General features: G+C 70.7%; 54 protein-coding genes (1 of these 54 cut by a window edge). 24 read left to right on the forward strand and 30 right to left on the reverse strand.

Features of this window, described 5'->3' with window-relative positions:
- From Q7L65_RS03230 to Q7L65_RS03260, 7 genes are all read right to left on the reverse strand, one after another.
- A protein-coding gene (locus Q7L65_RS03230; protein WP_304718792.1) for an MlaD family protein crosses the window boundary here: on the reverse strand, positions 1–882 show its 5' portion. 447 nt of this gene lie to the left of the window's left edge; only the first 882 of its 1,329 coding nucleotides appear in the window; it begins with the start codon at positions 880–882; the stop codon falls past the left edge of the window.
- A complete protein-coding gene (locus tag Q7L65_RS03235) occupies positions 879–2,555 on the reverse strand; it encodes an MlaD family protein (protein WP_304718793.1) in 1,677 nt (558 codons plus the stop codon). Before Q7L65_RS03235 ends, Q7L65_RS03230 begins: the two co-directional genes overlap by 4 nt.
- 26 nt (positions 2,556–2,581) lie before the next feature.
- Positions 2,582–4,048: an MlaD family protein gene (locus Q7L65_RS03240; protein WP_304718794.1), complete on the reverse strand. Its 1,467-nt coding sequence runs from the start codon at positions 4,046–4,048 to the stop codon at positions 2,582–2,584.
- Positions 4,045–5,550 (reverse strand): MlaD family protein, encoded by a 1,506-nt coding sequence (locus tag Q7L65_RS03245; RefSeq protein ID WP_304718795.1) that lies wholly within the window; start codon positions 5,548–5,550, stop codon positions 4,045–4,047. Before Q7L65_RS03245 ends, Q7L65_RS03240 begins: the two co-directional genes overlap by 4 nt.
- Positions 5,547–6,887 carry an MlaD family protein gene (locus tag Q7L65_RS03250; protein ID WP_304718796.1) on the reverse strand — a complete coding sequence of 447 codons (1,341 nt, stop codon included), beginning with the start codon at positions 6,885–6,887 and terminating at the stop codon, positions 5,547–5,549. The genes Q7L65_RS03245 and Q7L65_RS03250 overlap by 4 nt, the downstream gene beginning before the upstream one ends.
- A 68-nt stretch (positions 6,888–6,955) precedes the next feature.
- Positions 6,956–7,981 carry an ABC transporter ATP-binding protein gene (locus Q7L65_RS03255; RefSeq protein ID WP_304718797.1) on the reverse strand — a complete coding sequence of 342 codons (1,026 nt, stop codon included), beginning with the start codon at positions 7,979–7,981 and terminating at the stop codon, positions 6,956–6,958.
- Positions 7,982–8,015: 34 nt separating this feature from the next.
- Positions 8,016–8,756, reverse strand: a complete 741-nt coding sequence (locus tag Q7L65_RS03260; protein WP_304718798.1) for an ABC transporter permease — start codon at positions 8,754–8,756, stop codon at positions 8,016–8,018.
- Between the two features lie 282 nt (positions 8,757–9,038).
- On the opposite strand from Q7L65_RS03260, the gene Q7L65_RS03265 reads away from it, so the two are divergent.
- Together Q7L65_RS03265 and Q7L65_RS03270 are read left to right on the forward strand one after the other, a co-directional pair.
- Positions 9,039–9,653, forward strand: coding sequence for a hypothetical protein (locus tag Q7L65_RS03265; protein WP_304718799.1), 615 nt, complete (start codon positions 9,039–9,041; stop codon positions 9,651–9,653).
- Between the two features lie 526 nt (positions 9,654–10,179).
- Complete coding sequence (locus tag Q7L65_RS03270; RefSeq protein WP_304718800.1) at positions 10,180–12,333, forward strand: glutamine synthetase III; 2,154 nt, start codon at positions 10,180–10,182, stop codon at positions 12,331–12,333.
- A 130-nt stretch (positions 12,334–12,463) separates the two neighbouring features.
- Here Q7L65_RS03270 and Q7L65_RS03275 read toward each other — a convergent pair whose 3' ends face one another.
- Positions 12,464–13,675, reverse strand: a complete 1,212-nt coding sequence (locus tag Q7L65_RS03275) for an ROK family transcriptional regulator (RefSeq protein ID WP_304718801.1) — start codon at positions 13,673–13,675, stop codon at positions 12,464–12,466.
- 131 nt (positions 13,676–13,806) lie between these two features.
- Between Q7L65_RS03275 and Q7L65_RS03280 the strand changes: the two genes are divergently transcribed.
- The 8 genes from Q7L65_RS03280 (at position 13,807) to metH (ending at position 24,889) form a co-directional block, all read left to right on the forward strand.
- Positions 13,807–15,000 (forward strand): Gfo/Idh/MocA family protein, encoded by a 1,194-nt coding sequence (locus tag Q7L65_RS03280; protein WP_304718802.1) that lies wholly within the window; start codon positions 13,807–13,809, stop codon positions 14,998–15,000.
- Positions 14,997–15,920: a sugar phosphate isomerase/epimerase gene (locus tag Q7L65_RS03285; protein ID WP_304718803.1), complete on the forward strand. Its 924-nt coding sequence runs from the start codon at positions 14,997–14,999 to the stop codon at positions 15,918–15,920. The genes Q7L65_RS03280 and Q7L65_RS03285 overlap by 4 nt, the downstream gene beginning before the upstream one ends.
- Positions 15,917–17,443: a sugar ABC transporter ATP-binding protein gene (locus tag Q7L65_RS03290; RefSeq protein ID WP_304718804.1), complete on the forward strand. Its 1,527-nt coding sequence runs from the start codon at positions 15,917–15,919 to the stop codon at positions 17,441–17,443. Before Q7L65_RS03285 ends, Q7L65_RS03290 begins: the two co-directional genes overlap by 4 nt.
- Positions 17,440–18,465 (forward strand): ABC transporter permease, encoded by a 1,026-nt coding sequence (locus Q7L65_RS03295; protein WP_304718805.1) that lies wholly within the window; start codon positions 17,440–17,442, stop codon positions 18,463–18,465. Before Q7L65_RS03290 ends, Q7L65_RS03295 begins: the two co-directional genes overlap by 4 nt.
- Positions 18,466–18,502: 37 nt before the next feature.
- The gene (locus Q7L65_RS03300) at positions 18,503–19,552 is read left to right on the forward strand and encodes a substrate-binding domain-containing protein (protein WP_304718806.1); all 1,050 of its coding nucleotides are present in this window, start codon (positions 18,503–18,505) and stop codon (positions 19,550–19,552) included.
- Positions 19,553–19,719: 167 nt separating this feature from the next.
- Complete coding sequence (locus tag Q7L65_RS03305; RefSeq protein ID WP_304718807.1) at positions 19,720–20,484, forward strand: hypothetical protein; 765 nt, start codon at positions 19,720–19,722, stop codon at positions 20,482–20,484.
- 14 nt (positions 20,485–20,498) lie between these two features.
- Entirely contained in the window at positions 20,499–21,251 is a 753-nt protein-coding gene (locus Q7L65_RS03310; protein ID WP_304718808.1) for a hypothetical protein, read from the forward strand.
- A gap of 74 nt (positions 21,252–21,325) precedes the next feature.
- Entirely contained in the window at positions 21,326–24,889 is a 3,564-nt protein-coding gene (gene metH / locus Q7L65_RS03315; protein WP_304718809.1) for a methionine synthase, read from the forward strand.
- 1 nt (position 24,890) lies between these two features.
- Here the strand turns inward: metH and Q7L65_RS03320 are convergent, their stop codons facing one another.
- Together Q7L65_RS03320 and Q7L65_RS03325 are read right to left on the reverse strand one after the other, a co-directional pair.
- A complete protein-coding gene (locus Q7L65_RS03320; protein WP_304718810.1) occupies positions 24,891–27,221 on the reverse strand; it encodes a flippase-like domain-containing protein in 2,331 nt (776 codons plus the stop codon).
- A 111-nt stretch (positions 27,222–27,332) separates the two neighbouring features.
- Positions 27,333–27,686 (reverse strand): iron-sulfur cluster assembly accessory protein, encoded by a 354-nt coding sequence (locus Q7L65_RS03325; RefSeq protein ID WP_304718811.1) that lies wholly within the window; start codon positions 27,684–27,686, stop codon positions 27,333–27,335.
- Positions 27,687–27,805: 119 nt separating this feature from the next.
- Between Q7L65_RS03325 and Q7L65_RS03330 the strand changes: the two genes are divergently transcribed.
- Both Q7L65_RS03330 and grxD read left to right on the forward strand, forming a co-directional pair.
- Positions 27,806–28,042, forward strand: coding sequence for a BolA family protein (locus Q7L65_RS03330; protein ID WP_304718812.1), 237 nt, complete (start codon positions 27,806–27,808; stop codon positions 28,040–28,042).
- Positions 28,039–28,440, forward strand: coding sequence for a Grx4 family monothiol glutaredoxin (grxD, locus tag Q7L65_RS03335; RefSeq protein WP_304718813.1), 402 nt, complete (start codon positions 28,039–28,041; stop codon positions 28,438–28,440). Before Q7L65_RS03330 ends, grxD begins: the two co-directional genes overlap by 4 nt.
- 63 nt (positions 28,441–28,503) lie before the next feature.
- Here the strand turns inward: grxD and Q7L65_RS03340 are convergent, their stop codons facing one another.
- Entirely contained in the window at positions 28,504–30,219 is a 1,716-nt protein-coding gene (locus Q7L65_RS03340) for a hypothetical protein (RefSeq protein ID WP_304718814.1), read from the reverse strand.
- Between the two features lie 14 nt (positions 30,220–30,233).
- Entirely contained in the window at positions 30,234–30,515 is a 282-nt protein-coding gene (locus tag Q7L65_RS03345; RefSeq protein WP_304718815.1) for a glutathione S-transferase N-terminal domain-containing protein, read from the reverse strand.
- A gap of 59 nt (positions 30,516–30,574) precedes the next feature.
- Between Q7L65_RS03345 and Q7L65_RS03350 the strand changes: the two genes are divergently transcribed.
- Both Q7L65_RS03350 and Q7L65_RS03355 read left to right on the forward strand, forming a co-directional pair.
- Positions 30,575–31,432 (forward strand): DegV family protein, encoded by an 858-nt coding sequence (locus tag Q7L65_RS03350; protein WP_304718816.1) that lies wholly within the window; start codon positions 30,575–30,577, stop codon positions 31,430–31,432.
- A gap of 156 nt (positions 31,433–31,588) precedes the next feature.
- Positions 31,589–31,846, forward strand: a complete 258-nt coding sequence (locus Q7L65_RS03355) for a hypothetical protein (protein ID WP_304718817.1) — start codon at positions 31,589–31,591, stop codon at positions 31,844–31,846.
- Between the two features lie 126 nt (positions 31,847–31,972).
- Here Q7L65_RS03355 and Q7L65_RS03360 read toward each other — a convergent pair whose 3' ends face one another.
- From Q7L65_RS03360 to Q7L65_RS03385, 6 genes are read right to left on the reverse strand one after another with little or no spacing between them, the layout of a single operon-like run.
- Positions 31,973–32,221 carry a DUF3618 domain-containing protein gene (locus Q7L65_RS03360; RefSeq protein ID WP_304718818.1) on the reverse strand — a complete coding sequence of 83 codons (249 nt, stop codon included), beginning with the start codon at positions 32,219–32,221 and terminating at the stop codon, positions 31,973–31,975.
- The gene (locus Q7L65_RS03365) at positions 32,221–32,652 is read right to left on the reverse strand and encodes a phage holin family protein (protein WP_304718819.1); all 432 of its coding nucleotides are present in this window, start codon (positions 32,650–32,652) and stop codon (positions 32,221–32,223) included. Before Q7L65_RS03365 ends, Q7L65_RS03360 begins: the two co-directional genes overlap by 1 nt.
- The gene (locus Q7L65_RS03370) at positions 32,642–32,884 is read right to left on the reverse strand and encodes a hypothetical protein (protein WP_304718820.1); all 243 of its coding nucleotides are present in this window, start codon (positions 32,882–32,884) and stop codon (positions 32,642–32,644) included. The genes Q7L65_RS03365 and Q7L65_RS03370 overlap by 11 nt, the downstream gene beginning before the upstream one ends.
- Positions 32,881–33,018: a hypothetical protein gene (locus Q7L65_RS03375; protein ID WP_304718821.1), complete on the reverse strand. Its 138-nt coding sequence runs from the start codon at positions 33,016–33,018 to the stop codon at positions 32,881–32,883. The genes Q7L65_RS03370 and Q7L65_RS03375 overlap by 4 nt, the downstream gene beginning before the upstream one ends.
- Before the next feature lie 39 nt (positions 33,019–33,057).
- Positions 33,058–33,666 carry a TetR/AcrR family transcriptional regulator gene (locus Q7L65_RS03380; protein WP_304718822.1) on the reverse strand — a complete coding sequence of 203 codons (609 nt, stop codon included), beginning with the start codon at positions 33,664–33,666 and terminating at the stop codon, positions 33,058–33,060.
- Positions 33,666–34,565 carry a carbon-nitrogen hydrolase family protein gene (locus tag Q7L65_RS03385; RefSeq protein ID WP_304718823.1) on the reverse strand — a complete coding sequence of 300 codons (900 nt, stop codon included), beginning with the start codon at positions 34,563–34,565 and terminating at the stop codon, positions 33,666–33,668. The genes Q7L65_RS03380 and Q7L65_RS03385 overlap by 1 nt, the downstream gene beginning before the upstream one ends.
- A 74-nt stretch (positions 34,566–34,639) precedes the next feature.
- Here Q7L65_RS03385 and Q7L65_RS03390 point away from each other — a divergent pair, with 74 nt between their 5' ends.
- Entirely contained in the window at positions 34,640–35,683 is a 1,044-nt protein-coding gene (locus Q7L65_RS03390) for a DUF2804 family protein (RefSeq protein ID WP_304718824.1), read from the forward strand.
- 4 nt (positions 35,684–35,687) lie between these two features.
- Here the strand turns inward: Q7L65_RS03390 and Q7L65_RS03395 are convergent, their stop codons facing one another.
- From Q7L65_RS03395 to Q7L65_RS03415, 5 genes are read right to left on the reverse strand one after another with little or no spacing between them, the layout of a single operon-like run.
- Positions 35,688–36,449 (reverse strand): MerR family transcriptional regulator, encoded by a 762-nt coding sequence (locus tag Q7L65_RS03395; RefSeq protein ID WP_304718825.1) that lies wholly within the window; start codon positions 36,447–36,449, stop codon positions 35,688–35,690.
- Positions 36,450–36,453: 4 nt separating this feature from the next.
- Positions 36,454–37,689: a CaiB/BaiF CoA-transferase family protein gene (locus tag Q7L65_RS03400; RefSeq protein WP_304718826.1), complete on the reverse strand. Its 1,236-nt coding sequence runs from the start codon at positions 37,687–37,689 to the stop codon at positions 36,454–36,456.
- Entirely contained in the window at positions 37,686–38,576 is an 891-nt protein-coding gene (locus tag Q7L65_RS03405) for a 3-keto-5-aminohexanoate cleavage protein (protein WP_304718827.1), read from the reverse strand. Before Q7L65_RS03405 ends, Q7L65_RS03400 begins: the two co-directional genes overlap by 4 nt.
- A complete protein-coding gene (locus tag Q7L65_RS03410) occupies positions 38,573–40,150 on the reverse strand; it encodes an acyl-CoA carboxylase subunit beta (protein WP_304718828.1) in 1,578 nt (525 codons plus the stop codon). The genes Q7L65_RS03405 and Q7L65_RS03410 overlap by 4 nt, the downstream gene beginning before the upstream one ends.
- Positions 40,135–40,917 (reverse strand): enoyl-CoA hydratase/isomerase family protein, encoded by a 783-nt coding sequence (locus Q7L65_RS03415; protein WP_304718829.1) that lies wholly within the window; start codon positions 40,915–40,917, stop codon positions 40,135–40,137. Before Q7L65_RS03415 ends, Q7L65_RS03410 begins: the two co-directional genes overlap by 16 nt.
- A 207-nt stretch (positions 40,918–41,124) precedes the next feature.
- Between Q7L65_RS03415 and Q7L65_RS03420 the strand changes: the two genes are divergently transcribed.
- From Q7L65_RS03420 to Q7L65_RS03435, 4 genes are all read left to right on the forward strand, one after another.
- The gene (locus tag Q7L65_RS03420; protein ID WP_304718830.1) at positions 41,125–41,583 is read left to right on the forward strand and encodes a hypothetical protein; all 459 of its coding nucleotides are present in this window, start codon (positions 41,125–41,127) and stop codon (positions 41,581–41,583) included.
- 96 nt (positions 41,584–41,679) lie between these two features.
- On the forward strand, positions 41,680–42,870 hold the full coding sequence (locus Q7L65_RS03425; protein WP_304718831.1) for an acyl-CoA dehydrogenase family protein: 1,191 nt from the start codon (positions 41,680–41,682) through the stop codon (positions 42,868–42,870).
- 12 nt (positions 42,871–42,882) lie between these two features.
- Positions 42,883–43,278: a cupin domain-containing protein gene (locus Q7L65_RS03430; RefSeq protein ID WP_304718832.1), complete on the forward strand. Its 396-nt coding sequence runs from the start codon at positions 42,883–42,885 to the stop codon at positions 43,276–43,278.
- Positions 43,279–43,342: 64 nt separating this feature from the next.
- On the forward strand, positions 43,343–44,518 hold the full coding sequence (locus tag Q7L65_RS03435) for an acyl-CoA dehydrogenase family protein (protein ID WP_304718833.1): 1,176 nt from the start codon (positions 43,343–43,345) through the stop codon (positions 44,516–44,518).
- Between the two features lie 37 nt (positions 44,519–44,555).
- Here the strand turns inward: Q7L65_RS03435 and Q7L65_RS03440 are convergent, their stop codons facing one another.
- Both Q7L65_RS03440 and Q7L65_RS03445 read right to left on the reverse strand, forming a co-directional pair.
- Complete coding sequence (locus tag Q7L65_RS03440) at positions 44,556–45,410, reverse strand: hypothetical protein (protein WP_304718834.1); 855 nt, start codon at positions 45,408–45,410, stop codon at positions 44,556–44,558.
- Positions 45,407–46,249, reverse strand: coding sequence for a type IV toxin-antitoxin system AbiEi family antitoxin (locus Q7L65_RS03445; RefSeq protein WP_304718835.1), 843 nt, complete (start codon positions 46,247–46,249; stop codon positions 45,407–45,409). Before Q7L65_RS03445 ends, Q7L65_RS03440 begins: the two co-directional genes overlap by 4 nt.
- Positions 46,250–46,662: 413 nt before the next feature.
- Between Q7L65_RS03445 and Q7L65_RS03450 the strand changes: the two genes are divergently transcribed.
- Positions 46,663–47,490, forward strand: a complete 828-nt coding sequence (locus Q7L65_RS03450) for an SDR family NAD(P)-dependent oxidoreductase (RefSeq protein ID WP_304718836.1) — start codon at positions 46,663–46,665, stop codon at positions 47,488–47,490.
- A 7-nt stretch (positions 47,491–47,497) separates the two neighbouring features.
- Here Q7L65_RS03450 and Q7L65_RS03455 read toward each other — a convergent pair whose 3' ends face one another.
- Positions 47,498–48,589 (reverse strand): aminotransferase class V-fold PLP-dependent enzyme, encoded by a 1,092-nt coding sequence (locus Q7L65_RS03455; RefSeq protein WP_304718837.1) that lies wholly within the window; start codon positions 48,587–48,589, stop codon positions 47,498–47,500.
- A gap of 65 nt (positions 48,590–48,654) precedes the next feature.
- Positions 48,655–49,173: an inorganic diphosphatase gene (locus tag Q7L65_RS03460; RefSeq protein WP_304718838.1), complete on the reverse strand. Its 519-nt coding sequence runs from the start codon at positions 49,171–49,173 to the stop codon at positions 48,655–48,657.
- Between the two features lie 77 nt (positions 49,174–49,250).
- On the opposite strand from Q7L65_RS03460, the gene Q7L65_RS03465 reads away from it, so the two are divergent.
- On the forward strand, positions 49,251–50,252 hold the full coding sequence (locus Q7L65_RS03465) for a cation diffusion facilitator family transporter (protein WP_304718840.1): 1,002 nt from the start codon (positions 49,251–49,253) through the stop codon (positions 50,250–50,252).
- On the opposite strand, the gene Q7L65_RS03470 is transcribed toward Q7L65_RS03465, so the two are convergent.
- Positions 50,192–50,782 (reverse strand): hypothetical protein, encoded by a 591-nt coding sequence (locus Q7L65_RS03470; protein ID WP_304718841.1) that lies wholly within the window; start codon positions 50,780–50,782, stop codon positions 50,192–50,194. The genes Q7L65_RS03465 and Q7L65_RS03470 overlap by 61 nt on opposite strands.
- A gap of 155 nt (positions 50,783–50,937) precedes the next feature.
- Here Q7L65_RS03470 and Q7L65_RS03475 point away from each other — a divergent pair, with 155 nt between their 5' ends.
- A complete protein-coding gene (locus Q7L65_RS03475) occupies positions 50,938–51,846 on the forward strand; it encodes an N-acyl homoserine lactonase family protein (protein WP_304718842.1) in 909 nt (302 codons plus the stop codon).
- Between the two features lie 52 nt (positions 51,847–51,898).
- Here Q7L65_RS03475 and Q7L65_RS03480 read toward each other — a convergent pair whose 3' ends face one another.
- Both Q7L65_RS03480 and Q7L65_RS03485 read right to left on the reverse strand, forming a co-directional pair.
- Complete coding sequence (locus Q7L65_RS03480) at positions 51,899–52,675, reverse strand: 1-acyl-sn-glycerol-3-phosphate acyltransferase (protein ID WP_304718843.1); 777 nt, start codon at positions 52,673–52,675, stop codon at positions 51,899–51,901.
- Between the two features lie 75 nt (positions 52,676–52,750).
- Positions 52,751–54,211 carry a DHA2 family efflux MFS transporter permease subunit gene (locus Q7L65_RS03485; protein WP_304718844.1) on the reverse strand — a complete coding sequence of 487 codons (1,461 nt, stop codon included), beginning with the start codon at positions 54,209–54,211 and terminating at the stop codon, positions 52,751–52,753.
- Between the two features lie 85 nt (positions 54,212–54,296).
- On the opposite strand from Q7L65_RS03485, the gene Q7L65_RS03490 reads away from it, so the two are divergent.
- Together Q7L65_RS03490 and Q7L65_RS03495 are read left to right on the forward strand one after the other, a co-directional pair.
- Entirely contained in the window at positions 54,297–55,025 is a 729-nt protein-coding gene (locus Q7L65_RS03490; protein ID WP_304718845.1) for a TetR/AcrR family transcriptional regulator, read from the forward strand.
- A complete protein-coding gene (locus tag Q7L65_RS03495; RefSeq protein WP_304718846.1) occupies positions 55,022–55,891 on the forward strand; it encodes an alpha/beta hydrolase family protein in 870 nt (289 codons plus the stop codon). The genes Q7L65_RS03490 and Q7L65_RS03495 overlap by 4 nt, the downstream gene beginning before the upstream one ends.
- Positions 55,892–55,911: the final 20 nt, after the last annotated feature.

Below are 55,911 nucleotides of genomic sequence, written 5' to 3' on the forward strand. Positions count from 1 at the left end.
CGCGAACGGCCGCAGGCTCTCCAACGCGGGGCCAGCCGTGTCGGCGAACTCTCTCGTCGCCGACAGCGCCGACTGCGTCTGCTGCAGCGTGGACGGCAGCAGCGCAAGCGTCTGCTCGATGTTGTCGCCCTGCGCGGCGAAGCGTCTGAAGACCGCCTGCGAGCTGTCGACGAACTGTGCGAGCTTCTGGTCGTCTCTGCTGAGCGAATTCGTCAGCACGCCGAAGTTCGTGATCGCGCGTCGGATGTGTCTACGGCGCGTTCTCAGCAGCTCGGTCGCGCGCTGCGCGTCTCTGGCGAGCGGGTCGAAGCGACGGAAGACCTGCGCCAGCTCTCTGCCGTTGCCGGTCAAGCCGACGGCGGCGCTGTTGAGCAGCAGTTGCAGGTAGGTGCGCGTGTCGCCGTCGAGCACGGCCAGGATCTCGTCGAGGTTCACGTCGGGCAGCGTCTGCGAGACGGGCACGGTGTAGCCATCCGGCACGCGTCTGCCCCCGCCTCTTCTGGAGCCGGGGTCGAGTTCCACGACCATGTCCTTCAGGCCCGTCTTCGGCCGCAGCAGCATGGTCGCGTTGTCGTAGATCTGGTCGTATCTGCGATCGACGCGCATCGTCACGATCGCGCGACCGTTCTCGAGCTGGACGTTGGAGATCTCGCCGACCTGCACGCCGGCGACGTCGACCGTCTGGCCCTGGCCCGGCGTGATCGCCTGCGCCGTGGAGAACTCGCCTTTCAGGATGAAGTCGTCCTGCCCGAGCACCGGCACCCAGCTCGGGAAGTAGATCCGCTGATTGGAGAGGATGTAGCCGCCGACTATCGCCGCGACGATGACGAGGCCGAGGATCGCTATGAAGTCGCGCAGATGCTTGCGGATCGCCGTCTTCATCTGCCGCCACCGTTCGCGAGCGGGTTGAGGCGCTGGAGCAGCTGGGCGCCGAGCGAGTCCGAGTTTGCGGCTGCCTGCTGGTCTACAGAACTGGTGGCGGGAGCTGGCGACGGCGTCGCGCCCGTCGTGGTCGTGGTGTCCGTGCTGGTCTCTCTGATAATCGGCGGAGGCGTCGGCACGACGATGCTTCGCGGCGCCGCCCCCGGACCAGCTTGGGGTCCGTTGAGGTTCGGAACGCCGTTGCTCTTGCAAGGACGGCTCGTCGTGATCAGTGGAGCACTTCTCGGGTAGAGCGGACGAGTGCCGAGCGGTCTGTCCGTGGCATTGCCGACGAGCGTTCTGCCTCGTCTGTCGCCGATCGCCGAGTACTTCGAGTAGCCGGGCTGGACCTGCCATTCGCCGCTACCTGCGTTGGCGCGAAGAGACGCCCCATTCCCATCGAAGCTCTGCCCGCCACTGGCCATACCGACGAGGCCGTACCAAAACTCCTTGTACGCCTCTACGACGCTGCCATCCGAGCGACGAGTGCTGAGCGCACCATCGTCGAGCTTCACGTTGCCCGCGGGCAGGATCACCTTGTCGAAGCACTGCGCGAAGTTGTCGATCTGGGGCAGCAGCTTGATCGACTGGTTCGTCAACGCGGCGAGGTCCTTCGTCGCAGGGGTCAGCTGCGCCATCAGCCCCTGCAGCTCATCGGGGCCGAGCAGCGCGCGCGTCTGCTCTATCCACGGGAACGAGGCGTTGACGGTCGCAGCGGTCTGCTCGACGCCTGGCAGGATCTCCTTCGCGAACGCACGGGTCGACGGAAGCGCGGCGTCGACGCTCTGCAGCGCGTCTCTCGCGGTCGCAAGCGTGGCGGGCAGCAGCTGAAGCGTCCGGCTGAGGGCGCCGCTCTGGTTCGCGAACGCGCTGGCGGTGAGGTTGAAGTTCACGATCAGGTCCTGCAGCTGGCCTTCGCGACTGTCCAGCGCTCTTGCCAGTCTCGCGATCCCCGCGATCGTGCGCGCCAGGTCCCCGGGTCTGTCACCGAGGAGTGCGTCGTTGACGACTGCCGTGCCCTGCAACGCCGGACCGGCGGAGTCGTAGGAGCGGTTTATCGCCTCCGCGCCGCTCAGCCCCTGCACAGACGGCGGCAGCTCCGCGTCCTGCTCAGGTGTCGGCTTCGAGTTCAGCGCGGTGCCGTACTCCTCCAGCACGTGCTGGAGGTCTTCGCGAGAATCTGACTGCAAGGCGGTCAGCAACTGGTCGAGCTGGACCGGCGTCGACGTCTGCGCGACGGGGATCGTGCCGCCGTCCGGAATGTCAGGCGAGCCCGGCGTGCCCGGTCTCAGATCGACGAAGAAGTTGCCCTCGAGGAAGATGCGCGGCCGGATCTTCGCTGTCGCGTCTCTATGGATCGGCAGCCCGGAATCGCCGATCTCCATCGTGACCTGCGACAGGTTCGTGTCCTTGTACTGGCCGACCGACTTGACTCTGCCGACGTTGACGCCGGCGATCCGCACCGGCGACCCGGCCCGCAGGTTGTTCGAGGTCTCGAAGACGGCCGTGACGCGATAGCCGTGCGTGAACGGGATGTCCTTCGTGAACGCCAGGTAGACCGGAACGATCAGAACGATCAGAGCGATCAGGCCGATGCGGAAGCGGCTCCAGTGTCTGCGACGCGTCGGCGGCACCGCTCGGCTGTCTCCTCTCGCGGGCGTCACGGGGTGTCGTTTTCGCTGTAGGACTCGAACGGGACTCTGTTGACTCTGGCGGTCCGTCTCGGCTGCTGACCAGCCGGGTTACCTATAACCGTTCTGCCAATCACGTATCTCTCGTTGCCCGGCATGCAGATGCCGTTCTGCCCGGGCGCACCCACGTACGGGTAGGGGTTCGAGTGCAGATGGTTGACCGGCTCTGCGCTGAAGGTTGATGCACCGTTGGCTGGGGCCGACGCAGGTCCCGCCTCGCTGTTCGGACCAATCGGTGCGCCCATTGGTGCAAGTGAGAGCCACGAGCCGGACGGCGTCGGGCTCGAGTCACGGTCACCGAGCACCGAAGCGGCGTTATTCAGCAACAGCGCGATGTAATTGCAATTCTGCTGCATCCCGGAGAGGTTCGCGATCGTCGGCGACAACACATTGACGGTGTTGTTGAGGCCCTTGATGCCGAGCGGCACCTGCGGATCGGTGGCGAACGCCTCCAGCGATCTCATCGAGCGGCCGAGCCGCTCGTTCAAAGCGGAGGCACGCGTAATCGTTCTGGTGCCGACCGTGAACGCCTCTGCCAACAGCGGCGCGGTACTCGGCAGTTCGGCGGCGCCTGGCTGGAGAAGCCGGAAGAACTCGGCCGAGTCGGCCAGGAACGTGCGCTGGAACGGGAAGTCGCGGATCGCGGTCTCCATCGCCGGCGGGCCGCCCGTGATCGAGTCCTGCAGGTACGGGCGTGCGACCGCGGCGAAGGCGTCGAACGTCGTCGACAGGTTCACGAACAGCTGCCCCTGCTGCTCGGCGACCGGCACGATCGCCTCGGCCGTGCGCCCGAGCCCGCGGAAGAAGCCGCGCAGGTCGGTCTCCGGCGAGATCAGGTTCTGCATCACCGGTATGAGGTTTCTCGTCAGCGGGTCGAGCTCGACGATCGCCTCGTTGAGGTCGACGCCGCGCCCGGCGAGCGCGTCGCCGAAGATCTTCAGGTTCGCCTGGTTCGCCGCGCGCGTTCTCTCGTCGAACATGTTGAAGAACTCGTCGATCTCGACCGGTCTCGGCGTCGCGTTCGCGAGCGGGATCGTCGCGCCGTCGGCGAGTCCTCTGCTGGAGTTGCCACGCGTGACCTCGAGGTACTTGAGGCCGACCGCCGAGCGCGGGCGCACGATGAACGTCGAGTTCGCCGGCAGCGGATCGACCGTGGTGTCGAGCTTCAGCGTGAGTCTTGCCGTGACGCGACCGTTTCTGTGCACGACCGGGTCGATCGAGGAGATGATCCCGATCCGGTCGCCGCCCATCCGCACCTCGTTGCCCGTCACGAGGTTGGCGGCATCGGGCACCTGCGCGTAGAGCCGGTAGGTCGGCACGAACGGCAGGCCGTTGTTCGCGTTGTAGGCGAGGAAGACCGCGACGATCACGACCAGCACGGTGGCCGCGCCGATCAGGATCGGGTTCGCCGCCACGGATGTGCTGCGGCGGTTCATCGCACGGCCTCGCTCCCGAGCAGGTAGCCGAGCACACCCGCGCGCGGGTCCTCGGTGGCCTCGGCCGGCACTTGCTGTTCCTCAGTCGCGTCAGCGGTGGGCGCTTCGGTTGCCTGGTCGTCGGTGACCGGAGGCTCATCGACCTGCGCGGCGGGCAGCGTCACGGTCGGAAATCTCAGAGCTCCATCGGGCGGCGGCGTTTGGGCCGTGGAGGCGTCGGGCGCCGTTGCCGTCTGCGCGTTCGCCGCGTCCTCGTCTTCGATGAATTGTCTGTTGGCAAAGTGGACGTCGCAGCTGCTCGTCGGCTCAACGACATATCTGAGACACAGGCCGAGCTGAACGAACGTCCGCAAGTAATGGCTCACCGAGTCATAGCCGTTGGTCGCCCCCGCAAAGCCCAGCACCGTCCGCATGAAGTTCTGGATCCCGTACTGGTCTCTCAGGCTCGCCAGACCCAGCGAGAAGTCTCTCGCCAGCGGGCCGCTCGCTCTCGCCAGCTGGTCGACGTCCTGGATCACCGGTCTGGCGGCGAGCAGCGCTCTTCTGCTGATCTCCGCCGCGTCGCCGAGCGTGCGGAAGGTCGGCAGCGCGGCGGTCGAGAACGGGCCGAGCTGGGCGAACAGCTGGTTGATCGACGGCGCGGCCTCGCCGAGGTCGCTGAAGACCGGGGTCGCCGCGTCGGAGAACTGCTCGAGTCTCGCCATCGTCGGGCCGAGCTCCTGCAGGAATTGCGGGAACAGCTCGAAGTTGCGCTCCAGCGCGTCGCCCTTCTCGGCGGTCGCGGTCGCGGTCGCGCCGGCCTTGTCGATGAAGTTGCTGATCGACTCGCGCTCGCGGGCGAGCGGCGTCAGGTCGATGTCCGAGTCGCGCGCGAGGTTCGCCAGCGTGACGTTCTCGTCGGCCAGCACTCTGAGGAATCTGTCGAAGTTGTCGAGCGCCGGGTTCGCACGCCGGATCACGCGTCTGAGCTCGTCGCCGTTGCCCGCCAGGCCGGTGCCCAGCTCGTTCAGGATCAGCGCGAACCGCTGCCGCTCGGGCAGCCGCATGATGTTGTTCAGCATGTCGAGGTCGACCGGCGACGAGTTGCGCTCCAGCGGCAGCAGGTACTCGCCCTTGCCCGGGCCGTCTCTGATCTGTCTCAGCGACGGCGACGGCGCCTCGCCCTCGTTGCGCGGCTGGGTCGTCTCGCAGGCGACGTACTTCTCGCCCAGCAGCGACTGCAGCCGCACCGCGCATCTGGCGTCCTGCTTGAAGTCCTTGAAGGCGGGATCGGTGATGTCGAGCACGACCGCGGCCTTCTTCTGCGGCGTCACGTCGAGCGAGTCGATCCGGCCGATCACGACGCCTGCGGACTTCACGTCCTCCCCGGCGACGAGGAAGCCGGCGTTGTCGAAGATCGCGCGCACCTTGTAGCTGCCGTCGTCGGAGCGCGCGCCGGTGCCGATCACCAGCACGACGAGCACCGCCGCGACGACGCCTGCGATCGCGAGCAGCCGCTTCATGGGCCGGTGAGGGTGTCGGAGGGATCGCAGTCGCCGCCCGGCGCGACCCACGGGTTGGAGCCGTCCGGCCGCGCCTGGCTGGCGCCGCCCGGGCAGCGCCGCGTCGCGTCGGCTCTCTGGTCGACGAAGCGCTGGTTCGGCGAGACCGGGTTGAGCACCTCGGAGCCGTCCGCGCCCTGCGAGTACTGGAACGCGCCGAAGTCGGCCAGCGCGCGCGTGTAGTGGCCGTTGGCGTCGTAGTTGGCGGACGCCTGCCCGAAGCTGCGCAGCCAGCCGACCAGCTCCGGCGTGTACGGGCGGAAGAAGTCGACAACCGGCTGGCCTCTGCGCATCGCGCTGACGGAGTTCGCGAACGCCGGCGATCCGACCCGCTGCAGCTCCGGCAGCTGGCGCATGATGTCGGTCAGGTCGTTGTTCGGGCCGCTCGTGTTGACGAACGCGCTGAGGTCGGTGAACGTCGGCACGGCCGCATCGACGAGCGGGCGGAACTCGGCGAAGAATCTCGCGAGGTTCTTCGTCGCCGGCTTCGACGCGTCGACGAGCGGGTCGAGGTCGTCGAGCGCGGAGCGCAGGTCGCGGAACGTCGAGCTCCCCTCGCGCAGCGTCCCGGGCAGCTCGTCGAGCGTCGCCGCGAGGCTGCGGTTCTGGCCCGAGATCGCGCCCATCATGATGTTGAGGCTGCTGATCAGCGACGACAGCTGCTCGCGCCGCTCGGCGACCGAGCTGACGACATGCGCGCCGCTGACGATCGCGGCCTCGAGGTTCTGCTGGTCGTGCGTCAGCTCGCGCACGAGTCTGTTCGTCGCCGACAGCGCGGGGCTGAAGTACTTCGCCGCCTCCGAGACCTCTCTCGTCTTGCCCTGGTACTGCGTCGCCGAGCCCTGGATCACGTCCTGCAGGCCTCTGCGCGTTCTCTCGTCGAGCGTGTTGAAGAGCTGGTCGATGTCGACCACCGATGTCGTCTCGGTGGTGTCGAGCGTCGAGTTGGCTGCCAGCTCGGGCGCGCTGTTGGGGCCCGGCGTGAGTGAGATGTAGCGGTTGGCGACGCTGGAGAGCGACGCGAGCCGGATCACCGCGGTCGTGCCTCTGTGCAGCGGCGCGTACGGCTTCTGGACGCTGATCGTGACCTCGGCGAGGTTGTTGTCGGTCAGCGAGATGTCCTCGACGCTGCCGATGCGACGTCCGCCGATCTGCACGTCGTTGCCTCTGACGAGCTGGCCGGCCGTCTCGAAGACGAGCTTGTAGCGCTCGCTGCCGCCACCGCCGAGCAGCACGATCAGGACGATCGCGACGACCAGCAGCAGCGCGCCGAGCGCGGCACCGCGCGCAACGGTCACGTGCGCGCCTCCCGGCAAGCCGGTTCGATGACGTGGACGACGGTCAAGAGGATGGGTCCGGGGGCGTCCTACTCCATCCCGAGCGGGCCCTGGGACTCCCCGCTCAGAAACTGACGGACGAAGGGGTTCTCGGAGCTGAAGAGGTCTCTCGCAGGTCCGGATTCGACGATCCGCCCGCGCCACAGCACCGCGATGAACTCCGCGACGCGACGCGCGCTGGCGATGTCGTGGGTGATCACGACGTAGGCGCCGCCGTTCTCGGCGTGCACCTCCTTGATCAGCTCGCACAGCAGCGCGGTGCGGACCGGGTCGAGGCCCGAGTCGGGCTCGTCGAACAGCACGATCTCCGGATCGAGCACGAGCGCGCGTGCGAAGCCGGCGCGCTTGCGCATGCCGCCGGACAGCTCGTTGGGCATCTTCTCGTGCGACTGAGCGAGGCCGACCTCGACGAGCCGTCTGTTGACGATCTCGGCGATCTCGTCCTCGCCCTTGTCCGTGTGCTGGCGCAACGGGAAGGCGACGTTGTCGTAGAGGTTCATCGAGCCGAACAGCGCGCCGTCCTGGAACAGCACGCCGAACTTCTTGCGCATCTCGAAGAGGTCGTCGTCGACCATGTTCGGGACCGAGTCGCCGTGCACGAGGATGTCGCCCTGGTCGGGGTAGAGCAGCCCGACCATGTGCTTGATGCAGACCGACTTGCCCGTGCCGGACGGGCCGAGGATCATCGAGATTCTGCCCTCGGGGATGCCGAGGTTGAGGCCGCGCAGCACCTCGTTGCGCCCGAACGCCTTGTGCACGTCGATGAACTCGACGGCGTCCTCGACGCCCTCGACGCTGTGGCGATCCTCGGTGTGCCAGCGGAACTCGTCCTCGTCCGCGCCGACGACGTCGGCCGGCGGCTGCTCGGAGACGACCGAGACGCGCGGCTCCAGCGCCCGACTCTCAGGCTCGAGCTCAGCTTCAGGGTAGAGGTCGTGATCCCCGCTGGGATCGTCGTTCTCGCCGATCACGTCGCCGTGTTCCACGGCGGCGTCGTCGTAGCGCTCGACGACGTCGTCGTCGAGGCGGTCTCTGTCGGAGTCCGAGCGGCTCACGAAACTCTCCTGGTGTCGGTTCCGGGCGCCATCGTCAACGGATCAGGTTGATCTCGGGATGGGTCGCGAGCAGCGTCTGCGTGAAGACGTAGTTGAACGCGAAGATGCCCATGAAAGCTATGACGACCGCCTGGTTGACTGCGCGACCGACGCCCTCTGCGCCGCCTGAGGCGGTCATACCCTTGTAACAGCAGACGATCGCGATGATCGCGCCGAAGAGCGTCGTCTTCAGCATCGAGCCCCACAGGTCTGTCGTCGACGCGCTCGTCAGGAAGGTCGCGAAGAACGGACCCAGCGGCGCGCCGTAGACGATCGTCGCGATGATCCCGCCGAAGATGCCGAACAGCAGCGCGTAGACGTTGAAGAGGCCGGTCACGAGCATCAGCGCGAGGAAGCGCGGCACGACGAGGTTCTTGACCGGGTCGACGCCGAGCACCTGCAGCGCGTCGAGCTCCTCGCGGATCTTGCGCGCGCCGAGATCGGCCGTGATCGCGGTGCCGGCGACGCCGGCCAGCACGATCGCGGTCACGAACGGCGCGAATTCGCGGATCGAGGCGAGCACGAAGAATCCGCCGAGGCGATCGAGCGCCCCGAACAGGACGAGGAAGTTGGCCGCCTGCAGCCCCGGTGCGCCGTAGCCGAACGCCACGGTCGAGACCAGCAGCGGGAACCAGCACAGCTTCAGGGCGAACAAGAACTGCGAGATGAACTCGCCGCCGTAGGGGTACGGCGGCCGAATCGCAGAGACGATCGTCTTGCCCGTCAGGATCATCATGTCGCCGATTTCCTCGAGGGCGTTCCTCGTGGGAAGCAACGCGCGGTCGGCGACCGTTCGGACCATCTCTCTCTCGTCCTCCCTGGAAAACACGGGTAGAAGGGGCTCAACCGGCACCTTCCGCGGGAAAGCGTATGGCACGCCTGGGACGCATGCCAAACGGGAACCGTCGCGACCCCCGAGCAAGAGACACGCAGTTCTATAAACGTCTGTGATCGGAGATCTGACCGCTTCGGGGAACCGGCGAGCGGGTGCCAGGTCGCGTGGTATGTTCGCGCCGCTGTGCACGGGAGAGACGCCATCCTGCGAGGCGCACCAGCGGTCCTCGCGGCCGTCGCGTTGACGTTCGCCGGCTGCGGCGGCGGCGAGCGCCAGGACCACGGCGACACCGCCGGCACCTACAGCGTCGAGCTCGTCAGAGACTCGTTCCCGCGCGTCCAGCACCTCGCCGATCAGACCGAGATGCTGATCAGCATCAAGAACACCAGCGGCAGACGGATCCCGAACGTCGCGGCGACGATCGAGGCCGCCGGCGAGGGCACACAGGCCGCCGCCTTCGGCACGCTCGACCAGCAGGTCGGGCTGTCGTCGCGCTCGCGGCCGATCTGGATCGTCGACGACGGCCCCTACAGCGGCGACACCGCGTACGCGAACACGTGGGCGCTCGGCCCGATGCCCGCCGGCGCCGAGAGAGACTTCGTCTGGAGAGTCACGGCGATACGTTCGGGCAGATTCAGACTGACCTACCGGCTCGCCGGCAGCCTCCCGGGCGCCGCACGGCTCGAGCAGCCCGGCGGCAGACCGGTCGCCGGCAGCTTCGACGTCGAGATCTCCCGCGCTCCCGCGCAGGCGCGCGTGACGGCGAGCGGCGCCGTCGAGCGCGTACCCGCCAGGTAGACACAAGGGCCCGCGGCGTTCTCACGCCACGGGCCCCCGCGCTGCACGGACCAGCATCGCCCGTCATTACGATGCCGGAGCCGAGTTCGGAACAGCTGTCGAGCGCGCCGCGGGCCGAGTGCGGGCGCATCGCGATGACGGTACGGGCAGTCTGCGCAAGCGCACGCGACGGATCTTTGGCCACGTGGCGAAAGATCCAGTCGGGGCTTTCGCCAAGGCCGGTGTGAAGCCTCCGACGCGCCGCCGGAAACTCCACATCTCGGCGCGACCGAGACGGCACTCGTTTCAGTCGACTCATAGTCACGCGCGAGATGCACGTGCGGGTGGTGCGAGCAGAGTCGGAGCGGATGTCAGGGGGCGAACGGTCGCCGCGTTCCTTTGGACATGCGGATAGTGTCGATTCTGCAGAACCTTCGTACGCTCGCTGCGCACGGAAATCACGAGCCACCGTCCTTCGCCGTACCGATCAGCGGCGCCGCGCCGGAAGTACATCGGCACGGACGATGGAAAGGAACAACACCCGTCTATGCCCAGAATCCGTCAAGAGAACGTCACTGCGGCCCAGTGGTCGCCCAACGGTGCGACGCTCGGTGCGATCGACCTGACGCTTCCCGACAACCAGGTGTTCGGCGCGAACGTCTTCAGCCCTGCTGAGCAGCGCCAGCGCCTGCCGAAGGCCGTCTTCAAGCAGCTGCAGTCGACGCTCGAGCAGGGCGAGGCGCTCGACAGCTCCCTCGCCGACTCCGTCGCGCTCGCGATGAAGGAGTGGGCGCTGGAGCGCGGCGCGACGCACTACGCGCACTGGTTCCAGCCGCTCACGGGCCTCACGGCGGAGAAGCACGACTCGTTCTACGGCCCGACCGGCGAGGGCACGGCGATCGCCGAGTTCTCCGGCAAGGAGCTGATCCAGGGCGAGCCCGACGCCTCCTCGTTCCCGACCGGCGGCCTGCGCGCGACCTTCGAGGCGCGCGGCTACACCGCCTGGGATCCGACCAGCCCGGCGTTCATCCTCGAGAACCCCAACGGCGCGCTGCTCTGCATCCCGACGGCGTTCGCGTCGTGGACGGGCGAGGCGCTCGACACGAAGATCCCGCTGCTGCGCTCGATGGACGCGCTCTCCAAGTCCGCGATCAGAGCGCTGCGCCTGCTCGGCGACGAGGAGTCGCAGAGGATCTTCACAACGGTCGGGCCCGAGCAGGAGTACTTCCTGATCGACGAGCAGTACTACTTCGAGCGCCCCGACCTCATAACGACGGGCCGCACGCTGTTCGGCGCCAAGCCGCCGAAGGGCCACGAGCTCGACGACCACTACTTCGGCTCGATCCCGGAGCGCGTGCTCGCCTACATGCTCGAGGTCGAGCTGGAGCTGGCGAAGTTGGGCGTCCCGATCAAGACGCGCCACAACGAGGTCGCGCCGGCGCAGTACGAGGTCGCGCCGATCTTCGAGAACTCGAACGTCGGCTCCGACCACCAGCAGCTGACGATGCAGGTGCTGCAGAACGTCGCGCGCCGCTACGGCCTCGTCTGCCTGCTGCACGAGAAGCCCTTCGCGGGCGTCAACGGCTCCGGCAAGCACAACAACTGGTCGATGGGCACGGACACCGGCGCCAACCTGCTGAACCCGGGCGCGACGCCGCACTCCAACCTGTCGTTCCTGTTCTTCTGCACCGCGGTCATCCAGGCCGTCGACAAGCACCAGGGCCTCGTCCGCGCGACGGCCGCCGGCCCGGGTCAGGACCACCGCCTCGGCGCCAACGAGGCGCCGCCGGCGATCATCTCGGTCTTCCTCGGCAGAGAGCTCGAGACGGTCTACGCCGCGATCGAGAAGGGCGAGGCCGGCGAGGCCGTGCCCGGCTCCTTCCTCGGCCTCGGCACCGACGTGCTGCCGCCGCTGCCGCTCGACGGCGGCGACCGCAACCGCACGAGCCCGTTCGCCTTCACCGGCAACAAGTTCGAGTTCCGCGCGATCGGCTCGACGCAGTCCGTCGCACTGCCGAACACGGTCCTCAACACGATCGTCGCCGAGGCGGTCGACGACCTCGCCGCGCAGCTCGACGAGGCGCTCAGAGGCGGCGCGTCGCTGGAGGAGGCGCTGCCCCCGGTCCTGCAGAAGAGCTGGGTCGAGCACAAGAAGGTCGTCTTCAGCGGCGACGGCTACTCGCAGGAGTGGCACGACGAGGCCGAGCAGCGCGGGCTGCTCAACCTCAGAACGACGCCCGAGGCGCTGCCGTACTTCGTCGCCGAGGACACCGTCAAGGTGTTCGAGCACTACAACGTGCTCTCCGAGCGCGAGCTCGAGTCCCGCTACGACGTCTTCACCGAGCAGTACGCGGTCAAGATCAACATCGAGGCGGAGACGGCCGCGACGATCGCGCGCACGCTGCTGCTGCCGGCCTCGCTGCGCCACCTGACACTGCTGAAGGCCGCCGGCGTCGACGCGCTGACGACCGAGACGCAGGCGCTCGTCGACGAGTTCGTGACGGCGATCAGAGCGCTCGAGCAGGTCAACCTGAAGGAGAACCAGGAGGACGAGCCGCCGTCGGTGTGGGCGAACTTCCTGCTCGACCAGGTGATCCCCGCGATGAACGCCGTCCGCGAGGTCGCCGACAAGCTCGAGAAGGTCGTCGCCGACGACCTCTGGCCGCTCCCCAAGTACAGCGAGATCCTCTTCATCAAGTAGGACCTCACCCAAGCCTCTCGCGCCCGTCCGCGCGAGTGTGAAAACGCCCGTCAGCTCTGGTCTCCCCGCGATCAGAGCTGGCGGGTGTTCTTCGTTGCGGCGGGCGGCGGGCAGAGGCCGCCGGCCGGGCCTACGCGGCGGCCGCGCGCCGCAGCGCACGGTCGATCGCTGCCGGCGAGAGCACGTGCTCGATCACGAGCGCGGCGGCGCCGACGATCCCGGCGCGGTCGCCCAGCTCGCTCGGCACGACGCGCAGCGCGTCGGTCGCGAGCGGCAGCGACCGCTGGAAGATCACCTCGCGCACGCCGGCCAGCAGCTGCTGCGAGGCGCGGCCGACGTCGCCGCCGACGACGATCACCTCGGGGTTGAAGAAGTTGACGCAGCCGGCGAGCACCTCGCCGAGGTTGCGACCGGCCTCGCGCACGAGCTGGGTCGCAGGCCCGTCGCCGCCGCGCACCAGCCGCACGACGTCGCGGCTGCTGCTCGCCTCGACGCCCAGCGCGCTCAGCCGGCGCGCGATCGCGCCGCCGCCGGAGACCGCCTCGAGGCAGCCGACGTTGCCGCAGCGGCAGGTCTCGTCACGGCCGGCGAGGCGGATGTGGCCGATGTCGCCGGCCGCGCCCATCGCGCCGCGGTGGATCGCCCCGCCGGCGACGATCCCGCAGCCGATGCCGGTGCCGACCTTGATGAAGAGCAGGTGGCGGCTGTCGCTCCAGCTCGTCGCGTGCTCGCCGAGCGCCATGATGTTGACGTCGTTGTCGACCAGCACCGGCGCTTCGTAACGAGCGGCGAACCAGCCGGGGATCGAGAAGCCGTCCCAGCCCGGCATGATCGGCGGGTTGGCCGGCTCGCCGCGGTCGAAGGCGACCGGGCCGGGCACGCCGAGGCCGATCCCGCGCACCTGCGCGGCGCTGCGGCCGGCCTGCTCCAGCAGCGCGCCGAAACGCTCGTGCACGAGCGTCAGCACGCGCTCGGGGCCGTCGGCGATCGCGACCTCCTCGACCTCCTCCGCGAGCGCGCCGCCGCCGAGATCGCAGACGGCCAGCCGCGAGTGGGTCGCGCCGAGGTCGGCGCAGAGCACGACGCCGGAGCCGTCGTTGAAGGCGAGCGCCGCCGCCGGGCGGCCGCCGGTCGAGTCGCCGCCGACCTCGTGCAGCAGCTCGTGGCGCAGCAGGGCGTCGACGCGCTGCGCGACGGTCGAGCGGGCGAGGCCTGTGCGCCGGGCCAGCTCCGCGCGCGTCAGCGTGCCGGCCGCACGGATCACATGGAGCATCGCGCCGGCTGTCGCCGCCTCCCCGACGGCTGCCTTGGCGCCGTCACCGTGCTCGTCGCTCGCTGCCACCACGTCGGAAGTAAAGCATTGCCGTCAAGCGATCTTGCATCGCCGGGAATCGCTTGATCCGTATCTTTTGATGTTTGTCAAACAAGCTTTTGGCTTGACAACCGACAAAAGGGTATGGGAGTGTCGGACCTGTGAGTGGAGGAGCTCATCCGCTGCGCGCCGGCATCGTCGGCGCGGGCTTCATCGGCGCGGTCCACGCCCGCTCTGCCCGGCTTGCCGGGGCCCGCCTGACGGCCGTCGCCGCATCGAGCGAGCGGTCGGCCGCGGAGGCCGCGCGGCGACTCGGCGCCGAGCGCGCCTGCGCCTCGGCCGAGCAGCTGGTCGTCGCCGACGACGTCGACGTCGTCCACATCTGCGCCCCCAACCACCTCCACCTGCCGTTGAGCCGTGCGGCGCTGGACGCCGGCAAGCACGTGATCTGCGAGAAGCCGCTCGCGCTCGACAGCGCCGGTGCCGGCGCGCTCGTCGAGCTGGCGGCGGCATGCGGTCGCTGGGACGGCGTCCCCTTCGTCTACCGCTACCACCCGCTCGTGCGCGAGGCGCGCGAGCGGCTGCACGACGGCCGCAGCGGCCCGCTGCGGCTGATCCACGGCACCTACCTGCAGGATTGGCTGTCACGTCCCAGCGACGACAACTGGCGCGTGACGGCGGCGCTCGGCGGGCGCTCGCGCGCGTTCGCGGACATCGGCTCGCACTGGTGCGATCTCGCCGAGTTCGTCTCCGGCCACCGCATCAGCCGCCTCAGCGCGCGGACCGCGACGATGGTGCCGCAGCGCAGCGCCGCCGGCGGCCGGCCCGCGTTCGCGCGCGACGACGACGGCGCCGACGACGCAGGACCGCGCCGCCCGGTCTCGACCGAGGACGTCGCGCTGGTGCAGTTCGAGACCGACCGGGGCGCGCTCGGCAACGTCGTCGTCAGCCAGCTCTCGCAGGGTCGCAAGAACCATCTCTGGATCGAGTGGGACGCCGCCGAGGAATCGCTCGTCTTCGACCAGGAGCAGCCGGAGCGGCTGTGGCGCGGCGAGCGCGACGGTGCGAGTGTGATCGAGCGCGACCCGGCGCTGCTGTCGCCGGCGGCGGCGCGGCTGGTGACGCTGCCGGCCGGCCACCCGCAGGGCTACGGCGACTGCTTCGACGGCTTCGTCACCGACCTCTACGCCGCGATCCGCGACGGCGTCGCCCCCGACGGCCTCCCCCGCTTCGCCGACGGGCTGCGCGCCGCACGGATCACCGAGGCGGTGCTCGCCTCGGCCGCCCGCGACGGCGCCTGGACGGCCGTCCCGGCACCGCTGAGCACGACGGCTGCTGCGGAGACGCGCGCGTGAGACTGGGCCTGCTGACCTCCTGCATGCCCGAGCGCTCGCTCGATCAGGTCGCCGCGTGGGCGGGCGCGAACGGCTACGAGGCGCTCGAGTTGGCCGCCTGGCCGACGCTCGGCGACCGCCCCTTCACCGCCTCTCACCTCGCCGCCGACGCCTTCGACGAACGCGAGGCCGAGCGCGTCCGCACGGCGCTCGCCGACAACGGCCTGACGCTCTCGGCGCTCGCCTACTACGACAACAACCTCCACCCCGACCCGGCCGTGCGGGCCGGCTACCACGCGCACCTGCGCGCCTGCGTCGACGCCGCGGCGGCGCTCGGCGGCGTCCCGGTCGGGACCTTCGTCGGACGCGACCCGAGCCGCTCGGTCGCGGAGAATCTGCGCGAGGCCGAGCGCGTGCTGCCGCCGCTCGTCGACTACGCCGGCGAGCGCGGCGTCCGCCTGATGGTCGAGAACTGCGTGATGGAGGGCTGGCACCCCGACGGCTACCCCGGCAACCTCGCCTACTCGCCGGAGCTGTGGGAATGGATGTTCGGGCTCGGGCTGTGGCTCAACTTCGACCCCTCCCATCTGCTGTGGCTCGGGATCGACCCGGTCGCCGCGCTGGAGCCGTACGTCGACCGCGTCATCCACGCGCACGCGAAGGACGCAGAGACCTTCCCCGCCAGACGCGACCGCTACGGCTTCTTCGGCCGCCTCTCGACGCGCACGGAGGAGCCTTGGGAGGCGGGCTGGTGGCGCTACCGGATTCCCGGCCTCGGCGCCGTCGACTGGCGCCGCTATCTCGACACGCTCTACGCGGGCGGCTTCGACGGCGTGCTGTCGGTCGAGCACGAGGACCCGATCTGGGGCGGGACGCCGCAGAGAGTCGAGCAGGGGCTGCGGATCGCCCACGGCACGCTGCGCGGGCTGGTGGTCGGATGAGCGGCGACGCGACGGCGCGGCTGGAGGTCCGCGGGCTCGTCAAACGCTATCCCGGCGTCGAGGCGCTGCGCGGCGTCGACTTCGCCGTCGCCCGCGGCGAGGTCCACTGCCTGCTCGGCCCCAACGGCGCCGGCAAGTCGACGCTGATCAAGTGCGTCGCGGGCGCGGTCGCCCCGACCGCGGGCGAGATCCTGCTCGACGGCGAGCCGCTGCCGGTCGCCGACCCGGCCGCGACGCTGGCGCGCGGCGTCGCGACGATCTACCAGGAGCTCGACCTGGTCGAGGAGCTGACCGTCGCGCAGAGCGTCTTCCTCGCGCACGAGCCGCGCCGCGGACCGTTCCTCGACCGCGAGCGGATGCGGCGCGAGACGGCCGCCCTGCTGGCACGGCTCGGTCACGAGGCGATCGACCCGGGCACGCGCGTCCTCGCGCTGCGACCGGCGGCGCGGCAGGTCGTCTCGATCGCCCGCGCGCTGTCGCACGACGTTCGGCTGCTGATCATGGACGAACCGTCGGCGATCCTCGACGACGGCGAGATCGAGACGCTGTTCGAGGTCGTGCGGCGGCTGGCCGCCGACGGCGTCGCGGTCGTCTACATCTCGCACCGGCTCGACGAGATCCGCCGCATCGGCGATCGCGTCACCGTCCTCTCCGACGGCCGCACCGCCGCCACCGGGCTGCCGGCCGACACGCCGACCGACCGGCTCGTCGAGCTGATGGTCGGGCAGAGAGCGCAGCAGCTCTACCCCGATCGCGCCGGCGCTGCCGGCGAGGTCGTGCTGGAGCTGCGTGGGCTGCGGCGACTGCCGATGGTGCGCGGCGTCAGCCTCCAGCTGCGGGCCGGCGAGGTCGTCGGCCTCGGCGGGCTGGTCGGCTCCGGCCGCACCGAGCTGCTGCGGCTCGTTTACGGCCTCGACCGCCCGGAGGCCGGCGAGGTGCTGCTCGACGGCCGCCCGCTGCCGCCCGGCCGCCCCGACCGCGCGATCGCCGCCGGCCTGGGGTTCGCCCCGGAGGACCGCAAGTCGCAGGGGCTGCTGCTGGAGTGGAGTCAGACGAAGAACGTCAGCCTCGCCGATCTCGCCCGCTTCGAGCGCGGCCTGCTGAACGTGCGCGCCGAGCGCGCCGCGACCGGCGAGCTGCTGCGACGGCTGAAGACCGTCCCGGCCGACGGCGAGCGGATCGTGCGCGAACTGTCCGGCGGCAACCAGCAGAAGGTCGTGCTGGCGCGCTGGCTGCTGCACCGCTGCCGCGTGCTGCTGCTGGACGAGCCGACGCGCGGCGTCGACGTCGCGACGAAGGGCGAGCTGTACCGCGTCATCGTCGACCTCGCGCGCGAGGGGGTCGCGGTGCTGGTCGTCTCCTCCGAGCTGGGCGAGCTGGTCGGCATCTGCGACCGGATCGTCGTGATGCGCGAGGGCGAGGCGGTCCACGAGGTCACGGGCGAGCAGGCGAGCGAGCGCGAGCTGCTGCGCCACGCCGTCGCGCACACGGAGACGAGCGACCTGATCGAGGAGGTCACATGAGCACGGCGCCTGTCAAGGGCGGAGGTGAGACGGCGCTGAGCGCGACGCTGCGGCGCAGAGTCGCGGGCCTGCGCCTGCAGGAGTACGCGCTCGTGATCGTGGTGATCGCGCTGTTCGTCGCCGGCTCGATCCTCAAGCCCGACAGCTTCCCGACGTGGGACAACGTCCGCAACATGCTCACGCAGGCGAGCGTCGTCGGCGTGCTCGCGATCGGCATGACCTTCGTGATCGCGACCGCCGGCATCGACCTCTCGGTCGGCTCGATGCTCGCCGCCGCCGGCATGTTCGGCGGGATCCTCGTCGACCCCGAGGGCTCGACGCTCGTCTTCATCCTCGGCACGCTCTTCTTCGCGACCGCGCTCGGATCGGTCAACGCGATCGCGATCGCCTACGGCCGCGTCGTGCCGTTCATCGCGACGCTGGCGATGTTCTCGATCGCGCGCGGGATCTCGCTGCTGCTGAACGACAAGCTGCCGGTCAGCCTGCTCGACCTCAACGGCGGCTCGTTCGGCGACCCGGCCGCCTTCTCGCTGCTGTGGTTCGGGACCGGGCGGATCGTCGGGATCCCCGTCTCTGTCTACGTCTTCCTCGGTGTCGTGATCGCCGGGTGGGTCGTGCTCAACCGCACGCGCTACGGCCGCTGGGTCGTCGCCGTCGGCGGCAACCGCGAGGCGGCGCGGATCGCCGGCGTGCCGGTGCGGCGGACGATCCTCAGCGTGTACGTGCTCTCCGGCCTGCTCGCCGGGGTCGCGGCGGTGCTGCTGTGCGCCCGCCTGGGCTCCGCCTCGCCGGTCAGCGGCAACCTCTACGAGCTCGACGCGATCGGGGCTGTCGTGATCGGCGGCACGAGTCTCGCGGGCGGGCGCGCGACGATCGGTGGCACGTTCCTCGGGGTGCTGACGTTCGCGCTGATCTTCAGCTTGATGACGCAGCTGAACCTCTCGACGGAGGTCCAGCAGGTGGTGAAGGGCGCGATCGTGCTCGGTGCGGTGCTGCTGCAGCGACCGGAGGCACGGTTGTGAGGAGGAGGTCAAACGACAGCAGGAGGAGGGACGGGACATGTCGCTCACACGACCATTGATGGCGCTCACCGCCGCGACGGTGCTCGCATTCGGCGCCGCGGCCTGCGGCGGTGACGACGACGAGGGCGGCACGACGACCGCCGCCGCCGTCGACACGGCCGCCAGAGACAGCGCAGCCGCGGAGGACTCGGGCGGCACGGTGAGAATCGTCGCCAGCGTGCCGCCGACCGACCACGGCTGGCTCGGCGCGATCTCGAAGAACGCGCAGGCCGCCGCCGACAGATTCGACGACGTCGACTTCCGCCTGCTGGAGGCGGCCGACGCCGACTCGCAGGCGCAGCAGATCGAGCAGGCGATCGCCGACAGACCGGACGCGCTCGTCGTGCTGCCGCAGGACGGCGAGGCGCTGACGCCGGTCGCGCAGAGAGCCGAGGCGGCGGGGATCCCGGTCATCAACGTCGACCGGCTCTTCTCGGCGCCCGACGCGGCGACCGCGACGATCCTCGGCGACAATCACCAGATCGGCGTCTCGGCCGCCGACTACATCGCCGACAGACTCAGATGCGCGGGCAACGTCGTCGAGATCCAGGGGCTCGCCGGGATCTCGGTCACGGAGGAGCGCTCGGCCGGCTTCGCCGAGCAGCTCAGAAAGGCCTGCCCCGACGGCGGCATCGAGATCGTCGCCAGACAGCCGGGCGACTTCAACCCCGACACCGGCCTGCGCGCGATGGAGAACATCCTCCAGGCACAGGACAGAATCGACGCCGTCTACACGCACGATGACGACATGGCGCAGGGCGTCGTGCAGGCGATCCGCAACGCCGACCGCGACGACGAGATGTTTCTGACCGGCGTCGGCGGCTCCGAGGACGCGATGGCGCAGATCAGAGAGGGCGGGCTGTACGCCGCGACCTTCCTCTACAACCCGGCGATGGCCGCCTCGGCCGTCAACATGGCGCGCCTGATCGCGCTCGGCGAGGGCTTCGAGGAGCTGGTGCCGCCGGAGGTGCCGCGCCAGCTGATCGTCCCCGCCGCGACGGTCACGCAGGAGAACGTCGACGAGTACGAGGAATACGCCTTCAACTAGGCGCCTGCCCCCGGCGCTCCTCCCCGCGGAGCGCCGGGACCGTCGCGTTTTGGCGCGTCAGCGCAACCTTGATCGGCGTCGGGCGTTCAAGAAGGCAGAGAACGGGCCCCGTGGGGCCCGGGGGCGCCGCGCGCACACGCGCGGCGAAACGGACGGGAAGGAACACGATGTCGTCACGCAAGCGGGCGCTTCCTCTGCTGGCGGGTGCAGTGGTCGCCCTCGGGGCCGGTCCACTGGCCGACGCCGCACCGGCCAAGGGCAGGACCGCGCACAGATCGGCGACGCACAAGGCCAAGCGCGGCAGAACGCCGGCGCACCACGTCGTGCTGAGCGGCCGCGGCAAGCCGTCACCGCGGCTCGGCAGAGTCGGCGACGTCTACCTGCGCAGCAGCGACGGCGCGCTCTGGGGGCCCAAGACCAGACGCGGCTGGGGCAGACCGCGCCCGCTCGCCAGACAGGGGCCCGCCGGCAGAACCGGCACGGCCGGCAGAACGGGCGCGACCGGCCCCGCCGGCCCGTCGCTGACGCCGAGCTTCGGCGTGGCGACGCAACTCGCCGAGATCCCTCAGCCGGGACTCGTCTCCGCGCACTGGGACGCAGACGCGCAGAGAGAGATCGACGACGTGACGATCGAGCTCGACGTGGCGCTGCCGGTCGGGATCTCGCTCGTCACGCTCTGGCCGCGCGGCTACACCGGCGGCATGTTCAACTCCCCCGGCTGCACGCTGACCGGCGCCGGCTTCGCCCTGTATGGCAGCGGCGAGCTCGGCGCCCCGGTCAGCACGCTGGCCGTCGTCCCGACGTCCGGCACGACCGCACACCTCAGATGCGTCGCCGGCGTGACGCCCGGCGACAGCCGCGAGGGCACCGTCGCCGGCACGAGAGTGTTCATCCAGCAGAGCAACATCGCGCTGCCGACCGGCCTTGCGTGAGGGAGCGGAACGCGATGCTGACACCGAAGCAGGTACTGCCGCTGCTGATGGGCGCCGCGCTGGCACTCGTCGCGGCGCCGATCGCCGACGCCGGCACGGGCGGCACGGGCGGCACCAGAGCCGCCGCGCACAAGACCCAGCAGCACGGCAAGCGCAGAGCCCGCGGCGTCGTGCTGAGCGGCCGCGGCAAGCCGTCACTGCGGCTCGGCAGAGTCGGCGACGTCTATCTGCGCACGCGCGACCGCACGTTGTGGGGCCCCAAGACCAGACAGGGCTGGGGCAGACCGCGCCCGCTCGCCGGCAGAGGCAGCGGCAGCAGCGGATCCGCCGGCAGAACCGGCGCGCCCGGCGCGCCGGGCGCGCCCTCCGCCCCGGCGCCCGGTGCCCCGATCGTCGTCGCGAGAGTGCCGCAGCCGAGCGTCATCAGCACGCGCAAAGAGGGCATCGGCTTCTCGGCTGAACCCACGGTCACGCTGTTCGCGGAGATTCCCGCCGGCGTCTCGGTCGTCGCGCTGCGCCCGCGCGGCGGGCCCGCCCCGGGCGCGCCGAGCACCAACGGCTGCACGCTGCGCAGCTTGTCGCTCGACCTCACCGGCCGTGCGGACGGCGCTCCCAGCGTCGCGACGGTGATGTCGTTCGCCGGCGAGCGAGCGATCCTCTACTGCGCGCTCGGGTACGAGGCGGACAACGGCGCGACCACCGACGTCGGCGGCACCGAGGTCGTCGTGCAGCCGCTGATCACCTCCCCCGCCCCCAGACAGAACTGAGGGCGACGCGACGCTCCCACCCAACCTTGGCACGAGCGTGTCAAGGTTGGGCTGCGCGCTGGTAGGATCGGAGCATGCGTGACTACCTCGATGCCATCCGCAGCCGTGTCGTCGTCTTCGACGGGGGCATGGGCGCCACGCTCGAGCAGTTCGAGCTGACCGCGGAGGACTACGGCGGACTGCAGGGCAAGTGCCACGAGGCGCTGATCCTCAACCGTCCCGACGTGATCGAGGGCGTGCACGCCTCGATGCTCGAAGCCGGCGCCGACGTCGTCGAGACCGACACCTTTCAGGCGTCGCGGCTGAAGCTCGAGGAGTGGGGCCTCGGGGAGCACACGCTGGAGATCAACCGCAGAGGTGCGGAGATCGCGCGCAGAGCGGCGGGCGACGCGCGCTTCGTCGCCGGCTCGATCGGCCCGACCGGCTTCCTGCCCGCGTCCGACGACCCGACGCTCGGCAACATCTCCTTCGGCAGACTCGTCGAGGTCTTCGCCGAGCAGGCGACCGGCCTGATCGAGGGCGGCGCCGACCTGCTGATGATCGAGACCGCGCAGGACATCCTCGAGGTGAAGGCATCGATCTTCGGCGCGCGCGAGGCGTTCAAGACGACCGGCAGAACGCTGCCGATCCAGGTCTCCGTCTCGCTGCTGCCCAACGGCGGCAAGATGCTGCTCGGCACCGACATCTCCGCCGTGCTGACGACGCTCACCGCGCTCGACGTGCAGGCGATCGGCCTCAACTGCTCGACCGGCCCCGAGGACATGCGCGACGCGATCCGCTTCCTCGGCGAGTTCTCCCCCCTCCCCGTCCACTGCATCCCGAACGCCGGCCTGCCGCTGCAGGGCCCGGACGGCGAGACGATCTTCCCCGAGCAGCCGGAGCCGCTCGCGGCGGTCCTGACGGAGTTCGTCGAGCGCTACGGCGTCGGCATCGTCGGCGGCTGCTGCGGCACGACGCCCGAGCACATCCGCGTGCTCGCCGAGTCCGTCAAGGGCCGTGCCGTGCAACCGCGCCCCGCCGCGCGCCCGCCGCACGTCTCCTCGATGATCGCCGACACGCTGCTGGCGCAGCAGCCGCGCCCGACGATCGTCGGCGAGCGCGTCAACTCGCAGGGTTCGCGCAAGGCGAAGGAGCTGCTGCTCGCCGACGACTACGACGGCCTGCTGCAGATCGCCGAGAACCAGGTCGAGCTGGGCGCCCACGTGCTCGACCTCTGCGTCGCGCTGACCGAGCGCCAGGACGAGGCCGAGCAGATGAGCGAGCTCGTCAAGCGCGTCTCGCTGTCGCTGCCGGCGCCGATCCAGATCGACTCGACCGAGCCCGACGTGATGAAGGCGGCGCTGGAGCACATCCCCGGCCGCGGCATCGTCAACTCCGTCAACCTCGAGGCCGGCCGCGACAAGCTCGACCTCGTCACGCCGCTCTGCATCGAGCATGGCGCCGCGCTGATCGCGCTCACGATCGACGAGGAGTCGATGGCGAAGACGCGCCAGCGCAAGGTCGACGTCGCCCGCCGCATCCACCAGTACGTCGTCGAGGAGCACGGCCTGACGCCTGAGCTGCTGATCTTCGACGCGCTCACGTTCACGCTCGCGACCGGCTCGGACGAGTTCAAGGACTCGGCCGTCGAGACGATCGAGGGAATCCGCGAGATCAAGGCCGCGCTGCCCGGCGTGCTGACGTCGCTCGGCGTCTCCAACGTCTCGTTCGGCTTCGGCAGAGCGGCGCGCGAGGTGCTCAACTCGGTCTTCCTGCACCACTGCGTCGAGGCCGGCCTCGACCTCGCGATGGTGCACCCGAAGGACGTCACGCCGTACTCGGAGATCCCACAGAACGAGCGCGACCTCGCCGACGACCTCGTCTTCAACAGACGCGACGACGCGACCCAGCGCTTCATCGAGCACTTCGAGGAGAAGGGCGAGTCGAGCGAGGCCGAGAGCGCCGACCCGACCGCCGGGATGGAGCCCGAGCAGGCGCTGCACTTCCACATTCTGCGGCGCAAGAAGGACGGCGTCGAGGACTGGATCGACAAGTCGGTCGAGAAGATCGGCGCGGTCCCGACGCTCAACGACGTGCTGCTGCCGGCGATGAAGGAGGTCGGCGACAAGTTCGGCGCCGGCGAGCTGATCCTGCCGTTCGTGCTGCAGAGCGCGGAGGTCATGAAGAAGGCCGTCGCGCGGCTGGAGAACTACCTCGACCGGCTCGAGGGCTACACGAAGGGCACGGTCGTGCTCGCGACCGTCTTCGGAGACGTGCACGACATCGGCAAGTCGCTCGTCAACACGATCCTGACGAACAACGGCTACACGGTCGTCGACCTCGGCAAGCAGGTCCCGGTCTCGACGATCCTCGACGCCGCGCAGGAGCACAGAGCGACCGCGATCGGCCTTTCCGCGCTGCTCGTCTCGACCTCCAAGCAGATGCCGCTCGCCGTCCAGGAGCTGCACCAACGCGAGCTGCCCTACCCGGTCCTGATCGGCGGCGCCGCGATCAACCGCGACTTCAGCCTGCGGATCCTCTACCCGCATGGCAGAGAGGCCGACGACGTCTATGCGCCCGGCGTCTTCTACTGCAAGGACGCGTTCGAGGGACTGGCGAAGATGGACCAGCTGATCGACGACGACGCGCGCGAGGCGCTCGTCGCGCAAGTGCGCGGCGCGGCCAGAAGACTGCGCGAGAAGCCCGTCGTGGTCGACACCGGCCCCCCGGTCACCGACGACAGCGTCCGCTCCGCGGCGCGCACCGACCTGCCCGTGCCGACGCCGCCGTGGTGGGGCGTGCGCGAGCTCGACGTGCCGCTCGACGAGGTCTGGCACCACATCGACACGCACGTCCTCTTCAAGCTGCACTGGGGCGGGCGCGGCGTCAAGGGCGAGGCCTGGAGAGAGCTGCTGCGCGACAACTTCGTGCCGCGGCTGGAGCGCATGTGGCGCGAGCAGACCTACCTGCATCCGCGCGCGAAGCTCGGCTACTTCCCCTGCAACAGCGTCGGCAACGAGCTGATCGTCTTCGACCCCGAGGACCAGGACCGCGAGCTGCACCGGCTCGTCTTCCCGCGTCAGCCGCGCCACGACCGCATCTGCCTCGCCGACTTCTACCGCCCGCTCGACAGCGGCGAGCGCGACGTCGTCGCGCTGCAGGTCGTGACCGCCGGCGACGAGGTCACCGAGCTGATGGCGAGACTCGAGCAGGAGGGCGAGTTCGCCGAGCAGCTGTTCGTCCACGGCCTCGGCGTGCAGACCGCGGAGGCGATGGCCGAGTGGACGCACGCGAGAGTCCGCAGCGACCTCGGCATCGACCTCGACGAGGGCCGCCGCTACTCGTGGGGCTACCCCGCCTGCCCGGACCAGTCCGAGCACGAGAAGGTCTTCGACCTGCTCGACGCGCAGTCGATCGGCATGCGCCTGTCCGGCGGCTACGCCGTCGAGCCGGAGCAGTCGACCGTCGCGATCGTCGCGCACCACCCGCAGGCGGTCTACTTCGGCATGAGAAGCGGCCACCTGCCGAAGGAGAAGGCGCCGGACGACATCATCGCCGGCTCCGACCGCGACCCGAGCCTGCTCGACGCCGCCTCGCTCGACGACGACCCGCGCGAAGGGGCGATCGAGGAAGAGGTCGAGGGGACCGCAGCGCGGTAGGTCAGGCTTCCGCGGCGTTGCCCTGCTGGGCAGCGCCGTGGCGCGGCTGCGCGTGCAGCTTGACCGGCGAGGTCTGCATCGCGCGCAGGCGGACGTCCTTCCAGGACAGTCCCTCCTTCAGCAGCGCCGGCATTCCCATCAGCACGGCCGTCGCGATCTCGACCGCCTGCAGGACGATGCCGTAGCCGAGCGCATCGGCGTGCGAGACGCCGTAGCCGTTGCTCAGCACGACGACGCAGGCGGCCTGGAAGATGCCGAGGTTCGACGGCGTCGCGGGCAGCACCGCTGTCACGTTGACCGCGAACAGGACCGCCGCGGCGGCGCCGATCCCAGCCTGGTCGTCGAGCCCGAAGGCGACGAGCAGCACGTAGCAGGAGAGCCACTGCAGCAGCCACGCGCCGAGCTGCGCGACCAGCGCGACGGCACCGAGCCGCGGCTGGCGGAAGACCGCGAGGCCGTCGCGCACGCGCGCGAGCGCCCGGCGGGCTTGGGCCATCAGCTCCTGCACTCTCGAATAACGCGAGTGGCGCCCGGCTTTCAGCAGCGGGGGCGCGATCAGCACGATCGCCAGCAGCACCAGCGGCGCGATCGTCGCGACCAGGAGCGCGTCCTGATGGCCTCTGAAGATCTTCACCGACGACAGCGTCACGATGCCGAGCAGCGCGAGCGCGAGCAGGTTCAGCAGCGTCTGCGAGACGATCGTGCCGAGCACGATCGGGAAGTGCTCGCGCGGGCGCCCGGTGCGGCGCGCGACGATCAGCGCACGCGACGGCTCGCCGAGGCGGGCCGGCAGCGTCGCGGACATCAGCACGCCGATGAACGTCCCCTGCATCGCGTCGCGCAAGCGCACGCGCGCATCTGGCAGGGCGGCCTTCAGGATCGCCTCCCATGCGACGGCGCGGACGGCCATCGAGGCGCACATGATCCCAAGACCGGCGAGCACCCACGGCGGGCTCGAGTCCAGCAGCGCCGAGCCGACCTTGTCGACGCCGATGCGACGGAACGCAAGCACCGCGCCGCCGACGACGGCGAGCGCCAGCAGCGCCATCACGACACGGCGCAGCAGCACCAGCGCGGGCCGGCGCGTGCCGGCGACGCGCGGCGGCTCGATGCTGGGCAGTCGCGGCTGCGCGCGCACCTTCGGCCGCAGGTCGGCGGGGATCGTTCCGATCCGCACGCCGATGCGCTCCTTCGTCGTGCGCGGCGCGGGCGTCTCGATCGCGTCCTGGTAGGCCTCGACGACCTCGGCGGAGACCCTCGGCCAGGCGAACCGCTGCGCGTGCACGGCGGCGGCGACGCCCATCGCGGCGCGCCGTCTCGGATCCAGCCAGAGGTCGCGCAGCGTCTCGGCGAGCGCGGTCGCGTCGCCGCGCGGCACGAGCACGCCGTCGAGTCCGTCGCGCACGACGTCGCGGTAGCCGGCGATGTCGGAGGCGACGACAGGCGTGCCGGCGGCGAACGCCTCCGTCAGCACCATCCCGAAGCTCTCGCCGCCGAGCGACGGCGCGCACAGCACGTCGGACTGCTCCAGCACGCGGCGCTTCTCGTCGTCGTCGACGCGGCCGAGCACGGTGATGCCGCGGTCGTCCAACAGCAGCGGCTCGACCTCTTCGCGGTTGGCGCCGACGACCGTCAGCTCGACCGGGATGTGCTCGCGCAGCGCCTCGAAGGCGCGCAGCAGCACCGGCAGCCCCTTGCGCTCGACGGCCTGGCCGACGAACGCGATCCGCAGCCTGTCCGACGGCTGCTTCGGCGCGCCGAGGTCCGGCACCGCCACGCCGTTGGGGACCACGCGGTAGCGACCGCCGTAGAAGCGCGTCGCCGTCCACGCCGCCGCCTCCGACACGGCGATCCGCACGTGCAGGTGGTTGAGCATGCGGCGCGCGCCGAGCACGTTCGCGACGTTGTTGGAGAAGCGATTGGCCGAGTACGCGTGGAACGTGCCGACCAGCGGCGCGTTCGTGCTCACGAGCGCGTCCCAGCTCAGTCTCGGCGCGACCGGCTCATGCAGGTGGACGACGTCGTAGCCGCCGCTGCGCAGTTCGTTGCGCATCTTCAGCACGCCCGACGGCGTCGCCATCAGGTTCGAGACGGCGCCGTTGGCGCGGAACCCGATCGTCCCGCCGAGCGGGATCAGGTAGTCCGGCACGGGGCGCGCCTGAGGGGCAGCACCTCTGTGCAGCAACCGACTCCGGCGATCGTCAGGATCGAAGGGCGCCAGTACGCGCACATCGTGGCCGTCGGTCAGAAACGACTCAGCAAGGGCCTCGATGTGCCGAGTGACGCCGCCCGGATAGGTCCACGAATACGGTGAGACCAGGGCTATGCGCATCGGGACGGGATGCTATCGCGGATCTCGGAGTGATCGACTGGGGGCAGCCGAACCTTTACAGAGCTCTCATGCGCCACGCATCTGCGCATGCGCCGAGAGCCCTCCGAATGCTCAGACCGCGGAGACCTCTTCCTCCTCCGCCACGCGGAAAGAGGAGCCGCAGCCGCAGGCCGCGACGACGTTGGGGTTGTCGACCTTGAAGCCGGCGCCCTGCATCTCGTCGACGTAGTCGATCACGGAGCCGTGCACGTACGGCAGGCTCGGCTTGTCGACCAGCAGGCGGATGCCTCTGTCCTCGAACACGACGTCGCCGTCGCGCTCCTGGTCGAATGCGAGCGCGTACTGAAAGCCCGAGCAGCCGCCGCCGCGAACGCCGACGCGCAGTCCGGCCGTGGCGACCTCGGATCCCTGTGAGGCGAGAAACTCGTGGACCTTCTCGGCGCCTTTGTCGGTGAGCGTGATCATGTGCGTCTCCGTCGGGTTCGCTTGAAGCTCAAGCCTGGATGCGCCCCGTGGCGCTCCATTGCTTCATTCAGTGTAGCGACCCCTCGGCGCCACCGCGAGCATCGCTACCCTTGAAGGTCATGGCGACGAGCGAAGAGTTGAAGCAGCGTATCGAGGCGGCGATTCCAGGCGCGGCTGCGCAGGTCTCCGGCGCCGACGGACAGCATTTCGAGGCGGTCGTCGTCGCCCAGCAGTTCGAAGGGCTGAGCCGGATCGCGCAGCACCGGCTCGTCTACGACGTGTTCGAGGGAGAGCTCGGCAGCAGCATCCACGCGCTCTCCCTGCAGACCAAGGCTCCAGTGAGGACTTCATCGTGAGCGAAGAGACGAACCCCCTCCGGGACGCGATCCAAGCGGCGATCGCCGAGAACCCGGTCATCCTGTTCATGAAGGGCACGCCGGAGCAGCCGATGTGCGGCTTCTCCGCGCGCACCGCGGGAGCGCTGCAGTCGCTCGACGCGCCGTTCGCGGCCGTCGACATCCTGCCCGACCCGCGCATCCGCCAGGAGTTGTCGGCGATCTCGCAGTGGCCGACGATCCCGCAACTGTTCGTCAGAGGCGAGCTGGTCGGCGGCGCCGACATCGTCGCCGAGATGTACGAGAGCGGCGAGCTGGCCGAGGTGCTCGGCGTCGAGCAGCCGGAAGCTGCCGCCGCCCCCGAGAGCGAGACCGCCGCCGGCTCGGCGCCGCTCTCGATCGAGAACCGGCTTTCCTGAGGAGGATCCGGCTGTTCTGAAGCGTCAGGCGCGCCCGCGACGCGGGCGCGCCCTTCTCTTGCCTCAGCCTCTGACGACCGTCACGCTGAGCGTCCCGCGGCCGTCGATCCGCATCGCGTCGTCGCGGAAGGCGCGCCAGCGGGTCTTGTCGATCTTCGCCGTCAGCCCGTCGTAGCGCTGGGCGGACTCGAAGCCGCTTCTGACCTGGCCGTAGCTGAGCGCGCCGCTGCCGCTGGAGCCGTCCTCGCCGCTGCCGCCGCCCAGGTCGAGCACGATCGTCGTGCCGTCGCCGCCGTCCGCGCCGTCGAGCGAGCGTCCGGAGAGCCGCAGCGTGCGCTCGCCGAGCGGGGCGTCACGCGGGATTCTCAGCGCGACCGAGATCGTTCTCAGCGGGCCGCGGTCCTCGCGCAGGCGCAGCTTCACGCGCGCAGTGCCGCCGCGTCTGACGGTGCTCGGACCCTTCGCGTCGAGGATCGTCGCCAGCGCCAGCCCGCGCTCGAACGAGATGTCGGCGTCGACCTTCGTCACGTCCAGCGCCGCGTAGCGGGCGGTGTCGATCGCGCTCAGCGCCGTCGTCACGTCGCCGCCCATCGCGAGCGCGAGCGCCGGCACGCCGCTGGTGTCGGACCCGTTGACGACGTAGCGGTTGCAGAATCTCAGCGGCGTTCTCTGACCTCTCACCGTCACACGCAGGCAGAGGCGACCGGTCTCACGCGCCGTCGCGCCGTCGAACGCTGTCGTGACCGCCTGCGCGACGGCGAGCGGCGCGACCGTCGGCAGCAGCCCGTAGCCGAGCGGATCGCCGACGGCGGTCTCGTCGGCGACCTCGGTCCGCTGGCGCACCGTCTTGCCGCGGTCGCGGTCGCGCACCGTCACGGTGACCGGCGTCGTCGGCGCTCTCTCGCCGACGCTGCCGACGACCGCCGACGAGGCGTCGTTGGAGAGCGTGCCGAGCGTGTGGCCGGGCGCGGCGAGCTTGTAGGAGGTCGACTCGCTCGTGTCGAGCGGGTTGTCGATCACGGTGAAGACATACGCGTCCTGGAGCGGCAGCGAGCGGCGTCCGACGCCGTCGAACTGATGCCCGAAGCCCCAGATCGCGTTGCCGTCGCGGTAGGTGACGGTGCCGATCGCGCTCAGCGCGAGCGCGCCGGTCGAGTAGGCCGCGCCCATCGAGGCGCCCGGCACCAGCGGCTGCGGCGCGAAGCTGGCCAGCGGGCCGACCGGCGCCGCGACGAGCGTGCGCCCGTGCGCGCGGCTGGACTCCTCCGCGAGCTTGGCGAGCGCCGGCGAGAGACCGCTGATCATCAGCGGCGTCGCGACCGCTCTGGCGCTCGCGCGCTCCGCCTTGGTCGCCGCGCGCGCGCCCGACGGCGGCTTCACGGCGAGCCCGAGCATCCGCTGGATCGGCGTCACGAGCCCGACGTCGTTGCCGTACTGCCCGACCGTCGCCGAGACCGCGCCCGCGTTGCCGATCGCGCCGTCTCTGCCTGCGCAGTAGACGGGCGAGCCGGAGAAGCCGGAGGCGATCCCGCTGCCGGCGACGGCGTCGCCGGTGACGCGCACGAGGATCCTCGGGCCGCTTCCGTCGATGTCGTTGACGACGTCGAGCACCTCGACGCCGAAGCTCGTGATCTCCGTCCCCTGCACGACCGTGCGCGCAGTGCACGTCATGCCGCGGTGGATGTCGGAGAGCGGCACGATCGGATCTCTGGCGGCGGCCACGGCCGGCGCTGCGAGGGTGGCAGCGAACGCTGTCACGGTGATGACGCGGGCGTACATCCGCGGCACTGTAGTCATCGATCCTGAAGCTGAGCTGTGCGGCGAACGCGCCATTCAAGCTGCTCTACGATCCGGTGCGAGTCGCAGATCACCGCGCCGTCGTCGGACACCAGCAGCGGCACGCGCGGCTGACCGCTGAGGGCCTCGACCTGCGCCCGGCGCGAGCGGCGATATGGCACGCGCACCTGCTCGTAGGGGATCCCGGCGCGCCGCAGCGCCCGCGCGACGCGCCCGCACGGGCACAGCACGTCGGTCGGCGTCGGACAGCGGTAGAGCGTCGTGACCGGATCATCCATTCCGTGCGAAGTGTGACGAAGTGCATGTTGAATCGTGGAGATCGACTAGGGTCGCCGGCATGGCGTCCGTTGCGATCGTCACCGACACGTGCCATTACCTGCCGCGCCAGCTGGTCGCGGCGCGGGGGATCCACGAGGTCAGCCTCTACGTCCACTGGGACGGGCGCGAGGACAGGGAGTCCGCGCTGCCGGACTTCGACCGCTACTACGACCACCTCTCCTCGACGCCGAGCCTGCCGACCACGTCGCAGCCGTCGATCGGCGACTTCCTCGCCGTCTACGAGCCGCTGCTGGACGCGGGGCGCGACATCGTCTCGATCCACCTCGCGGGCGGGATGTCGGGCACGGTCGGTGCCGCCCAGCAGGCGCGCGAGCAGCTGGGCGAACGCGCGCCGCGCGTGCACGTGCTCGACTCCGAGAGCGCCTGCGGCGGCGAGGGGCTCGTCGTGCTGGCCGCACACGCCGCCGCCGTGCGCGGGACCAGCGCGGAGGACGTCGTCGCCCACGCGCGCGCCGCGCGCGCGGAACTGAAGATGTGGTTCGCGATCGACACGCTCGAGTTCCTGCGCCGGGGCGGCCGGATCGCGGCCGCGCAGGCGTGGGTCGGCTCGGCGCTGCGGATCAAGCCGATCCTCACGGTCGACTCGGAGATCACGCCGATCGAGCGCGTGCGCACCTCCGGGCGCGCGTTCGAGCGGCTCGTCGACTATCTCCGCACGCGCAAGGACGACGGCGCCGAGGGCTGGGTGATCCAGCACATCCAGGCGCCGGACGAGTGCGCGCGGCTGGTCGCGCGCGGGCGCGAGATATTCGGCACCGACCCGGTCTTCGTGTCGGAGGTCGGCCCGGTGATCGGGACGCACGTCGGGCCCGGCCTGCTGGGTGCCGGCGCCGTGCCGCTCAGTTACCTGTCCTAGCCGGCCGGTAGGCTTCGCTCTCCGAAGCTCCCAAAAGCTGCAGAACTTTCACGTTTCCGATCCACCGAGAGCGGAAACTGTGTGGACTCGGGAACTTGCGAGAGGGCGACAGGTCGTCGTTTCACTCGCGAGAACAACGCACAAGGGAGACCGGGGATGGACCTTCTCCAGATCATCGGCATCGTCGTCGCCGTGTGGATCGCGCTGTCCGCGCTGATCGTCGCGGTCACCGTCGCAGCCGGTCGTGCCGATCGCCGTGACCGCCGCTTCGGCGGCATCGGGGCGAAGGCGGCGAGAGCCGCCCTGCCAGGGCAGCAGAGATCGCGTTTCCGCACCCGGCGCGCCGCCCCGGTGGCGCAGCGCAGCGCGCCGGATCAGCGGGCGCAGGCGGCGATGCGGGCCGCGATCCGCTAGCGGCGCGGCCCGCGAACCCCGGGCCGGGCGCACCGGATCGGGGCACGCGCAACGACTCCGCTGCAGCGAATCGCGGTGCGGGCCGCGATCCGCTGGCAGCGGATCGCTCGCCCGCGCCGGGCGCTGCTAGCGGCGGCGCCGCTTCTTCCGGCGGCCGAACAGGATCCCGCCGACGGCGGCGATACCGCCGCCGATCACGAAGCCGGTGACGGCCGCGGCGACGATCGCCTCGGTCTGCTTCGCGGCCAACTGCTTGCGCCAGTCGGTCAGCTCCTCGACGTGGCCGCGCAGCGTCTCCAGCGACGCGCCGAGGTCTCTGCGGTTGGCCTCGATCGAGGCGCGGATCTGTTCCGGCGTGCGCGGTGCGGCGGGCATCAGGAGACCCCTCTGACGGACGGGGTGTCGTCGCCCGACACCGTCTGCTTGATCTTCTTCGCCTCTGCGATCGCCATCTCCGGCGACGGCGGCGAGCCGGCCTTGACAGCCTTGTACGCCAGCATGCCGGCGAGTGCTCCGAGCAGGAACAGCACGAGCGCGACGACGAGGAAGCCGAACCAGTAGTTCTGGCCCCAGCCGCTCAGCTTCCAGACGCCCCAGGCAGCCGATTCGAGCAGGTAGAGCAGGCCGACGACGACGAAGATGCCGGCGGCGATGCCGACGATCGCGCCCTTGACGAGCTTCGTCACTCTGGCGCTGATCTCGGCCTTCGCGAGCTCGATCTCCTCGCGCACCAGCAGCGAGGCCTTCTCGGAGACCTCGGTGATCGCCTGGGCGATGCTTCTGGGTGTCGGATCGTCAGCGGGCAAAGCGCTTGAGGACCGTTGCGAGCAGGAGGCCGCCGGCGAATGCGGCGCCCACGTGCAGCTCGGGTCTGTCGAGGGGCAGGCCGGGGATCGTCAGCGGCGCCTTCGGCGGCGGCGGGCCGGCGGGCGCGCCGAGCGGCACGCTCACGGTCGCCTGCGCGACCGTCGGCGCGGCCTCGCCGGCCGCGGCCTCACGGCCGCCGACGGGCGGGACGCCAGGGTTCGACGCGCTCACTCCGGCGGCTCCTCGCCGAAGGCGCGGGTCCAGATCAGCGTCGCGAGCCGCTGGGTCGCAATGCTGGCGAGCGCGCCGATCCCGGCCAGCAGGCCGGACCAGACGAGTCGCTTGACGAGATCGCTTTCCTTCATCAGCTCAGGCATTCAATCAGCTCTCCCGGCGGCTTCGCGCTAACCCTCGACGCGCTCCAGCCCACCGCAGATCGTCTCGACAATAAGGGTCTTGGCATTCTCATATTCCCGATCGCCGACCGGGAGCAACGAGAAGATCCAGCCTGTCAGAACCTGCTCGACGGCGCCATAGAAGGCAAGCGCGGCGAAGTCCGGAGTGACGTCGTCGCGGAAGACGCCCTCGCGCTGCGCTCTGTCGACGATCGCCGCGATCTGCACGTACGCCTGGCGGATCTGCGGCAGGTGCGTGCGGCCGAACGTGTTCGCCGCACGTGTGACCTCGACGATGATCACCTTCATCAGGTCCGGGTCGTGCCGGTAGGAGTCGACGATGAACGAGGCGATCGCGTAGAGCTTCTGTCTCGGCGGGATCTCCTGCGCGTCCACCTCGGTGATCGCGTGCAGGAGGATGTCCCAGCGCTCGAGGAAGAGCGTGTCGAGGATCTCGTCCTTGCTCTTGAAGTAGTGGTAGACGAGGCCGTAGGCGACTCTCGCCTCGTCGGCGATGTCGGACACGCGACAGGTGTGGAAGCCGGTGCGCGCGAAGACGTGGACCGCCGCGTCGAGGATCAGGCGCCGCTTGTCGACCGCGGCCTGCGTGCGCGCCATCAGACCGCCGCCTCGACGCGCTGCTCGGGCCAGGCGTAGGTCTGCGGGCGCCGGTTCGCCAGCGACGGCAGCGTCGCGCGGATCTGCCGCTGGCGCTCGAGGTCCAGCTCGGCGACGACGTGCCCCTCGTCGTCCGGCGCGAGCGCGAGCACGAGGCCCCACGGGTCGACGATCATCGAGCGCCCGCCGGAGCGGTTGCCGGGCGGGTGGGCGCCGATCTGGTTGGGCGCCACGACGAAGCACTGGTTCTCGATCGCTCGTGCGCGCACGAGCACCTCCCAATGGTCGCGCGTGGTCGCGAGCGTGAACGCCGACGGCAGCGTCACGACGTGCGCGCCGCGCAGCGCGAGGATGCGGAACAGCTCCGGGAAGCGCAGGTCGTAACAGATCGCCATGCCCAGCTCGACGGGCTCCGCGGCTGCGGCGATGGCGTCGTCGCCGGCGGCAGCAGCGGACGCCGCGACGGGCGCGCTGCCGAGCGCGCTCGTCACCAGCTCCTCCCCCGGCTCCTCGCCGTCGGACTCGCGGTAGGCGGTGCCGGAGACCTCGACGTCGAACAGGTGGACCTTGCGGTAGGTCGCGCGGATCTCGCCGTCGGGGCCGACGTGGACGCTCGTGTTGGAGCGCTTCTCGCGGCCCTCGACGTGCTCGACGATCGAGCCGGCGACGAGGTCGATCTGCAGCTCGCGCGCGGTCGCACGCGCCCACGAGATCGCGGGGCCGTCGAGCGTCTCGGCACCGGCCGCGAGCTGCTCGGGCGTCCCGAGCACGCTCCACTTCTCCGGCAGCGCGACGAGCGCCGCGCCGTCGCGGGCGGCGGCGCGGACGAGTCGATCGGCAACCGCGAGGTTGCGGTCGCGATCCTCAGTAGAGTTCATCTGGATCGCCGCGGCGCGCACGGTGTGGTGATCCTCCAAGGCAGGGCAGATTGACTGGTCAGTCAATCCCGAAGGCCGAAGGATACCGCAGCCGCATGGCGTCATCGACCGACGATCCACACGTCGTCTCCAGCGGGAACTCCGCCCCGGCGAAGGCGGCTGCCAACGACGCCGGCGCGGCGACAGGCAGCCCGCCGAGCGCCGCCGCCACGCCCGCGCCCAGCGCCGCCGTGGTCCTGCCTGTTGACGGCGCTGCGACGGGCGACCTCGCCTTGTCTGGCCCCTTCGGCCCCTACCGCGCGCGCTACGGTGGCGCGCGACCGGCGTCGATCGCCGCGCTGGCGCTCCCGCCGGCGCGGATGCCGCTGCGGCGCGGCACGCGACCGCTGAAGCAATGGCGCTACGTCGGCGTCTACGGCGATCAGCTGATGCTGTGCGTCGGGGCGGTGCGCGTCGGCGTCGCGCAGCAGTCGTTCTGGGCGGTCTGGAGCCGTGCATGGGAAGCGCGATTGCGCGAGCGCACGCGCCTGTCGCACCGGGGCGTGGTGCTCGGGATGGACCGGCCGGGGCGTGTGCAGGTGCGCGCCGACGACGTCGAGATCGACCTGCTGCTGGACGAGGTCGACGGCGTCGAAACGGTCTGCCCGCACGGCGGCGCCTACGCCTGGACACGCAAGCAGGGCGGCGTGCGCGCCCACGGCGAGGTCGTGCTCGACGGCGTCGCGCACGCGCTCGACGCGCGCGCGATCGTCGACGACAGCGCCGGCTACCACGCCCGTCGCACCGCCTGGCGTTGGTCTGCCGGAGTCGGGCGCACCGACGACGGTCGCGACGCCGCCTGGAACCTGGTCGAGGGGATCAACGACCCGCTCACCGGCTCCGAGCGGACCGTCTGGCTCGACGGCGAGCCGCGGGAGACCGCCCCGGCCCGCTTCGCGCCCGACCTCTCCGGCGTCTCGACCGACGACGGCGCGACGCTGCGCTTCGCCGCCGAGGCCGTGCGCGAGCGCGAGGAGAACATGCTGCTCGTGCGCAGCTCCTACCGCCAGCCGTTCGGGACGTTCAGCGGCACCCTCCCGGGCGGTATCGCGCTCGCCGAGGGCTTCGGCGTGATGGAGCGGCACACAGCCCTCTGGTGACCTCTCACGGCTCCCGTCGCTCGTCGCGTTGGCGGCGCAGCTCGGCGAGCAGGAGCTTGGAGTGGAGAGCGCCGATCAGTTCGCGCAACGGCTCGGTGCCCGAAGCGACGATCTCGACGGCGCGGTCGGGGTCGACGCGGGCGGCGAGGCGATGCAGCAGCGTGCCGACCTCCTCCTCGACGAGCGGCTGCAGCGCCTCGCGGTAGCGGATCGTGTCGTAGACGGTGAAGCCGATCGCCTCCTCGAAGCCGCCGGCGCGAAAGCGCGAGATCGCCTCGATGATCTGCACGTCGTCGGCGTCGTAGCCGCGCGAGGTCGGCGTCAGCACGCCGATCTGCTGCATCCGGTCGAGCACGTTGCGCGGCACGTCGTAGCGCTCCTGCACCGCCGTGCGCGAGACGCGCGTGCGCTCGCCCTGGGCGACGGCGCGCTCGATGATCCGGTCCTCCAACTCGACGCGTGCCTCCAGCCGCGCGGGATCGTCGCGCAGCGCGTCGCGGATCACGCGCAGCGGCATGAAGCGCTCCTCCTGCAGCCGCTTGATCAGCCTGATCCGATCGACGAAGTCGGGCGGGTAGTAGGCCATGTTGCGACTCGTGCGCACGACGTCGCTCTGGTCGCCGAGCAGGCCCTCGCGCAGGTAGTGCTTGATCGTGCCCGCGGACACGCCCGAGCGCTCGGCCAGCTCGCTCATCTTCAGCAGCCCGTTCTCGCGCGGGCTCGCGCCGCCCTCGCCGGCGGCCGCCGGCCCGTCCTCGCGTGACACCGCCTCAGCCAAGGAACGACCCTCGCACGCCGGACGCCGGGCCAGCCGCCGCGCCGGACTCCTTGAGCGCCGCGATCTGCTCGTCCGTATAGCCCGCCTCCGTCAGCACTGCGTCGGTGTCGCCGCCGAGGACCGGGCCCGGGGCGCGGGTCGGATCTCCGGGGGTGCGGCTGAGCTTGACCGGCAGGCCGAGCATGCGGACCGGCTCGACGGCGCCCGGCTGGTCCAGCCCGACGACCATCTCACGCGCGGCCACCAGCTCGGAGTCGAGCGCCTCGTCCAACTCCAGCAGCGGCTCCAGGCAGCAGTCGTGCTCGCGCGCGAACGCCTCCCATTCGCCGCGCGTGCGCGCGGCGAAGATCCGCTCGACCTCGCCGTGGGCGTCGCTGCCGGGCGGCTCGAACTGGCGCTCGATCAGGTCCTCGCGGCCGACGCCGCGGCACCATGCCTGCCAGAACTTCGGCTCCAGCGCGCCGAGCGTCACCCAGCCGTCGGCGCAGGCGTACGGGCGGTAGCAGACGATCGAGCCGGACAACGGCAGGCCGCCGCGCCGCAGCGGCGTCCCGGCCGGGTCGTTGAGCTGCTGCGCTGCTTGCATCGCGAGCCACGACAGCGCGCCGTCGGTCATCGAGACGTCGACGAGCTGACCCTCGCCGGAGCGGTCGCGCTCGCGCAACGCCGCGAGGATCCCGACCGCGCCCATCAAGGCGCCGCCGCCGACGTCGGCGATCTGCGCCGACGCCTGCACCGGCGGCCCGTCGCGCTCGCCGGTCAGCGCCAGCAGCCCGCCGAGGCCGAGGTAGTTGGTGTCGTGGCCGGCGCGGTCGCGCAGCGGCCCGTCCTGGCCGTAGCCGGTGATCGCGCAGTAGACGAGGCCGGCGTTCTCCTCACGCAGCCGCTCGTAGCCGACGCCGAGGCGGTCGAGCACGCCGGGCCGGAACGACTCCAGCAGCACGTCGGCGTCGCGCACGAGCCGCAGCAGCACCTCGCGCCCGGCCGCCGACTTCAGGTCGAGCCGGATCGAGCGCTTGTTGCGGTTGAGTGCGAGGAACAGCGCCGATCTGGCGGAATCCTCGACGCCTTCGACGTACGGCGGCGACCAGCGCACGTAGTCGCCCATCCCCATGTCCTCGACCTTCAGCACGTCCGCGCCGAGGTCGGCGAGCAGCAGCGAGCAGAACGGACCGGGCAGCAGGCGGGAGAGGTCGAGGACTCTGAGGCCCGTGAGCGGACCGCTCATGCCGGCGCCCGTTCCCGCTTCGGCACGCCCAGCATGCTGCGCGTCTCCTCCACGCTCGCCACCCGCCGACCCACGTCGCGCGCCATCCGCACGGCCTGCGCGATCAGGTCGCCGTTGGAGCGCGCCATCGCGCCGTCGGGGAGGTAGAAGTTGTCCTCCAGGCCGGCGCGGACGTTGCCGCCGAGCGTCAGCGCGGTCGCGATCAGCGTCCACTGGGCGCGCGAGATCCCGATCACGCCCCACTCGTTGCCCCCGTCGGGTCCGCCGGGCACGTTCTCCGCCATGTGCGCGAGGTTGCGCGCGGTCGGCCGGATCCCCCCCGTGACGCCCATCACGCACGAGATCTGCAGCGGCTCGCGCAGGATCCCCATGTCCAGCAGCGGGTCGAGGTTGGCGATGTGGCCGGTGTCGAAGCACTCGTGCTCGGGCTTGATCCCCTCCTCGTTCATCGCGCGCAGCAGCGTGATGATCGACTCGAAGCTGTTCTCGAAGACCGTGTGGAAGACGAAGTCTCTGCGTCTGCGCGAGTACTTCGCGTAGTTCATCGAGCCCATGTTCAGAGCGGCGACGTCCGGCTTCAACGCGCGCAGGTAGGCGATCCGCTTCTCCAGCGAGACGCCGAGGGCGCCCGTCGAGTAGTTGATCACGACGTCGCCGACCGCGGCCAGGATCGCGTCGGTGATCGCGCGGAAGTCCTCGATCTCGTACGACGGCGTGCCGTCGGGCGTGCGCGCGTGGATGTGGATCATCGACGCGCCCTCGTCGACCGCGCGGCGCGCCTCCGCGGCGTACTCCGCCGGCGTGTACGGGATCGCCGCGCACTGCTCGCGGTTGGCGATCGCGCCCGAGATCGAGCAGGTGACGATGACGGGATCTTCGAGGCTCATACCGGCACCACCCCATGTCGCTTCCAGGGCCGCTCGACGCGCTTGCCCTCCGCCATCTCCAGCGCGCGCACGATCGTCGGGCGCGTCTCGCGCGGGTCGATCACGTCGTCGATCATTCCGTTCCCGGCCGCGACGTAGACGTCGATCACTCTGCGGTACGCGGCGACCAGCTCGGCTCTCTTGGCGGCCGGATCGTCGGCCTGCTCGACGACTCTGCGCATCACGATCTCGACCGCGCCCTCGGCCCCCATCACGGAGATCTCCGCACTCGGCCAGGCGACGATCAGGTCCGGCTCGTACGCCTTGCCGCACATCACGTAGTAGCCCGCGCCGTAGGCCTTGCGGATCACGACGGTGATCTTCGGCACGGTCGCGTTGGCGACCGCGTGGAGCATCTTCGCGCCGTGACGGATGATGCCGGCCGCCTCGACCTTCGTGCCGACCATGAAGCCCGGCACGTCCTGCAGGAAGACGAGCGGGATCCCGTACGCGTTGCAGAGGTTGACGAAGCGCGCGGCCTTGTCGGCGGAGTCGATGTCGAGGATCCCGCCGAGCTGCTTGGGCTGGTTGGCGACGATCCCGACCGGCCGCCCGCCGAAGCGCGCGAAGCAGGTGATCAGCGTCTTCGCCCACTGCGGCTTCATGTCGAAGTACTCGCCGTCGTCGACGATCCGCCGGATCACCTCGTACATGTCGTACGGCTTGCGGTTGGACTCCGGCAGCACGTCGAGCAGGTCGTCGTCCATGCGGTCGACCGGGTCGCTGACGGGCCGCACGGGCACCGGCGCCTCGCAATGCTGCGGCATGAACGAGAGGTACTGCTTGATCCGCTCGACGCACTCCTCGTCGGAGGCGACCTCGAGGTCGCCGACGCCGGACTTGCGGCAGTGCACGCGCGAGCCGCCGAGCTCCTCCTGCGTCACGTCCTCCCCGACCGCCGCGCGCACGAGGTGCGGGCCGGCGAGCGCCATCGAGCCGCGCCCCTTCACCATCGGGACGAAGTCGGCGAGTCCGGGGATGTAGGCGGTGCCGGCGGCGCACGGCCCCATCAGCGCGGCGATCTGCGGGATCACGCCGCTCATCACGACCTCTTCGCGGAACAGGTGGCCGGAGCCGGCGAAGAGCGAGCCGACCGCCTCCTGGATCCGTGCGCCGGCCGAGTCGAGCAGCCAGATGAACGGGATCCGCTTCGACAGCGCCAGCTCGCGCAGCCGCGTCACCTTGATCTCGCCGGTCATCCCCATCGAGCCGGCCATCACCGTGAAGTCGTAGGCGCAGACCGCGACCATGCGGCCGTCGACCTTGCCGTAGCCGGTGATGACGCCGTCGGCCGGCGCCTCCTTGCCCTCCAGCCCGCGCACGGAGAAGTGGATGCCGGCGTTGATCCCCAGCTCGGTGAAGGTGCCGTCGTCGATCAGCAGCGCAAGCCGCTCGCGCGCGGTCAGCTTGTCGGCCGCGTGCTGTCTGGCGATCTTCGCCTCGCCGCCGCCGAGCGCCGCCTTCGCGCGCCGCTCGTGCAGCTCCTCGACGAGCGGGCGCAGGAGCGACGGCGGCGAGGTCATTGTCCTGTCCATTGCGGCTCCCGTCTTTCGAAGAACGCTCTGACGCCCTCCTGGATGTCGTCGGTCGAGAAGGCGAGCGCGAGCTGGGCGCGGAGGTAGTCGAGCGCCTCCTCGAACGCCATGTCCTGCTGGCGGTACATCGCGTCCTTGCCCATCTTCATCAGCAGCGGCGTCTTGCGCGCCAGTCGGCCGGCCCAGTCGGCGACGGCCGCGTCGTACTCGTCGGCCGCCACGACCTTGTTGACGATCCCGATCCGCTCCGCCTCGTGCGCGTCGAGCTGGTCGCCCAGCAGCAGCAGCTCGTTCGTCTTCTTGCGCCCGACGTTGCGGTAGATCAGCGCCATGATCATGAACGGGAAGACGCCGACGTTGATCTCCGGCGTGCCGAAGCGCACGCCCTCCTTCGCGACGATCAGGTCGCACGCGAGCGCGACGCCGAGCGCGCCCGCGAGCACGTGGCCGTTGGCCGCGCAGATGCTCGGCTTGCCGAGCTGGCCGATCAGCTTGAACAGCGTCGTGAAGCGCTCGATCGCGGCGTACTTGTGCACCAGCGGCGCCTGCGCGGCGAAGCCGCCGAGGTTGCCGCCGGAGGAGAAGACTCTGGCGTGCGTCGAGGTCAGCACGACGCAACGGACGGTGTCATCGTCGCGTGCCGCGGCGAAGGCCGCGAGCAGGTCGTCGAGCAGCTCGTCGGAGAGCGCGTTGCGGGTGTCGGGCTGATCGAGTGAGATCGTGGCGACGGCGTCGGCGACGTCGTAGCGGAGGGTTGCGTAGTCCACGCGGCCAATTCCTGTGAGAAGTAGGACGTTTCACTTCCAACTCTGGCGCCGAACGCGACATGCGTCAAGGCGGACCCGCTGCCGCCGATGCGCAGACAGCACAGGTTTAGGCGGGCTTAACGCGCGGGAACGTTGGCGTCTGGTCGCTTTCCCCAGGCACGGGCCCGGCGACCGTCGTTCGTCCCACGACTCACCAGGAGGTCTCCCTTGGAGACACGTACCAGCACGCGCGGCCGCTCCCTCTCGGTCGCGTTGCTCGCAGCGCTGCTCGCCAGCGCCGTCTCGCTCGCCGCCGCCCAGGCGGCCAGCGCCGCACCCCAACTGCTCGCGCCCGGCATCGGCAAGACGCTCGCCAGAGGCTCGCAGCCGCTCTTCAAGGCACGCGACACCGACCCCAACGCACGCCGCTACAGAGTCTTCATGACGATCTCGAGATCGAAGAAGCTCGACAAGGACGGCGACCTCAAGCAGACGAGAGGCTCCGGCACGTTCACGAGCATGAGACAGTCCGGCAGATACGGCTTCACCTACAAGCCGCCGGCGTACTCGTTCCCTGAGTGGTTCATGCAGGCGCCGGGCACCTACTACTGGCAGGCCTATCACATCGACTGCCGCGTCAAGGGCTGTCACGTGCACAGCAAGGTGCGCTCCTTCAAGGTCGCGTAGCTCGCGCAGGCGGTGGCCTGACCGGCGCAGCCGGAAGTAGGAAGTTCTACTGTTCACTTTCTTCGCCCGCCCACGCGCACCGAGGAGAGACGCCGCATGGCCACCGCCGCCGACGTGCTGAAGCCCGACCACGGCGCTCAGCGCAAGCACTTCATCTTCACCGAGGAGCACGAGCGACTGCGCGAGTCGATCGCGCGCTTCGTCGCCAAGGAGCTGGCGCCGCACGCCGAGGAGTGGGAGGAGACGACCTTCCCCGACTCCGTCATCCGGCGGATGGGCGAGCTCGGCTTCCTCGGCCTCTCGGTGCCCGAGCAGTACGGCGGCCAGGGCGGCGACTACTACGCCAACCTCGTGCTCGCCGAGGAGATGGCCGGCGCCCGCTGCGGCGGCCTCGCGATGGGCGTCGCAGTCCACACCGACATGGCGACGCCGCCGATCCTCGCGTTCGGCACCGAGCAGCAGAAGCAGGCGTACCTGACGCCGGCGATGAGAGGCGAGAAGATCGCCTGCATCGGCATAACGGAGCCCGACGCCGGCTCCGACGTCGCCGGCATCAAGACGCGCGCCGTCCGCGACGGCGACGAGTGGGTCATCAACGGCTCCAAGACCTACATCACCAACGGCCACCGCGCCGACTACATCGTGCTGATGACGAAGACCGGCGACGCGGACGCCGGCTACGAGGGCTTCACCGTCTTCATCGTCGACATGGACCTGCCCGGCGTGATCCGCGAGAAGCGGCTCGAGAAGCTCGGGATGCACGCCTCCGACACCGCCCTGCTCGCGTTCCAGGACGTGCGCGTGCCGGCCGACGCGGTCCTCGGCGAGATCGGCAAGGGCTTCTACCACATCATGTGGGAGCTGCAGGGAGAGCGCCTGATCGGCGCCGCGGGCTGCGTCGCCGGCGCCCAGCTGGCGTTCGACCAGACGCTGCAGTACGCGCTGGAGCGGACCGCGTTCGGCCGTCAGATCGGCAAGTTCCAGGTCACGCGCCACAAGTTCGCCGAGATGGCGACGAAGATCGAGTCGGCGCGGCAGATGGTCTACACGACCGCCTGGCGCTTCAACAACGGCGAGTACCCCGTGCGCGAGATCTCGATGGCGAAGCTGCACGCGGCGCGGATCGCCGTCGAGGTCGCTGACGAGTGCATTCAGATCTACGGCGGAGCCGGGTACATGAAGGAGTATGGGATCGAGCGCGTCTGGCGTGACATGCGTCTGAACCGCATCGGCGCGGGCACCGACGAGATCATGCTCGACGTGATCGGCCGTTCCTACGGACTGTGAGGAGGCTTCGTCATGGGTGAGATCACCGCCGGGCCCGGGTACGCGGTCGGCAACCTCGACGCGATCGGCGCCGGCCCCGGCTTTCGCAAGATCCGCAGAGAGCTGGGCGTCACCGCGTTCGGCATGAACGCGATCGTGCTGCCGCCGGGCTACGACACCGGCAGCCACTACCACGAGCACCAGGAGGAGACGTACTTCGTCCACTCCGGCCGGATCGCGATCACCTTCGGCGACGGCACGACGCACGAACTGGATCCCGGCGGCCTCGCGCGCGTCGACGCGACGACGGTGCGCAACGTCAGAAACATCGGCACCGGCGACGCGATCTACGTGATCGTCGGCGGCAAGGACGGCTACGTCGGGCGCGACGGCGTGAAGGTCAACCCGGACGGGTCCGAGGCGCGGTGAGCGGCGCGGCGCTCGCGTCGTTGCTGCAGCGGATCGGCGCGGGCGCGGCGGCCGGGCGCGGCCGGTGAGCGCGAGCGACCTGCTCGCGCGGACCGGCGCGGGCGCGGCGGCGCGCGCCCGGCCGCTGCCCCCGCTGACGGACCGCCACGTCGCGCTGCGCGCCGAGATGCGCGCGTTCGTCGAGCGTGAGCTGGCGCCGCACGCCGAAGCGTGGGAGGTGGCGCGCGCGTTTCCCGACGCGGCGCTGCGGCTCTGCTGCGAGCGCGGCTTCGTCGGGCTGAAGTTCCCGCCCGAGCACGGCGGCGCGGGCGATCCCGTCGCGGCCGCCGTGTTCGCGGAGGAACTGGCGCGCTGCGGCTCCGGCGGGGTCGGCGCCGGGATCGGCGCGCACGCCGGGATCGCGCTGCCGCCGGTGTGGCGCTTCGGCACGCCCGACCAGCACGAGCGCTTCCTGCGGCCCGGGATCCGCGGCGAGAAGCTCGCCGCGCTCGGGATCACCGAGCCCGACGCCGGCTCCGACGTGGCCGCCCTGCGCACGCGCGCCGAGCAGGTCGACGGCGGTTTCCTCGTGAACGGCTCCAAGCTCTTCATCACCAACGGGATGCGCGCGGACTTCGTCGTGACGGCGGTCAAGACGACCGCCGACGGCGGCCACGGCGGGATCTCGTTCCTGCTGATCGAGCGCGGCGAGGGGATGACCTCGAGCCCGATCGAGAAGCTCGGCTGGCATGCCTCCGACACCGCCCTGATCACGTTCGACGACCTTTTCGTGCCTGCCGAGAACCTGCTCGGCGAGCTGCACGGCGGCTTCAGGCTGATCATGGTCAACTTCGCCTGGGAGCGGCTGATGATGGCGCTCGGCGCCCTCGGCGCGCTCGACGTCGTGCTGGAGCGGACGGTCGCGTTCCTGCGCTCGCGCGCGCGGCGCCCCTCGCAATCGGCGCGCCACCGCGTCGCCGAGGTCGCGACCGCGCTGGAGACGGGCCGCGCATTGACCTACCACGCGCTGCGCCTGCACCTCGCCGGCGCCGACTGCGTACGCGAGGTGACGATGGCCAAGCTCGCGACCCAGCGCGCCGCCTACGACGGCGCCGACAGCTGCCTGCAGATCCACTTCGACGCCGGCGAGCACGCCGAGCCGGCGCTGGAGCGCGCCGTCCGCGACCTGCGCCTCGGCCCGATCGGCGGCGGCACCGACGAGATCATGAAGGAGATCCTCGGCAAGACGATGGGCCTCTGAGCGGCGCCGGGCGACCGGCGCCGCTCGCGGCGCGGACTCAGAGCGCGGCGAACAGCGCTCTGACGTAGGCCACGCAAACCGCTTCCACACGTGCCGCGGGAATCGCCAACCGGACCCCGCGCGTCGCCAGTTCGACGCCAGGCCGTCCGCGCCGTCCGAACAGGCGCGTCAGATGGTCGAGTCCGATCCGCGTGGAGGCGCCGGCGACCTCGTCGGAGAGCAGGCGCGAGCAGGTCCGCGCGACCGCGACCGAATCGGTCGCGAGCATCAGCCGCAGGACGTCGACGGCGTCCTTGTCGTCGAGACGATCGCGCCGGCCGCTCGCCTCCCGCTCGCCAAGCTTGTGCGCCTTGGCGATGAGCAGCGCGGCGTGGCCGGCGACGTTGACCATGCGCGAGCGCGCGTCCTGCGGGTCAAGCGCACGGATCCCCATCGGCTCGTGATCGACGAGTGCCGCCTCCAGCCCCGCGATGCGGCGAGCGGCGCGCCGTCCGTGGTCCGGCAACCGGGCCCCTCGGCGACCTCCGGGCGGGGCCGCTCCATCCGGGACGATCAGATCGAGCGGTATCTCAGCTTCAACGCCCTCGATGGTGGCGGAGGCGAGCCAGATCCCTGGCTCGACATGGCCGCCGATCTCCTGCAGCCGGAACCCGCGAGCCGTCATCGCAGCCTCCAGGGTCGGTTCCTTCACGAGCAATGCCGGGTCGAGCACGAGATCTCCGTCCGTCGTGAACGGGGCAAGCGGGAGCGCATCGACGCCACCGTGCAGGTAGATCGCCTGCGCCCCGACGACGACGATCGCCTCCAGCTGCGGAGCTAGGCCGTCGAGCGCGTCGAGCAGGACGCGGCGCGCCGCGACGTAACGCGGGTCGAGCGTGGGCGTCTGGCTCATGCCGCAGCTGGGACGGACAGCCCGGCGAGCGAGTCCGCGCGCCAGCTCGACTCGTCGCCCGCCATCCAGCTCAACACGGCCTCCCCTTCGGCGGGCATGCGGCCAGTGCCGGTCAGGCAGTCGACGGCGATCTGTGCGGGAGCCACGGTGTCGACCGCGTCCATCCGTCTGACTCCGGTCCAGACGACGTCATCGAACGGTCTCAGAAGCACGACGTTCGCGCCTTCATCCGCGGGCAGAAGTCCGAGCTTGCCGGCGACGCCGTCGACGTGCTCGCAGTAGACCGTCAGGACCGCGGGAGCGGCGACGGGTGCGAGTCGCACTGCCGCGAACGAGCCGGTCACTGCGACGCGCCCCGGCATGTCCGCGAGCGCTGCGTACGCTTCCGCAGCGTCGCGTGCGACGAACCCGCGCGCTGCATTGGCGCTCAGCACGTCGTAGCTCTCGGCCCACCGACGCAGCAGCGCGATCGTCTCGACCGACTCGACTCTTCCGCGCGGCCCTCGCTGCACCAGCGCTTCGCGGTCGAGCGTGTCGAGCATGCGCGAGACGTAGCCGGGCGCCAGTCGGGTCGCGTCGGCGAGCTCGCCGACGCCGTACGGAGGCCGCACGTCGACCAGCGCGCGGATCAGGCGCCCCGACTTCGGACCGCGCACGCGCGCCGCGCCGCGGACAGATGCCTGCGGATCTCTCGTCGCCCCGGACGACGAGATGAACACGGCAGGATCGTCGGCTTGGATGCGCACGTTGCCGGTGGGATCGAGATAGTTGATCTGCTCCTCGACCAGCAGCGTCTGCGCACGCGGCCCGATCCAGGGAGCGATGACCAGCACCGGCACTTCGGGGGCAAGGTTGCGAATCGCTCGGCCGAGTCCCGACAAGATCGTCGGCACATCACGCGGAGGAAGGGATCTCCTGACTTCCAGTGCGAGCCATTCGGCCGTCCCGTTCGGCGCGCTGATCACGAATGCGCGCGTGCCGCCATCCATCGGCGCGTACGCGACCGCCCACGGCGCTGGCAGAAGCGCATCGAGGCGCTCACGTGCTTCTTCCACAAGCGTTTCCTCATAGGCATGATTCCCTATCATCGCAAATCAAACTATACAGGAAAAATTTCTCTAAGATTTGAGTTTGCCGATAAGGAGAACGTCCCGATCGAAGCAATGTCGCAGCGAGGCAACCGGCGCCGACAGCCGCACGGCGGACGTATCGTGCGCCGCCTCACCACGACCACGGCTTCAAGGAGATGAGCATGGGAGTTCTCGACGGGAAGGTCGCGATCGTCACCGGCAGCGCGCGCGGGATCGGCCGCGCGACGGCGGAGCTGCTCTCGTCGCAGGGCGCCAGCGTGCTGATCAACGACCTCGACGGCGACGTCGCGCAGCGGACCGCGTCCGAGATCGCGGGCGAGACGACCGTCTTCGCCGGCGACCTGACGAAGGGCGACGCGCCGGACAGGCTGGTGCAGGCGGCGATCGACGCCTGGGGCAGAATCGACATCGTCGTCAACAACGCCGGCTACACGCTCGACGCGCCGGTCCACAAGATGAGCGACGACTGGTGGCAGCGGATGCTCGACATCCACGTCACGGTCCCGTTCAGAGTCGTGCGCGCCGCCGCGCCGCACCTGCGCGAGCCCGCGAAGGCGGAGCGCGAGCAGGGCGTCGAGGTCTTCCGCAAGATCGTCAACGTCTCCTCCACCTCCGGCACGATGGGCAACGCCGGGCAGGCCAACTACTCGGCCGCGAAGTCCGCCGTCGTCGGTCTCACGAAGACGCTCGCGAAGGAGTGGGGCCAGTTCAAGGTCAACTCCAACGCGGTCGCGTTCGGCTTCATCGACACGCGCCTGACGCAGTCCAAGGACGCGGCGAACACGATGGTGATCGACGGCGAGGAGGTCCAGCTCGGGATCCCCGACCAGCTGCGCGGGATGTCGCAGATGCTGATCCCGCTCGGCCGCGCCGCGAAGCCCGAGGAGGCCGCGGGCGCGATCTTCTTCCTCTGCTCGCCGTGGTCCAACTACGTCCACGGCCAGACGCTGCACGTGACCGGCGGGCTGTTCGGCGGGATGACCGGCTAGCGGACCTTCAGGCCGGCAGGGCTTCGAGCAGCCGCTCGAGGTCCTGCTCGTCGCTCCAGCCGCCGAACGAGGCGCGCAGCAGCTCGTCGCCCGGCAGGAAGCGCACGACGACGCCCGCCTCCAGCAGCGCCTCGGAGCGCGCCGGCGCGTCGTCCTCGTACCACGAGACGAGCGTCGTGCGGTCGCGCGGCAGCACCGTGCGGCCGCGCTCGGCGAGCCGCCGCGCAGCCAGCTCGGCGAGGTCGTGCGCGCGCCGGTGGATCGCGTCCCAGCCGGTCTGCTCGAACAGCTCCAGCATCGCGACCGCGTGCGCGAGCGCAACGCTGCTCAGCGCGGGCGTGTCGAACGCGCCCGCGTCGGCTCTCGGCTCGGCGTCGAGTCCGGCGGCCGGGTCGGCGAGGTTGAGGTAGCCGGGCGTCGGCACCGTCAGCCGCTCGCGCGCCTGCGGCGAGACCCACAGCATCCCGCTCCCGGTCGGGCCGCACAGCCACTTCTGGCCCGAGCCGGCGTAGAAGTCGGCGCCCAGCTCGGCGACGTCGATCGGCACCGCCCCGACGCCCTGGGCGCCGTCGAGCAGCACCAGCGGGGGCGCCTGCGCGAGCGCCGCGGTCGGCGCGAGCGCACCGCTGCGCCAGCTGACGTGCGAGCAGGCGACGAGCTTCGTGCGCGGACCGATCGCCTCGGCCAGCTGCGCCAGCGGCGCCGTGCGCACCTCCACCCCGCGCGCCCGCTGGCCGGCCAGCGGCCCGGTCACGCCCGGGTGCTCCTCGTCGCTGGTGAGGATCTCGTCGCCCGGCTGCAGGTTCAGCGAGACGAGCACGCGGCCGACGCCGTCGGTCGTCGAACTGGTCAGCGCGACCTGCTCGACGGGCGCGCCGAGGTACGCGGCGTAGCCGGCGCGCTGGCGCTCCATCATGTCTCTGTAGCCGACGAAGAACGGCATCCCGCCGCGACCCTCGCGCTCCTCCAGTTCGATCTGCGCGCGCGACGCCGCGGCGGCGACCGACGCGATCGGGCCGTTGGTGCCGGCGTTCAGGTACGCCAGCCGCGACAGGACGGGGAACTGCGCACGCAGATCCGCGAGCGACTCAGCAGTCACGACCGCGAGTTCCCGAGACGCGACGGATGGCGGTGCGCCGCCGTGGGACTCGCAATGCGAAGCACTCAGCCCTTCTGGAGCGTCTTGGCGCGCTTGTCCTGCTGCTCCTGCCAACGCTCCCTCGACTCGCGCATGACCTCGATCGCGGCCTCCTTCGGGAACCAGCCGTCGACCTTGACGACCTTGCCCTCAGGCGTCTTGTAGATCGAGAAGAAATGCGAGATCTCGTCGCGCAGCGGCAGCGAGAGGTCTTCCAGCTCGTTCATCCAGTTCCAGTTCGGGTCCTCGAGCGGGACGCACAGGACCTTGTCGTCGATCCCCTTGTCGTCGCGCATCTTGAACAGCGCGATCGGCTTGACGGGGATGACGCAGCCGGGGAACGTCGGCTCGGAGACGCAGACCATCGCGTCGAGCGGGTCGCCGTCCTCGCCGAGCGTCTCGGGGATGAAGCCGTAGTCGGTCGGATAGACCACGGAGGAGAAGAGGAAGCGGTCGAACTTGATCGCGCCCAGCTCTTCGTCCCACTCGTACTTGTTTCGGCTGCCCTTCGGGATCTCGACCAGGCAGTGGAGGATCTCAGTCATTCGCCCCAACGATACTGGGGCGCGCCCGCGGAACGCGCTCCCGGCGCGGGCGCACATACGCGTACCATGTCCGCGCGATGGCACACGAGCACGGTCACTCACACGGAGCCGGCGGCGTCAGAGACGCGCGCGCGTTGAAGATCGCGCTGGCGCTGATCGTCAGCTTCATGCTGGTCGAGGTCGTCGTCGGCATCATCGCCTCGTCGCTCGCGCTGCTGTCGGACGCGGCGCACATGCTGACCGACGCGGCGGCGCTCGCGCTGTCCCTCTTCGCGCTGAGGATCGCCAGACGGCCGGCGCGCGGCGCGATGACCTACGGCTTCGGCCGCGTCGAGATCCTCGCCGCGCAGGCGAACGGGATCACGCTGCTGCTGCTGGGCACGTGGATCACCTACGAGGCGATCACGCGGCTGTTCGACCCGCCGGCCGTCGAGGGCGGCCTCGTGCTGGCGATCGCGCTGCTCGGGATCGTCGTCAACATCGCCGCGACGTGGGTGCTGGCGCGCGCCAACCGCGAGAGCCTCAACGTCGAAGGCAGCTTCAAGCACATCCTGACCGACCTCTACGCCTTCATCGGCACCGCGATCGCGGGCCTGATCATCGTGCTGACCGGCTTCTCGCGGGCGGATCCGATCGCTTCGATGGTCGTCGCGGGGCTGATGCTGCACGCCGGCTACGGGCTCGTGAAGGCGAGCGGGCGCGTCTTCCTGGAGGCCGCGCCGGAGGGCTTCGACCCGCAGCAGATCGGCCGCACGCTCGCGGCGCACCCCGGCGTCGTGGAGGTCCACGACCTGCACGTCTGGGAGGTGACCTCGGGCTTCCCAGCGCTGTCGGCGCACGTCGTCGTGAGAACGGGGATCGACGTGCACGAGCTGCGGATGGCGCTCGCGGAGGAATTGACCGAGCGCTTCGACCTGCACCACACGACGCTGCAGATCGACCACGAGCAGGGGCCGCTGCAGATCCAGGTCGTGCCCGCGGCGCTGGCGGACGGAGATGCCGCCCCGCCGGGCGGGCGTCAGGCCGGCGAGGGCGTGACGGTGACCTCGCCGAGCGACAGCCGCGCGCCCGAGAAGTAGTCGCCCGCGGGCGAGGCGAGGTAGGCCGCCAGCGCGGCCAGCTCGCCGTCGGTCGTGCGCGGGCCCGGCGTGATCGCGACCGCCCGGACCCCGAACCGCGACCACTCGATCGAGAGCGTCCGGGCCATGTTCTCGGCGGCGCCGCGGATCGCTTCGGCGTGGGGGTCCGGGGCGGCGGGCGCGGGCGCGGGCGCGACGAGCGTCACTCGCCCCGGTCTCCCCCGCTCGATCCAGGCCGCGTTCGCAATCGCGCGGACCGTCACCCAGGCGCCGTCGAGCGTCGCGCGCAGTCCCTCGACGCCGCCGCTCCCGAACGCCGGGCGCAGGTCGTGCACGAGCGCGTCGATCGCGCCGTGCGCAGCGAGCGCGCCCCGCACGTGCTCGCTCGCCGCCTGCTCGTCGAGCGTCTGCGGCAATGTCGCGGCGGTCGCTCCGAGCGCGCCCAGCGACGGCGCGAACGGCCCGCCGCCGCCGAGCGCGATCACGGTGTCGGCGAGCAGGCCGGGGCGCAGCAGTGCGGTCGGATCCATCGGCCGCGAGCCTACCCGGCGCGCCGCCCGACTCGCGCCGGCCGCCTTTCCGAGCAAGGACCGAAGGATTGCTGCCGTAGAGCAGCAGCAATCCTTCGGTCCTCCGCCCAGGCGGCGCCGAACCGAAGTCCGGTGCGGCGGGTAGGCTCGCCGCGATGGCCGTTGCGACCGAGCCGAAGCCGCTGACGCACCCGCTGCCGGGCGGGCGCGAGGGGGCGCGCGTGCGACTGACGCCGCTGCTGGCCGGCGAGCTGGCCGCGCCGCCCGCCTACCTCGCCCGGCGCGACGGTCGGCTCGGGGTGCTGCGCGACCGGCTGCAGGTGCTCGGGAGCAGACGCTCGGGGTGGCTGCAGCTGCCGGTCCCCGCCTTCCTCGTCGAGCATCCGAGCGCCGGACCGCTGCTGGTCGACACCGGCTTCCATCCCAGCGTCGTCGACGGCGTCGAGGCGAACATGGGCCGCGCCGCGCGGGTGCTCTACCACGTGCGGATGGAGCGGGAGCAGGCGATCGCGAAGCAGCTGGAGACGCGCGGGATCGCCGCGACCGACGTCCGCACCGTCGTGATGACCCACCTGCACGTCGACCACGCCAGCGGCGTCTCCGAGTTCCCCGCCGCGACGTTCGTCGTCGACGCGCGCGAGTGGGTGGCGGCGAGCGCGGGCGGCACGCGCAACGGCTACCACGCGCGCCAGTTCGACCACGCCTTCGACTGGCGCACGATCGACTACGGCATGCAGGCGATCGACTCGTTCGCGAGCTTCGGGCAGTCGTTCGACCTCTTCGGCGACGGCGCGGTGCGGCTGCTGTCGACGCCCGGTCACAGCGCCGGCCACCAGTCGGTGCTGCTGCGCCTGAGCGCGCGCGAGGCGCTGCTGACCGGTGACGCCGCCTACACCTGGGCCGCCCTGCGCGACGGCGCGATGCCGCTCGTGCTCGACGACGAGCACCGCTACAGGCGCTCGATCGGAGAGCTGGCGCTCTACCTCAGACAGACCCCCGGCGCGCTCGTGATCCCCGGCCACGACGCCGCGGCGTGGGCGAAGCTGGAGGAGCGCTACGAGTAGCCGGCGCGAGCCGCCGGGCGACGTGCCGCGGCGGGCGAGCTGCGCGGGCCGGCTACGCCGTCGCCGCGCGGCGTTCCTGGCGGACGCGCTGGGCGACGCCCTTGGGGCCGAGCTGCTCGAGCTGCGCGTAGAGCGCCTTGATCTCGGTGAGGACCGCGTCCGCGACCTCCTGCTGCTGCTCGCGCGTCGGCTTCTCGATTCTGTCCCACTGCAGCGGCTCGCCGTACAGCACGAGCACCTTCGGGAACTGCAGCTTCTTCCAGTTGCGCACTCTGACGGAGCCGTAGACCGCGATCGGGACGATCGGCGAGCCGGACTGCAGCGCGATCCGGCCGATGCCGGGGCGGGCGCGGTCGCTGACCTTGCCGTCGCGCGAGCGGCCGCCCTCGCAGTACATCACCAGCGCACCTCTGCGCTCGAGGATCGAGTACGTCGTGATGAAGGCGTCCTCGTCGAACGCGCCGCGGCGGACCGGGAAGACGCCGCCCGGCGAGAAGACCCACTGGCCCGGCGGCTTGAACAGCTGCGACTTCGCCATGAAGCGCACGCGTCGGCGGATGAACGCGCCGACGAAGAAGTGGTCCATGAACGACGCGTGGTTGGGCGCGAGGATCACGGCGCCCTCGTTGGGCACGCGCTCGGAGTGGTAGCCGCGCATGCGGAACGCGATCAGCCCCCACAGGACGGTCAGCACGCGCGTGACCTCGTAGACCCAGTTCGGCTCGTGCGTGCGCGCGCGCTGATGGAACTTGTCGAAGTATTCCTTCTCGCGCGAGTCCTTGTAGACCTGCGCCTTCATGCTCGACAGTCTCGGATCTTGCTCGGCCATCGGCCGCAGCTTACTGCCGTGCCGGGCCGCGCGGCGCGTCCGCCCGTGCTGGACGGACACGCGCTCGCGCCACGGTCAGTGCAGCTCCTCCTCGCGCCCCTGCTGCGGCAGCAGCAGCGCGAGCACCGCAGCCGCCGCGATCACCGCCAGCTCCGCGATCAGCACATGCTCGAGCGCGTCGACGAAGCCCTGGGAGTCGAGCGTCGTGAAGAAGAGCGTGCCCAGCAGCGCGATGCCGACGGCGGAGCCGAGCTGCTGCAGTGCGTTCAGCACGCCGGAGGCCGAGCCGACCTCGTCGTCGGCGACCGCCGCGAGCACGAGGCTGAACAGCGGCGCGACGACGAGGCCGATCCCGACCCCCGCCACCAGCTGCGGCACGGCCAGCTGCCAGGTCGTCACGTCGAGCCCGTTCGCGTCGACGACCAGCAGCAGCGCGACCGTCCCGATCGCCATCACGACCAGCCCGGCGTGCAGCACCTTGCGCCCGAAGCGGGGCGCGAGCAGGGCGCCGCCGAGCCCGGCGCCGATCGCCATCCCGAGCGACTGCGGCGCGAGGCTGAGACCGGCGTGGATCGCGCTGAAGCCGAGCCCCAGCTGCAGGTAGAGCGTCAGCACCAGCATCAGCCCGACCATCCCGGCGAAGAACAGCAGCATCACGAGGAGGCCGCTCGTGTAGGCGCGCTTGGCGAAGATCGAGGTCGTCACGAGCGGGTCGCGCCCGGCCCGCTCGCGCCGCCGCTCGTGCCAGCCGAAGACGATCAGCAGCACGCCGCTGGCGGCCATCATCGCGAACGTCCAAGCCGGCCAGTCCAGCTCGCGGCCCTGGATCAGCGGGTAGATCAGCAGGCCGACGGCGAGCGCGACGAGCGCGGCGCCGACGCCGTCGAGGTTGCTGACGCCGTCGGTGCGCGACTCCGGCAGCAGCGCGATGCCGGCCGCGACGGCGACGATCCCCAGCGGCAGGTTGACGAGGAAGACGAGGCGCCAGCCGGTCCCGAACAGGTCGGCGTCGACGAGCGCGCCGCCGACGATCGGACCGAGCACGGCGGACAGGCCGATCACGGGGCCGAAGAGGCCGAACGCCTTCGGCAGCTCCTCGGTCGAGAAGGCGGAGCGGATGATGCCGAAGCCCTGCGGGATCATCAGCGCGGCCGCGAGGCCCTGCAGCAGGCGGAACGCGATCAGCACGCCGCTGCTGGGCGCCACCCCGCACAACAGCGAGCAGACGGTGAAGGCGGCGGTGCCGATCAGGAACAGGCGCCGGCGGCCGAACAGGTCGCCGAGGCGGCCGCCGAGCACGAGCCCGACGGCGAGCGCCAGCGCGTAACCGCCGACGATCCACTGCAGCGCGGTCGTGGAGGCGTGCAGCTCGGCGCCGATCGACGGCGCGGCGACGTTGACGATCGTCCCGTCGAGCAGGTCCATGCACTCGACGGCGAGCACGACGAAGAGGATCAGCCAGCGGCGCGGGTGGCCGGCTGAAACGGCGGGAGCGGCGGGAGCGGCGGGAGCGGATTCGGTGGTGGCGGCAGTCACGGGGGCCTCGCGATGCGAACGGTGTTTGCTGGATACGAACGATGTTTTCTAGTTCGAACACTGTTCTAGCGTACAATCGCTGTTCGTGTCAACCGATCCCGAGCTCCCGCCCGCCCCCTGGTCACGCAGCAGACCGCGACGCGTCCCGTCGAAGGCACCGCTGACGCAGGACGCGATCATCGAGACGGCGCTCGCGATTCTCGACGCCGAGGGACTCGACGGGATCTCGATGCGCCGGATCGCGGAACGGCTCGAGACCGGCCCGGCCTCGCTCTACCAGCACATCGCGGACAAGGAGGAGCTGCTGGAGCAGCTGCTCGACCGCGTGCTCGGCGAGGTCGAGCTGCCGGCGCCCGACCCGGACGACTGGCAGACGCCGTTGAAGCAGATGCTGCGCGAGCTGCGCAGCGTGCTCGCCGCGCACAGAGACCTCGCCTACGTCACGCTGGGGCGGGTCCCGACCGGCCCCAACGGGCTGCGCGGCGCGGAGACGCTGCTGGCGATCATGCGCGCCGGCGGGGTGCCAAGCCCGATCGCCGCCTACGCGGTCGACTCGCTGGCGCTGTTCGTCGGCTCGGTCGTCTACGAGGAGGCGATCCAGGTCCAGCGGATGGGCGACACCGGCGCGGAGGCCGAGTACTTCGAGGGGATCCGCAGATACTTCGCCGCGCTCCCCGCCGAGCGCTTCCCGACGCTCGTCGCGATGGTCGATGACCTGACGCGCCACGGCGACCACGAGGACGAGCGCTTCGAGTTCGCACTCGACGTCCAGATCCGCGGGATCGCGGCGCTCATGGCCGAGCGCGAGCGGTGAGCGGGCCGCGCCGCGCAACGGTCCTGCGCCGCCGCGCGCTGGCGCTGACGGCCTTCGTCGCGTTCTTCGTCGTCGGCTTCTTCGCGGTGCGGGCGGGGCTCGACGTCGTCCGCGGGTACGACCCGCAGGGCGCGAGCGTGACCCACGTCGAGCTGCGCAGCGACGCGCTCGACGGGCGGACGGTCGAGCAGACCTACGTGACGCCCGACGGCGCCTCCGCCGGGCGCCCGCTGCTCGTCTTCCTGCACGGCCGCGGCAGCGACGGCAACGACTCCAACCTCTCCGACGAGCTGTTCGCGGCGCTGCGCAGACTCGGCCCGCGCGCGCCGGTGATCGTCTTCCCGGACGGCGGCGAGGCGTCGTACTGGCACGACCGCGACGACGGCGCGTGGGGTCGCTACGTGCTGCGCGAGGCGATCCCCGCCGCCGTGCGTCGGCTCCACGCCGACCCCGACCGGATCGCGATCGGCGGCATCTCGATGGGCGGCTTCGGCGCCTACGACATCGCTCGCGCGCGGCCGGGCCGCTTCTGCGCGGTCGGCGGCCACTCGGCGGCGCTGTGGCAGTCGGCCGGCGACACGGCAGCCGGCGCGTTCGACGACGCCGCGGACTTCGAGCAACACGACCTGATCGCGGCCGCGAGCGAGGACGCGTCCCCCTGGCGCGGCATGCCGCTGTGGCTCGACGGCGGCGACGAGGACCCCTTCCGCGGCGGCGACGACGCCTTCGCCGCCGCGCTCAGAGCCGGCGGCGCGAACGTGCAGCGTCACATCTGGCCCGGCGCCCACGAGGGCGACTACTGGCGCGCCCACATCGGCGAATACCTGCGCTTCTACGCGAACGCGCTGGCGAACTGCAGACGCTGAGCCGGCGACGACCTGCATTC

Origin of the sequence: Conexibacter sp. CPCC 206217, assembly GCF_030646165.1 — a bacterium.
Lineage (GTDB): Bacteria > Actinomycetota > Thermoleophilia > Solirubrobacterales > Solirubrobacteraceae > Conexibacter.

Bases quoted from the DNA above. Each gene is read 5' to 3' on its own strand.
- Q7L65_RS03480 (WP_304718843.1), bottom strand. From the start codon at position 52,675: ATGGCCGAGCAAGATCCGAGACTGTCGAGCATGAAGGCGCAGGTCTAC.
- Q7L65_RS03300 (WP_304718806.1), top strand. From the start codon at position 18,503: ATGTCGCTCACACGACCATTGATGGCGCTCACCGCCGCGACGGTGCTC.
- Q7L65_RS03360 (WP_304718818.1), bottom strand. From the start codon at position 32,221: ATGCCCGCCGCACCGCGCACGCCGGAACAGATCCGCGCCTCGATCGAG.
- Q7L65_RS03375 (WP_304718821.1), bottom strand. From the start codon at position 33,018: ATGAAGGAAAGCGATCTCGTCAAGCGACTCGTCTGGTCCGGCCTGCTG.
- metH (WP_304718809.1), top strand. From the start codon at position 21,326: ATGCGTGACTACCTCGATGCCATCCGCAGCCGTGTCGTCGTCTTCGAC.
- Q7L65_RS03405 (WP_304718827.1), bottom strand. From the start codon at position 38,576: ATGAGCCTCGAAGATCCCGTCATCGTCACCTGCTCGATCTCGGGCGCG.
- Q7L65_RS03310 (WP_304718808.1), top strand. From the start codon at position 20,499: ATGCTGACACCGAAGCAGGTACTGCCGCTGCTGATGGGCGCCGCGCTG.
- Q7L65_RS03345 (WP_304718815.1), bottom strand. From the start codon at position 30,515: ATGGATGATCCGGTCACGACGCTCTACCGCTGTCCGACGCCGACCGAC.
- Q7L65_RS03260 (WP_304718798.1), bottom strand. From the start codon at position 8,756: ATGATGATCCTGACGGGCAAGACGATCGTCTCTGCGATTCGGCCGCCG.
- Q7L65_RS03245 (WP_304718795.1), bottom strand. From the start codon at position 5,550: ATGAAGCGGCTGCTCGCGATCGCAGGCGTCGTCGCGGCGGTGCTCGTC.
- Q7L65_RS03240 (WP_304718794.1), bottom strand. From the start codon at position 4,048: ATGAACCGCCGCAGCACATCCGTGGCGGCGAACCCGATCCTGATCGGC.
- Q7L65_RS03410 (WP_304718828.1), bottom strand. From the start codon at position 40,150: ATGGACAGGACAATGACCTCGCCGCCGTCGCTCCTGCGCCCGCTCGTC.
- Q7L65_RS03430 (WP_304718832.1), top strand. From the start codon at position 42,883: ATGGGTGAGATCACCGCCGGGCCCGGGTACGCGGTCGGCAACCTCGAC.
- Q7L65_RS03440 (WP_304718834.1), bottom strand. From the start codon at position 45,410: ATGAGCCAGACGCCCACGCTCGACCCGCGTTACGTCGCGGCGCGCCGC.
- Q7L65_RS03355 (WP_304718817.1), top strand. From the start codon at position 31,589: ATGGACCTTCTCCAGATCATCGGCATCGTCGTCGCCGTGTGGATCGCG.
- Q7L65_RS03340 (WP_304718814.1), bottom strand. From the start codon at position 30,219: ATGTACGCCCGCGTCATCACCGTGACAGCGTTCGCTGCCACCCTCGCA.
- Q7L65_RS03475 (WP_304718842.1), top strand. From the start codon at position 50,938: ATGGCCGTTGCGACCGAGCCGAAGCCGCTGACGCACCCGCTGCCGGGC.
- Q7L65_RS03460 (WP_304718838.1), bottom strand. From the start codon at position 49,173: ATGACTGAGATCCTCCACTGCCTGGTCGAGATCCCGAAGGGCAGCCGA.
- Q7L65_RS03470 (WP_304718841.1), bottom strand. From the start codon at position 50,782: ATGGATCCGACCGCACTGCTGCGCCCCGGCCTGCTCGCCGACACCGTG.
- Q7L65_RS03270 (WP_304718800.1), top strand. From the start codon at position 10,180: ATGCCCAGAATCCGTCAAGAGAACGTCACTGCGGCCCAGTGGTCGCCC.
- Q7L65_RS03350 (WP_304718816.1), top strand. From the start codon at position 30,575: ATGGCGTCCGTTGCGATCGTCACCGACACGTGCCATTACCTGCCGCGC.
- Q7L65_RS03425 (WP_304718831.1), top strand. From the start codon at position 41,680: ATGGCCACCGCCGCCGACGTGCTGAAGCCCGACCACGGCGCTCAGCGC.
- Q7L65_RS03305 (WP_304718807.1), top strand. From the start codon at position 19,720: ATGTCGTCACGCAAGCGGGCGCTTCCTCTGCTGGCGGGTGCAGTGGTC.
- Q7L65_RS03295 (WP_304718805.1), top strand. From the start codon at position 17,440: ATGAGCACGGCGCCTGTCAAGGGCGGAGGTGAGACGGCGCTGAGCGCG.
- Q7L65_RS03290 (WP_304718804.1), top strand. From the start codon at position 15,917: ATGAGCGGCGACGCGACGGCGCGGCTGGAGGTCCGCGGGCTCGTCAAA.
- Q7L65_RS03330 (WP_304718812.1), top strand. From the start codon at position 27,806: ATGGCGACGAGCGAAGAGTTGAAGCAGCGTATCGAGGCGGCGATTCCA.
- Q7L65_RS03380 (WP_304718822.1), bottom strand. From the start codon at position 33,666: ATGGCGCGCACGCAGGCCGCGGTCGACAAGCGGCGCCTGATCCTCGAC.
- Q7L65_RS03325 (WP_304718811.1), bottom strand. From the start codon at position 27,686: ATGATCACGCTCACCGACAAAGGCGCCGAGAAGGTCCACGAGTTTCTC.
- Q7L65_RS03450 (WP_304718836.1), top strand. From the start codon at position 46,663: ATGGGAGTTCTCGACGGGAAGGTCGCGATCGTCACCGGCAGCGCGCGC.
- Q7L65_RS03465 (WP_304718840.1), top strand. From the start codon at position 49,251: ATGGCACACGAGCACGGTCACTCACACGGAGCCGGCGGCGTCAGAGAC.
- Q7L65_RS03320 (WP_304718810.1), bottom strand. From the start codon at position 27,221: ATGCGCATAGCCCTGGTCTCACCGTATTCGTGGACCTATCCGGGCGGC.
- Q7L65_RS03390 (WP_304718824.1), top strand. From the start codon at position 34,640: ATGGCGTCATCGACCGACGATCCACACGTCGTCTCCAGCGGGAACTCC.
- Q7L65_RS03400 (WP_304718826.1), bottom strand. From the start codon at position 37,689: ATGAGCGGTCCGCTCACGGGCCTCAGAGTCCTCGACCTCTCCCGCCTG.